Annotated in this window: 46 protein-coding genes, 1 tRNA gene and 2 pseudogenes (1 of these 49 cut by a window edge); 15 read left to right on the top strand and 34 right to left on the bottom strand. The window is 61.4% G+C overall.

Translation table 11 applies throughout. The features are described from left to right. Positions 1–107: 107 nt before the first annotated feature. The 5 genes from AC0L16_RS22900 to AC0L16_RS22880 form a co-directional block, all read right to left on the bottom strand. Positions 108–776 carry a hypothetical protein gene (locus tag AC0L16_RS22900; protein WP_473623414.1) on the bottom strand — a complete coding sequence of 223 codons (669 nt, stop codon included), beginning with the start codon at positions 774–776 and terminating at the stop codon, positions 108–110. A gap of 626 nt (positions 777–1,402) precedes the next feature. Further along, positions 1,403–2,128 carry a Crp/Fnr family transcriptional regulator gene (locus AC0L16_RS22895; RefSeq protein WP_258122488.1) on the bottom strand — a complete coding sequence of 242 codons (726 nt, stop codon included), beginning with the start codon at positions 2,126–2,128 and terminating at the stop codon, positions 1,403–1,405. Positions 2,129–2,282: 154 nt separating this feature from the next. Then, positions 2,283–2,531: a DUF3606 domain-containing protein gene (locus tag AC0L16_RS22890; protein ID WP_473623413.1), complete on the bottom strand. Its 249-nt coding sequence runs from the start codon at positions 2,529–2,531 to the stop codon at positions 2,283–2,285. Between the two features lie 281 nt (positions 2,532–2,812). Further along, positions 2,813–2,886, bottom strand: a tRNA-Gly gene (locus tag AC0L16_RS22885). Between the two features lie 75 nt (positions 2,887–2,961). Beyond that, entirely contained in the window at positions 2,962–4,833 is a 1,872-nt protein-coding gene (locus AC0L16_RS22880) for an acyltransferase family protein (RefSeq protein WP_473623412.1), read from the bottom strand. Between the two features lie 283 nt (positions 4,834–5,116). Between AC0L16_RS22880 and AC0L16_RS22875 the strand changes: the two genes are divergently transcribed. Then, entirely contained in the window at positions 5,117–5,380 is a 264-nt protein-coding gene (locus AC0L16_RS22875; RefSeq protein WP_077376719.1) for a DUF6460 domain-containing protein, read from the top strand. 43 nt (positions 5,381–5,423) lie between these two features. Here the strand turns inward: AC0L16_RS22875 and AC0L16_RS22870 are convergent, their stop codons facing one another. The 3 genes from AC0L16_RS22870 to AC0L16_RS22860 all read right to left on the bottom strand — a co-directional run bounded on the left by AC0L16_RS22870 (position 5,424) and on the right by AC0L16_RS22860 (position 7,909). After that, entirely contained in the window at positions 5,424–6,326 is a 903-nt protein-coding gene (locus AC0L16_RS22870; protein ID WP_473623410.1) for a histone deacetylase family protein, read from the bottom strand. A gap of 159 nt (positions 6,327–6,485) precedes the next feature. Further along, positions 6,486–7,562 carry a quinone-dependent dihydroorotate dehydrogenase gene (locus AC0L16_RS22865; protein ID WP_473623409.1) on the bottom strand — a complete coding sequence of 359 codons (1,077 nt, stop codon included), beginning with the start codon at positions 7,560–7,562 and terminating at the stop codon, positions 6,486–6,488. Continuing rightward, on the bottom strand, positions 7,559–7,909 hold the full coding sequence (locus tag AC0L16_RS22860; protein ID WP_473623408.1) for a DUF952 domain-containing protein: 351 nt from the start codon (positions 7,907–7,909) through the stop codon (positions 7,559–7,561). Before AC0L16_RS22860 ends, AC0L16_RS22865 begins: the two co-directional genes overlap by 4 nt. Before the next feature lie 110 nt (positions 7,910–8,019). On the opposite strand from AC0L16_RS22860, the gene AC0L16_RS22855 reads away from it, so the two are divergent. Continuing rightward, a complete protein-coding gene (locus AC0L16_RS22855) occupies positions 8,020–8,457 on the top strand; it encodes a hypothetical protein (protein ID WP_473623407.1) in 438 nt (145 codons plus the stop codon). A 125-nt stretch (positions 8,458–8,582) separates the two neighbouring features. Next, the gene (locus AC0L16_RS22850; protein ID WP_023803301.1) at positions 8,583–9,242 is read left to right on the top strand and encodes a response regulator transcription factor; all 660 of its coding nucleotides are present in this window, start codon (positions 8,583–8,585) and stop codon (positions 9,240–9,242) included. Between the two features lie 10 nt (positions 9,243–9,252). On the opposite strand, the gene AC0L16_RS22845 is transcribed toward AC0L16_RS22850, so the two are convergent. Then, on the bottom strand, positions 9,253–12,741 hold the full coding sequence (locus AC0L16_RS22845; protein WP_473623416.1) for a hybrid sensor histidine kinase/response regulator: 3,489 nt from the start codon (positions 12,739–12,741) through the stop codon (positions 9,253–9,255). A gap of 245 nt (positions 12,742–12,986) precedes the next feature. On the opposite strand from AC0L16_RS22845, the gene mscL reads away from it, so the two are divergent. Next, positions 12,987–13,409: a large conductance mechanosensitive channel protein MscL gene (gene mscL / locus AC0L16_RS22840; protein WP_473623405.1), complete on the top strand. Its 423-nt coding sequence runs from the start codon at positions 12,987–12,989 to the stop codon at positions 13,407–13,409. A 112-nt stretch (positions 13,410–13,521) separates the two neighbouring features. Beyond that, the gene (locus tag AC0L16_RS22835; RefSeq protein WP_473623404.1) at positions 13,522–14,688 is read left to right on the top strand and encodes a pyridoxal phosphate-dependent aminotransferase; all 1,167 of its coding nucleotides are present in this window, start codon (positions 13,522–13,524) and stop codon (positions 14,686–14,688) included. A 23-nt stretch (positions 14,689–14,711) separates the two neighbouring features. Here the strand turns inward: AC0L16_RS22835 and hemA are convergent, their stop codons facing one another. Next, on the bottom strand, positions 14,712–15,989 hold the full coding sequence (gene hemA / locus AC0L16_RS22830; RefSeq protein WP_077376755.1) for a 5-aminolevulinate synthase: 1,278 nt from the start codon (positions 15,987–15,989) through the stop codon (positions 14,712–14,714). 276 nt (positions 15,990–16,265) lie between these two features. On the opposite strand from hemA, the gene galE reads away from it, so the two are divergent. The 3 genes from galE to AC0L16_RS22815 all read left to right on the top strand — a co-directional run bounded on the left by galE (position 16,266) and on the right by AC0L16_RS22815 (position 20,455). Further along, a complete protein-coding gene (gene galE, locus AC0L16_RS22825; protein ID WP_473623403.1) occupies positions 16,266–17,261 on the top strand; it encodes a UDP-glucose 4-epimerase GalE in 996 nt (331 codons plus the stop codon). A 113-nt stretch (positions 17,262–17,374) separates the two neighbouring features. Beyond that, a complete protein-coding gene (locus tag AC0L16_RS22820; protein WP_473623401.1) occupies positions 17,375–18,625 on the top strand; it encodes a D-amino acid dehydrogenase in 1,251 nt (416 codons plus the stop codon). A 3-nt stretch (positions 18,626–18,628) separates the two neighbouring features. Then, positions 18,629–20,455, top strand: coding sequence for an alanine racemase (locus tag AC0L16_RS22815; protein ID WP_473623400.1), 1,827 nt, complete (start codon positions 18,629–18,631; stop codon positions 20,453–20,455). Here the strand turns inward: AC0L16_RS22815 and AC0L16_RS22810 are convergent, their stop codons facing one another. From AC0L16_RS22810 to AC0L16_RS22780, 7 genes are all read right to left on the bottom strand, one after another. Further along, positions 20,456–21,826, bottom strand: a complete 1,371-nt coding sequence (locus AC0L16_RS22810) for an FGGY-family carbohydrate kinase (protein ID WP_473623399.1) — start codon at positions 21,824–21,826, stop codon at positions 20,456–20,458. Continuing rightward, on the bottom strand, positions 21,823–22,140 hold the full coding sequence (rhaM, locus tag AC0L16_RS22805; protein ID WP_473623398.1) for an L-rhamnose mutarotase: 318 nt from the start codon (positions 22,138–22,140) through the stop codon (positions 21,823–21,825). Before rhaM ends, AC0L16_RS22810 begins: the two co-directional genes overlap by 4 nt. Beyond that, positions 22,140–23,141, bottom strand: coding sequence for an ABC transporter permease (locus AC0L16_RS22800; protein ID WP_473623397.1), 1,002 nt, complete (start codon positions 23,139–23,141; stop codon positions 22,140–22,142). The genes rhaM and AC0L16_RS22800 overlap by 1 nt, the downstream gene beginning before the upstream one ends. Next, complete coding sequence (locus AC0L16_RS22795; RefSeq protein ID WP_292404639.1) at positions 23,138–24,115, bottom strand: ABC transporter permease; 978 nt, start codon at positions 24,113–24,115, stop codon at positions 23,138–23,140. Before AC0L16_RS22795 ends, AC0L16_RS22800 begins: the two co-directional genes overlap by 4 nt. Beyond that, positions 24,112–25,653 (bottom strand): sugar ABC transporter ATP-binding protein, encoded by a 1,542-nt coding sequence (locus AC0L16_RS22790; RefSeq protein ID WP_473623395.1) that lies wholly within the window; start codon positions 25,651–25,653, stop codon positions 24,112–24,114. The genes AC0L16_RS22795 and AC0L16_RS22790 overlap by 4 nt, the downstream gene beginning before the upstream one ends. 84 nt (positions 25,654–25,737) lie before the next feature. After that, complete coding sequence (gene rhaS, locus AC0L16_RS22785; protein WP_254019031.1) at positions 25,738–26,733, bottom strand: rhamnose ABC transporter substrate-binding protein; 996 nt, start codon at positions 26,731–26,733, stop codon at positions 25,738–25,740. A gap of 46 nt (positions 26,734–26,779) precedes the next feature. Then, the gene (locus AC0L16_RS22780) at positions 26,780–27,589 is read right to left on the bottom strand and encodes a DeoR/GlpR family DNA-binding transcription regulator (protein ID WP_473623393.1); all 810 of its coding nucleotides are present in this window, start codon (positions 27,587–27,589) and stop codon (positions 26,780–26,782) included. A 193-nt stretch (positions 27,590–27,782) separates the two neighbouring features. On the opposite strand from AC0L16_RS22780, the gene AC0L16_RS22775 reads away from it, so the two are divergent. From AC0L16_RS22775 to ggt, 3 genes are all read left to right on the top strand, one after another. Further along, on the top strand, positions 27,783–29,885 hold the full coding sequence (locus tag AC0L16_RS22775) for a bifunctional rhamnulose-1-phosphate aldolase/short-chain dehydrogenase (protein WP_473623392.1): 2,103 nt from the start codon (positions 27,783–27,785) through the stop codon (positions 29,883–29,885). A gap of 177 nt (positions 29,886–30,062) precedes the next feature. After that, positions 30,063–31,355 carry an L-rhamnose catabolism isomerase gene (rhaI, locus tag AC0L16_RS22770; RefSeq protein WP_473623391.1) on the top strand — a complete coding sequence of 431 codons (1,293 nt, stop codon included), beginning with the start codon at positions 30,063–30,065 and terminating at the stop codon, positions 31,353–31,355. Between the two features lie 252 nt (positions 31,356–31,607). Continuing rightward, positions 31,608–33,341, top strand: coding sequence for a gamma-glutamyltransferase (gene ggt, locus AC0L16_RS22765; protein WP_473623389.1), 1,734 nt, complete (start codon positions 31,608–31,610; stop codon positions 33,339–33,341). 175 nt (positions 33,342–33,516) lie between these two features. Here the strand turns inward: ggt and AC0L16_RS22760 are convergent, their stop codons facing one another. Further along, on the bottom strand, positions 33,517–33,858 hold the full coding sequence (locus AC0L16_RS22760) for a hypothetical protein (protein WP_077376752.1): 342 nt from the start codon (positions 33,856–33,858) through the stop codon (positions 33,517–33,519). A gap of 137 nt (positions 33,859–33,995) precedes the next feature. Here AC0L16_RS22760 and AC0L16_RS22755 point away from each other — a divergent pair, with 137 nt between their 5' ends. Next, positions 33,996–34,205, top strand: a complete 210-nt coding sequence (locus AC0L16_RS22755) for a hypothetical protein (RefSeq protein ID WP_473623388.1) — start codon at positions 33,996–33,998, stop codon at positions 34,203–34,205. Positions 34,206–34,629: 424 nt separating this feature from the next. Here the strand turns inward: AC0L16_RS22755 and AC0L16_RS22750 are convergent, their stop codons facing one another. The 12 genes and pseudogenes from AC0L16_RS22750 to AC0L16_RS22695 form a co-directional block, all read right to left on the bottom strand. Beyond that, positions 34,630–35,070 carry a hypothetical protein gene (locus AC0L16_RS22750; protein ID WP_077376668.1) on the bottom strand — a complete coding sequence of 147 codons (441 nt, stop codon included), beginning with the start codon at positions 35,068–35,070 and terminating at the stop codon, positions 34,630–34,632. A 33-nt stretch (positions 35,071–35,103) separates the two neighbouring features. Beyond that, positions 35,104–35,358: a hypothetical protein gene (locus AC0L16_RS22745; RefSeq protein WP_473623386.1), complete on the bottom strand. Its 255-nt coding sequence runs from the start codon at positions 35,356–35,358 to the stop codon at positions 35,104–35,106. Between the two features lie 17 nt (positions 35,359–35,375). Continuing rightward, positions 35,376–35,546, bottom strand: a pseudogene (locus AC0L16_RS22740) (site-specific integrase); the annotation flags it as partial. 249 nt (positions 35,547–35,795) lie between these two features. Next, on the bottom strand, positions 35,796–36,593 hold the full coding sequence (locus AC0L16_RS22735) for a hypothetical protein (RefSeq protein WP_473623385.1): 798 nt from the start codon (positions 36,591–36,593) through the stop codon (positions 35,796–35,798). Between the two features lie 210 nt (positions 36,594–36,803). Next, positions 36,804–36,971, bottom strand: a complete 168-nt coding sequence (locus AC0L16_RS22730; RefSeq protein ID WP_473623384.1) for a hypothetical protein — start codon at positions 36,969–36,971, stop codon at positions 36,804–36,806. A gap of 104 nt (positions 36,972–37,075) precedes the next feature. Further along, a complete protein-coding gene (locus AC0L16_RS22725; RefSeq protein ID WP_473623382.1) occupies positions 37,076–37,606 on the bottom strand; it encodes a class I SAM-dependent methyltransferase in 531 nt (176 codons plus the stop codon). A 241-nt stretch (positions 37,607–37,847) separates the two neighbouring features. Next, entirely contained in the window at positions 37,848–38,429 is a 582-nt protein-coding gene (locus AC0L16_RS22720) for a hypothetical protein (protein ID WP_473623380.1), read from the bottom strand. Positions 38,430–38,474: 45 nt separating this feature from the next. Continuing rightward, positions 38,475–38,792 (bottom strand): hypothetical protein, encoded by a 318-nt coding sequence (locus tag AC0L16_RS22715; RefSeq protein WP_473496398.1) that lies wholly within the window; start codon positions 38,790–38,792, stop codon positions 38,475–38,477. A 552-nt stretch (positions 38,793–39,344) separates the two neighbouring features. Beyond that, positions 39,345–40,070 (bottom strand): hypothetical protein, encoded by a 726-nt coding sequence (locus AC0L16_RS22710; protein WP_473623379.1) that lies wholly within the window; start codon positions 40,068–40,070, stop codon positions 39,345–39,347. Next, positions 40,033–40,467 carry a hypothetical protein gene (locus AC0L16_RS22705; RefSeq protein ID WP_473623377.1) on the bottom strand — a complete coding sequence of 145 codons (435 nt, stop codon included), beginning with the start codon at positions 40,465–40,467 and terminating at the stop codon, positions 40,033–40,035. Before AC0L16_RS22705 ends, AC0L16_RS22710 begins: the two co-directional genes overlap by 38 nt. Positions 40,468–40,719: 252 nt before the next feature. Beyond that, positions 40,720–41,556, bottom strand: coding sequence for an endonuclease/exonuclease/phosphatase family protein (locus tag AC0L16_RS22700; protein ID WP_473623376.1), 837 nt, complete (start codon positions 41,554–41,556; stop codon positions 40,720–40,722). 98 nt (positions 41,557–41,654) lie between these two features. Continuing rightward, positions 41,655–42,683, bottom strand: a complete 1,029-nt coding sequence (locus AC0L16_RS22695; RefSeq protein WP_473623419.1) for a metallohydrolase — start codon at positions 42,681–42,683, stop codon at positions 41,655–41,657. Between AC0L16_RS22695 and AC0L16_RS22690 the strand changes: the two genes are divergently transcribed. Continuing rightward, entirely contained in the window at positions 42,669–42,872 is a 204-nt protein-coding gene (locus tag AC0L16_RS22690; protein WP_473623418.1) for a hypothetical protein, read from the top strand. The genes AC0L16_RS22695 and AC0L16_RS22690 overlap by 15 nt on opposite strands. On the opposite strand, the pseudogene AC0L16_RS22685 reads toward AC0L16_RS22690, so the two are convergent. The 3 genes and pseudogenes from AC0L16_RS22685 to AC0L16_RS22675 all read right to left on the bottom strand — a co-directional run. Beyond that, positions 42,801–42,998 (bottom strand): annotated as a pseudogene (locus tag AC0L16_RS22685) (metallohydrolase); the annotation flags it as partial. The gene AC0L16_RS22690 and the pseudogene AC0L16_RS22685 overlap by 72 nt on opposite strands. Further along, positions 42,980–44,812, bottom strand: coding sequence for a gluzincin family metallopeptidase (locus AC0L16_RS22680; RefSeq protein WP_473623375.1), 1,833 nt, complete (start codon positions 44,810–44,812; stop codon positions 42,980–42,982). The pseudogene AC0L16_RS22685 and the gene AC0L16_RS22680, both read right to left, overlap by 19 nt. A gap of 60 nt (positions 44,813–44,872) precedes the next feature. Then, positions 44,873–45,712 (bottom strand): S1/P1 nuclease, encoded by an 840-nt coding sequence (locus AC0L16_RS22675; protein WP_473623373.1) that lies wholly within the window; start codon positions 45,710–45,712, stop codon positions 44,873–44,875. Positions 45,713–45,878: 166 nt separating this feature from the next. On the opposite strand from AC0L16_RS22675, the gene AC0L16_RS22670 reads away from it, so the two are divergent. Both AC0L16_RS22670 and AC0L16_RS22665 read left to right on the top strand, forming a co-directional pair. After that, positions 45,879–46,238, top strand: coding sequence for a hypothetical protein (locus tag AC0L16_RS22670; RefSeq protein WP_473623372.1), 360 nt, complete (start codon positions 45,879–45,881; stop codon positions 46,236–46,238). Beyond that, positions 46,235–46,498: a hypothetical protein gene (locus tag AC0L16_RS22665; RefSeq protein WP_473623370.1), complete on the top strand. Its 264-nt coding sequence runs from the start codon at positions 46,235–46,237 to the stop codon at positions 46,496–46,498. The genes AC0L16_RS22670 and AC0L16_RS22665 overlap by 4 nt, the downstream gene beginning before the upstream one ends. On the opposite strand, the gene AC0L16_RS22660 is transcribed toward AC0L16_RS22665, so the two are convergent. Further along, positions 46,462–46,854, bottom strand: the end of a protein-coding gene (locus tag AC0L16_RS22660) for a hypothetical protein (RefSeq protein ID WP_473623369.1). 1,023 nt of this gene lie beyond the right edge of the window; only the last 393 of its 1,416 coding nucleotides appear in the window; its start codon lies off the right edge, out of view; it ends in the stop codon at positions 46,462–46,464. The genes AC0L16_RS22665 and AC0L16_RS22660 overlap by 37 nt on opposite strands.

Below are 46,854 nucleotides of genomic sequence, written 5' to 3'. Positions count from 1 at the left end.
CGAAATTTCGGCCCGCAACAGCCTACTTTCGGTTTGAAGCAGGGTTGTGACCTGCTGTGCCAGATCGCTGACGAGGGTTGCGAGGCCGCGACTTTCCTGATTGTTGGTCATGGGTTCTGCTCCAGGCTTGCGCCTGCCCAGTCGTCGCCGGCCAGATCATCGCCGGCCAAGTCATCGTCGCGCTGGCTGGAGCGGGCCGGCGTCGGGTCGGATGCCTCTGCCGATCGCGTAGCGGACTCATCCGAGTTCGAAACCGTTTCTGAATCCCTGTGTGTTTGCGATCGACTCTGTGTCTCGGCCCGGGCAGATGGCGGCGAGCTCTTGATAAACCGCCCCAGCGCCAAGCCTGCCAATACTGAACCGGCGATCAGCGCTCCTGAGTTTTCGCGGCCGAACGACCGCATCTCGCCAAGAACATCTTCGAATGGTTTGTCCTTCAACGAAGATGAAAAGCGTTCAAGTGCGCCGGCGGCATCAAGGGTGAACTTTGAAGCGGTCCGTTGATCATTATTGGCCAGATGCTCGCTTGCCGCTCGCAACGCTCCGCTAAAGGCCTTTAGGTTGGAGCTGATATCGCGCTGTGTTCCCTCGGCTTTGTTGAATATTTCCTGCTTCGCTTCCGAAGCGTAATCGCCCGCCTTCCTGGTGAGTTCATCGCGAGCGTCATGTAGCGCCTCTGTCGCGGTGTGCGTTTCCTGCTGGAACCGCTCGGACAGTTCGCTTTTGGCTGTTTCGAAATCGGCCGACTTACGGCCCTGATCGTCTTCGCGCTGCATGGTATCTCCTAATGGAATCCGAGGAAGGAGAGGATCGCAAGCACTACGACGACGAGGCCGATGAGATAGATGACATTGTTCATGGTGGCAATCTCCTCCATTGCCTAACGAACTTGCCTGCGGCAAACAGGTTCCATCATTTGGAGCTAAATTAGCAATAGCGCATCAGGCCGGCGAGCCTGTGGACTCTCTTGGAATTCGCACACGCCGTATGGGCGGCCGTGCGGCGCCTCCGCGTTCGGATTTCAAGGGCTCATGGTCAGGAAGTATAATGAAGCACTACGCCTAGGTCACATTAAGATCAAAGCTCACCGGAAGACCGTGGTCTATTGCACGACTAGCGATCATGTTCGCTAGGTCGGAATCAGAGACCGAACATGCCGGAACAATCTGTTTGAGCGCTTTAACGGCGAGCCCTGTCGATATGAAACTATGCCGCCGCCTCCGAACATCTACATACTGTTCGATGAGGTTTTCGAGTTCACGCATGTGCAATCCTTTTTGGACGTCAACTGTGCCAGTTGAACCCAGCTTTAATCCATCCGGAGCAAGGGCTCATTCACATTGTTTAATGGACGAGAATCTTGATGCCGCATTGGCGCGCTGGCGCGTCTTGGCCGAGGCGGTCACCGCGGTTCGTGAAAGAGATTTAGGTAGGTCGCATCAAAGTCGGCCAGTAATGCCAATCGCTGGAAATCCAGGATAACAATCCTCCTGTCTTTCCAGCTAACCAGGTCCTTCGCTCGAAGTTCCTGCAGCGTCCGATTCACGTGAACTACCGATAGACCAAGCACGTCGCCCAATTCCGCTTGCGTCAGTGGAATCGCGAACGTCTGGTCAGAGGCCAATCCAACTATTTCTAAGCGGACATACAACTCGCAAATTACATGTGCGAGATGCTGTTTGGCGGAGCGACGCCCGAGACAGGTTATCCAAGTTCGTTGGATTGAGGCATCGATAGTGGTTGAAAGCCAGAGCATCCGGGTGAGATGTGGACTTCCACCCATTGCTGTGAGCAGGTCTTTGTGTCGAATGAAAACTACATCGCACGAGCCCAGGGCGCTCACGCTGTGATCCATCACTTTGAGCAGTAAACTATGCAGATCGACAAAGTCTCCCGGCACGTGAATTGCCGTTATTTGACGCTTACCTTCTCGAATAGCCTGGTTTCGAACTGCGAAACCATTCGCAATAAGACAGCTTTCGGCGGGGCGGGAACCCTCCCTGACAATCTCCTCATCGGGTCCGAAAGTTACCGGCCGGACCGGAAGAGCCTCAATAAGCGTGATTTCGTCTCGCGGCAGGGTGTCGCGGCGGTCGAGCATGCGAACCAGGAGGTCTTTGCCGAACATCGCGGTGCCTTTTCAGCGTGTCAGGCATCGAGTTCCAGCGGCTCGTGCCAGTTGACGTACCGAAGGTCCCGAGCATCTACGACTTGGCCGCCTGTGGGATACGCATAAATATGGTCGCTCTCATGTTCGACATCTTCGCTATGTCGATTGCCGGTCATGGGCGGCCCTGGTTGTGAAAAGTCCGGTCGTTGTTCGAGATCCGCTCTTGTGTGGTCACGGCGTTTCCGAGCTTCCGAGCCTCCCGATACAGGGTCTCGCGATCAGTGCCGTGTTTGCCAAAAAGCTCGCGGATCTGCGGTATTGAGAGGCCGAACTTGGTAGCGAAATAGCGGAACTCATAGTCTTGGTCGTGCGCGACGCGGTTTCCGTCGCCAGGACCTCTATTGCTCTTGTCGTCGGCCATTTTTGTTCCTCCCTGGCTGGCCTTCAGATCAAACGCAACGCGGATCAGCGTCTTTTGTTGCCGCCTCATATTAGAATCACGTTATGTTCTATTCGACTGATATATGCCCCCACCTGATCATGTGGGTTTCGTGAGGTGCGGCGCCGGCCGGCCGACTTCATTGCGCAGATGTTGTCTTCCTTGGTGGCCAGGCCGCTAAGGTGACGACCGGATTTACGAGGCCACGTTCGACGTCTTCCGCTCGCGGCTCGTCATCAACCTCAATCCCTTTCTGGGTAAGGTGGAGCGGGTAGCGGGAATCGAACCCGCGCGTTCAGCTTGGGAAGCTGACAGGCTACCATTACATCATACCCGCGCAGCAGCCTCGTTACCACGCAAGCCGGCGTTCGGGCAATCGTTAAGCGTGCACTCGTTGCCAGCCGCCCGACTGTTATTCCGCCGTGGCAAGGGTATCGTCTGCGGCAAAGGCCGGCCAGTATTTCGAAATCGCCAGCGTGGCCCCGATGGTAGAAAAATGGCCGTAGTCGAAATAGAGGAACTGGCCTGCGTCGGCGTAGGAGCAGCGTCCTGCACTACATAGGAAATTCAGCGGATCGATAAAGGTGCCGCCTTTGGTAAATGCGCGCACACGGTTGTTGATGTCGGGATCCATGGCCATTGGCCAGGACGTATCATCCAGGTTTTCCCGTTTTGCGAAGAACGCGATTTTCCGAACGTCGGTTATGAACTGTGGAGACTGGCCGATGACAAACACACGCACGCCCAGGCCACGAAGCGTATCGATCGTTTGCTGGAGACCGTCGAAACTTCTGGCCTCGTAGTCGGTCCACCGACCGCTGAGTACAACCGTCTTGATGCCGGCGTCCTGGATGACCTTCAGGGCTTGCTGATTGAACCGCATGCAGTCTGGGCGTCCATAGGAGAAGTAGGAGAGAATTGGGGGACAGCCCGCGTAAGTATATTCGACGATGTTGGCCTGTAGCTGATTTATGTTGGCGTCCAGGCCTGGAACATAGTGGGCGGCGAACGAGTCACCCCACAACAAAACGGTTGTAGGGAAGCCGCGTGTGCGCGTGCAATCCTCGATATTCCAGTTTTCGATCCGGCTGAAGCCCTCGTTGAAACAGGTGCCATTGCCCCAGTCCCCGACAGGAATCCGCTGTTGGACATAGTCTGGAAAGCGTTGCGGAAAGCCGTTGCCGAGCGCCCCGGCCGCCCCGCCAAGGCAAAGAACAGCGATTGCGCCCGCTGAAAAGGCGAAGATGGGCGCCGGGGCGGTGAAGCTCCTTTTCTGCCGAAACGGCTGCTCGACGTACTTCCAGGAAAACGCAGCCAGCGCGAAGCTTGTTGCTGTCAATGCAACGGTCATCGACGGGTCGAGTTCTTCTAGTGAGAGATAGTGCGCGAACGCATTGATCGGCCAGTGGACAAGATATAGCGAATAGGAGATGAGGCCGATCCAGACCAGTGGTCGGACTTCGAGCAGGCGGGTAACGATCGTCGAGGGGCTGTTTTGGCCAACATAGATAAGCAGGACCGTTCCGACGCAAGGATACAAAGCGTTGTAGCCCGGGAACGGGTCGCTCTCCGAGATCATGAAGAACCCGATGGCAAGAAGGCCAAATCCGGCCAACCCGAGCAGTTCCATAAGAAACCGGCTGCTCAAGGGCGGGGGGCGTTTCAGCATAAGCACGGCGCCCAGCATGAGCTCCCAGATCCGTGTCGGCAGCAGGTAGAACCCCGCGTTTGGCGCCAGCCACGTCGCCATGACCGCCAGCACGAAGCTGCCGAGGATGATCGGCAGGAGTATCGTCAGCCAGCGTTTGCCAAAATAGCGGTAGATCAGGAACATCAGGATGGGGGCAAAGATATAGTACTGCTCCTCGACCGAAAGCGACCACGTGTGCAACAGCGGTCGGAGCTCGGCATCGATCGAGAAGTAATTTGACGTTTTCCAGAAATAGATGTTCGACCAGAAAGTCGAAGCCGCTACGACGCTGAGACTGAATTCATGCAGATCCGACGGCAGAAGAATGAACAAGGCCGCAATACAGGTGAGAAGCGTGACAAAGATCAGCGCCGGCAGGATGCGCCGGGCGCGGCGCCAGTAGAAGCTGACGATCGAAAACTGGCCGCGTTCGAGGTCGTCCAGAAGGCTTCCGGTGATCAGGTAACCAGATATGACGAAGAAGATATCGACGCCGGTAAAGCCGCCTGGAATCGCCGAGATGCCGAAATGGAAGAGCACAACCGGCAGTACCGCAACGGCCCGAAGACCATCGATATCGCGCCTGTATCTCATTCAAGAAGCCTGTGTTCCAAGAAGCCATGTGTTCGCAAGTCAGGGTGAGGCAGCGCAGTCCGTCCAGGGCCGGGCGATGAGTCTGGCAGTTCGATATCAACTGGTTACCCTCTGTCGTTCAGTTTTGCTGCACTGCAACATAAGTGTCAAGAGCACAATTCGACAAAGCGCCGACCGGAGCAACTGAGCGATCACCTTGATGCCGGGCGGCCAAGTGCGTATTTCTGGAGCTGTGCCCGAATCGAGGCAACCGAATCGAGGCAACCGAATCTGGAGACACGCCTTGTCCGCACTGACGCGCTTTCTCGGCGACACGCCGCTCCGGGTGCTCCTGAAGCTGCTGGTGCTATCGTTCCTCGTCGGCCTTGTCATGAACGCGTTCGGCTGGTCGCCGATGGATGTGCTCTACGGCATCCGCAATGTCTTCATTGATCTCTGGAACCTGGGCTTCCGCGCCATTGACCGTTTCCTCGGCTACATCCTGCTGGGCGCGGCGATCGTCATTCCGGCCTTCATCCTGCTCAGGATCGCCAACTATCGAAAGTAGAACATGACCCCGAGCCCGAAGGTCGGCGTAGCAAAAAAAGCCGTTAGGCGAAGCCTGAGGCCGTTTCGAACAGGATGGCATGGCGCGCGGCCAGAGCCGCCACGTCAGTCGAATAGCCGCCGCCGATAACGCCGCAGACCGGGATGCCGAGCGCGCGGAAATGACGGATCACCATGTCGTCGCGGGCACGCAGCCCGTCGTTCGAAAGCGACAACCTGCCAAGCCGGTCCTCGGCATGAACGTCGACCCCGGCATTGTAGAAAACGATGTCCCAGCGCGCCCTGGCGGTGAGTTCCGGCAGGATGCCGCCCAGCCTTTCGAGATACGCCGCATCGCCGGTGCCGTCGGGCAGGTCGATGTCGAGGTCGGAAGCGATCTTGCGCGTCGGATAGTTGCGGTCGCCATGCATGGAAAAGGTGAAAACGCGCCGTTCATCGCCCAAAATGTCGGCCGTGCCGTCGCCCTGATGCACGTCGAGATCGACGATCAGGATATTGCCGGCGGCTGCTTCGGCAAGCAGCACCAGTGAAGCCACGGCAACATCGTTGAAGGTGCAGAAGCCGGCGCCTTGCGCGCGCCGCGCATGATGGCTGCCGCCGGCGGTATTGCAGGCGATGCCGCTCAGCAACGCCAGCCGCGCCGCCAGCACGGTGCCACCCGCTGCGAGCTGCGCCCTGAGAGAGACGCGCGGGCCTATCGGAAAGCCGATCTCGCGCTCGATTTTTTCCGGCACTTCGCAGGCCAGCACCTGGTCGACATAGCCGGCGGCATGGGCAAGTTTCAGCCATGATGCCGGGGCCGGCTCGGGCATGTTAAGCGCGGCGTGGCCGGCCAGTCCGCGCGCGCCCAAGGCTTCCATCAGCAGCTTGTATTTGCTCATCGGGAAGCGATGGTTGACGGCAAAACCGGCGTCGTAGTCGGGATGATGAACGATCTGCAGGGGCATGAGCGGCAGCTGCGACAGGCGGGTTTCGGTTGGCCGTGGTTGGATGAGTGGTACGAGGCGTCCGGAAACTGGGCCACATCGGCTGTTCGATCAAGCCGCAATGGGGGAGCGGATCCCGGATCAGGTGTCGGAAACGACCAACGGCAGGTCCTTCTCGGGTTAAAGCGGCTTGGACGCCCATCGGTCGAGGCTGCTATCGCGCAACTCGCGCAGCGACTTGAGCCGTTGCATATCCGCAAAACGCGCCATCCCCGCGAGAATGCGGCCCGGCAATGCCGGCCCGGCATAGATCATGCCGGTGTAGAGCTGGACGAGATCGGCGCCGGCGCGGATCTTTTCAAGTGCCGTCTCCGCGGAATCGACGCCGCCGACGCCGATGATGGCGGGGTCCGGGCCAAGCAGTTTGCGCATCTTTGCCAGCACGATGGTCGAACGCTCGAATAGCGGTTTTCCCGAAAGCCCGCCGGTCTCGCCGGCGAGATCGGCGCTGCGCAGCCCCGGCCGCGCGATGGTGGTGTTGGAGACGATGACGCCGTCTATTGCTTTCTCGACGACCTCGGCGGCGATATCCTCCAGTTCGGCCTCGACCAGGTCCGGCGCGATTTTTAGAAAGATGGCCGGCTGCGCGGCCGCTGCCGCACGTGCGGCCATGACGCGCGACAGCAGCTCGCCAAGCTGTTCACGCGCCTGCATGTTGCGCAGGCCCGGCGTGTTCGGTGAGGAGACGTTGACCGTCAGATAGCTGGCGTAGGGCGCGAACCTGGCAACGCCGCGTTCATAGTCATTGACGCGGTCGGTGCTGTCCTTGTTGGCGCCGATATTGACGCCGACGATGCCGGCGCGGCCCTTGCGGGCGGCAAGCCGTTTTTCGGCGGCCGCGTGGCCCTCATTGTTGAAGCCCAGCCGATTGATCACCGCCTCGTCCGATGGCAGCCGGAAGATGCGCGGCTTCGAGTTGCCGGCCTGCGGCAGCGGCGTAATCGTGCCGATCTCGGCAAAGCCGAAGCCAAGGCCAAGCAGCGCATCGGGAACCTCGGCGTTCTTGTCGTATCCGGCAGCCATGCCGAGCGGATTGGGGAAATCGATGCCGCAGACGCTGACTTTCAGCCTTTCGTCGCGCACAGGGCGCCGGGCGACCGGCAGCCCGCATTTCAGCGCGGCGATCGACAAGCCGTGGGCGGCTTCCGGATCGAATGCGAACAGGAACCTCTGGCCGAGCCGGTCGAGCACACTCATCCGGCCTCCAGCGTCGGAAATTGGTGCAGGCCATCGGTGCCGAGCGGCAATGATTGCACCCAGAGGACGGCCTTGAGGTCGAGCGGGCCGTAAAGATGCGGGAACAGCGCACCGCCGCGCGAAACCTCGTATTTCAGCGCATCACCGAGTTTGGCGCCATCGACGGCGACCAGCAGCAGCCCGATCTGGCCGGCAAAGTGTTTGGCCGTCGTTTCCCTGACCTGGCCGGCGGTGGAAAAATGAATGAAGCCGTCGGCGACATCGATCGGCGCGCCGGTGAAGCGGCCATTTCTTTCGGCCTCGCGCCACAACGCTTCAGGCACTATCTTGTAGATAATCTGAGACATGGTTGCGCTATAGTCCGAACCAGCCATACGGGAAAGAGCGGGCCAGGGTTCTTCCCCATTTCCGGCGCAAACATGCGATAAATTGCACTTACTGGCCTATGGAGGACAATATGCGTCCGCAGCACGTCTTGATCCCCGCCGCTCTCGTGTCGCTCGTCGCGGCATCAGCTTTTTCCGAGGAAGCCAGCCGCTACCGGTTGGAAAAGTCGGCCACCGGCTATGTCCGCATGGACACGCAGACCGGTGCGATGTCGGTCTGCGAGGAGCGTTCCGGCCAGCTCGTCTGCAAGATGGCGGCCGATGAACGCGCCGCCTTCCAGGACGAGATCGACCGGCTGCAAAATTCGGTGAAGGCGCTCGACCAGCGCGTCGTCAAGCTCGAGAACTCGCTTGCCGCCCGCTTTGAGTCGACATTGCCCAGCGAGGAGGATTTCAACAAGACGATGAGCTATATGGAGCGCTTCCTGCGCGGCTTCATCGGCATCGTCAAGGACATGGAAAAGGACATCGGCGAGGATGCCGTCAGGCCCAATCCGCAAAAAACCTGAGCACCATTCACCGGGGAAACCCGGCGCACCGGCTTGCCGCTTGAAAACGGCTGATATCGCCGCATAATCGTTCGACTGATCCCGTAAGAAGCAGACAATCATCAATGGGATCCGGGGAGGGCCATGTGCCGTCAGGCTATACTTTCGTCATCGCTGACGATCATCCGCTTTTTCGCGGCGCGCTGAGAGAGGCGCTTGCCGGCATCGGCGACGTCGCCGGCATTCATGAGGCCGGCGATTTCGAAAGCGCCAAGGCGCTGGTCGTGGCCAATGAGGACGTCGATCTGGTGCTGCTCGACCTGTCCATGCCGGGCGCGAGCGGCCTTTCCGGTCTGATCTCGCTGCGCGGCATCCATCCGACGGTGCCGCTGGTGGTGGTGTCGGCGCATGACGATCCGGTGACCATCCGGCGCGCGCTCGACCTCGGCGCTTCGGGCTTCATCTCCAAATCGGCCAGCATGGAGGAGATCCGCAGCGCTGTGCAGTCGGTGCTTGCCGGCGACATCGCTGCGCCCACCGGAATCGATCTCGGCGTCGAGCGCGATCCCGAGATATCCGATCTGATCAAGCGGCTGCAGACGCTGACGCCGCAGCAGACGCGCGTGCTCGGCATGCTGGCCGAAGGTCTGCTCAACAAGCAGATCGCCTACGAGCTCGGTGTCTCCGAAGCGACGATCAAGGCGCATGTCTCGGCCATTCTGCAGAAGCTTGGCGTCGACAGCCGCACCCAGGCGGTGATCCTGCTGTCCAAGATCGGCAGCGACCCGCTGGCGGCGGCCGGCTGACGCTCCCGCGCTACTCGGCTGCCGACGCCAGCGGTCTGACCCTCGCCATCATCGAGCGCAGCACCGCTGGTTTGAGCGGCTTGTTGATCACCGGCACGTCGAGCCTGCCGGCGCTGGCGCGCACCTCGCTCGAGCGGTCGGCGGTGACCAGCACGGCCGGCATATCCTGGCCATGGATCGCGCGCAGTTTGGCGATCGCGTCAAGGCCGGTCTCGCGGTCGAGATGATAGTCGGCAAGCACGATGTCGGGTCGACGCATGACGGACCCTTCGAGATCCCCCGAGCCGGCAAACGTGTCGACGCTGCAGCCCCAGCCTTCGAGCAGCAGCCGCATGCCGTCGAGGATGCGGGCGTCGTTGTCGATGCAGAGCACGCGGAGCCCGGCAAGCGAAGCAGCCGTGCGGACTGGCGCCTTGGCCTCGATCTCGCGCCGCGGCTCTTGCACTGCCGCGACCGGCAGGACGACGGAAAAGCGCGTGCCCTTGCTCGGGCTTGAAAAAATCTGGAGTTCAAGGCGTAAGACGCGTGCAATGCGGTCGACGATCGAAAGGCCGAGCCCAAGGCCTTCGGCTTCGCGGGCACCCTCATCGAGCCGGGTGAATTCGTGAAAGACCGTGTTCAGCTTGTCGGCGGCGATGCCGATGCCGGTGTCGATCACCTGTATCTCGGCCAGTTCGCCGCGCCGCCGCACGCCGACCAGGATGCGGCCATGGCGGGTGTATTTGATGGCATTGGATACGAGGTTCTGGATCAGGCGGCGCAACAGATTGCGGTCAGTCGTCACGCTGAGCGACGATGGCATGATCGTCAGGCTGAGTTTCTTCTCGGCGGCAAGCGGCTGAAAGTCGTTGCCGATCTGGCGCAGCAGTCCGTCCAGGCTGAAGGCCGTGTCGTCCGGTTTCATCGCGCCGGCGTCGAGACGGGAAATGTCGAGGACTGCGCCGAGAATGGTCTCGACCGATTCCAGCGAGGTTTCGATGTTGATCGCGGCCTTGCCCGCAGGTCCCTTGCCGGCCTTTTCGATTAGCGACGAGCAATAGAGACGAGCAGCGTTCAGCGGTTGCAGGATGTCATGGCCGGCGGCAGCAAGGAAGCGGGTCTTGCCGAGATTGGCCTCCTCCGCCAGCATCTGCGCCTGTGCCAGTTCCTCGTTGACGCGGGTCAGTTCGACGGTGCGGTTCTTGACGCGCTGTTCGAGCGTTTCATTGGCGCGCTTCAGCGCCAGGTCCTGCTCGACGCGCCCGGAAATGTCGGCATAGGTGGCGACGATACCGCCATCCGGCATCGGGTTGGAGCGCAATTCCAGGATGCGGCCGCTGGTCTTCAGCTCCATCTGCCAGGGGCTGACGAAGCTGGTGAGCCGGTTGAGCATCGCCACCCGCTGGTCGGCCGGAATGTCGCCACGCTCGGCAAGGTGGCGCAGGATGCGGTCGAGCGAGACGCCGACCTGGCCCATCTCGTCGGGCAGGTCGAACAGCGCCCGATATTGGCGGTTCCAGCAGATCAGCCGGAAATCCCTGTCGAAGACGGTGATGCCCTGTTCCATCTGGTCGAGCGCGATCTGCAGCAGGTCGCGGTTGTGTTGCAGCGCTTCGGTGGCGTCGTCGAGCAGGCGAAAGGCGTCCTTCGCCTCCCGATCGTTGCGGCGCAGCAGCAGCGACAGGATCAGCCGTGCCGAAGAGGAGCCGACGGCACTTGCCAGAAGCTGCTCGGAGAAACGGATGACGTCCATGCTGGCCTGCTCGTTGCCGTGCAGCGAAGCGCCGTTGCTCTTTTCGAACGACTGAAACGACCGTTCAGTGCGTTCGACGCCGAGATAGCGCGCGATGGTGTCCTTGAGGTCGTTGACGGTGACGGTGGTGCGGAAGCGGCGCAGGCTCGGCATCGGGCTCGCCTCGCGCGGCACGAAAATCGACGCCTGGATGCGCTCCAGCGGCACCGACGCGCGCGACAGCGAGCCTAGCACGAAGAACAGCGTGTTGACCGACAGGCTCCACAGGACACCGTGGTTCAGCGGCTCGGCGACGGTTCCGAACAGCGCTTGCGGCCGCAACGCTTCGAAACCGAACAGGCCGTGGACGACGATGCCGGTATCGGACGCGGCGAGCGAAGGCAGCAGCAGCGTATAGCTCCAGACGACGATGCCGGCGACCATGCCGAGCGCCGCCCCCCTGCCGTTGGCGCCGCGCCAGATCAGCCCGCCGATCAAGGCCGGTGCGAACTGCGCGATCGCGGCGAACGACATCAGGCCGATCGAGGAGAGCCGCGCGCTGTCGGTGCTCTCGCGATAGTAGAGGAAGGCGATGAACAGCATGATGAAGATCGCCGCCCGCCGCACGTTGAGGATGAGCGTCGACCAGTCCTCGTTCTCCGACGTCGTGGTCTTGAGCAGGCGACGCACAAACAGCGGAATGACGAGATCATTGGAGATCATGATCGACAGCGCGACGCTTTCGACGATCACCATTGCGGTCGCCGCCGAAAGCCCGCCGATAAACGCCGCCATGGCCAACACATCGTGACCGCTGAGCAGCGGCAGCGACAGGACGTAGAGGTCGCTGCTGGTTCTGGTGCCGACCAGCGCCAGGCCGGCGAGCGCGATCGGCAGCACGAAAAGGTTGATCGCCACCAGATAGAGCGGAAACACCCACGTCGCGGTCCGCAGCTCAGCCTCGCTGCGGTTCTCGACGATGGTGACATAGAACTGGCGCGGCAGCATGATGATGGCGAAACCGCTCAGACATGTCAGCACCAGCCAGGTTCCGAGCGAGGTGCTGTAGCCCATCGCCTGCTGCACTTGCGAATGATGGGCGAGCTTGTCGACCATATCGCCCGGGCCGCCGAAGATCAGGAAGGTGACCATCAGGCCGATCGCCAGGAAGGCGGCGAGCTTGACCACGGTTTCGACCGCTACCGCCAGCACCAGCCCATCCTGGTGTTCGGTGGCGTCGGCATGGCGCGTGCCGAACAGCACCGCAAACAGCGCAAGCAGCATGGCGACGACCAGCGAGATGTCGCTGACGAAGGGATCGAACGTAGGCGGCGAGCCGGTATAATGCTCGACCATCAGGCTGACCGAGCCCGAAATCGCCTTCAACTGCAGCGCCATGTAAGGTACCGCGCCGATCGTCGCAATCAGCGTGGCGATCGCTGCCACGGCAAAACTCTTGCCGTAGCGGGCGCCGAGGAAGTCGGCGACCGAGGTGATCTTCTCTGTCTTGGCCAGCCTGACGATGCGCCGAAGCAGCGGAAAGCCGAACACGAACACCAGCACCGGGCCGATATAAATGCCGAGGAATTCGAGGCCGCGCTCGGAGGAAAGGCCGACCGAACCGAAGAACGTCCAGGAGGTGCAGTAGATTGCCAGGCTGAGCGCATAGATAAAGGGCCGTGCCCGGTCAGGCCCGGATGTCGTTGAGCGTTGGTCGCCGAGGCTGGCGATGACGAACAGCAACGTCACATAGGCGATCGCGATGATGACGATGAACCAGCCCTGCACGGCCCGATAATCCTCCCTTGCCGGTTTTTGCATCCGGCCTGCTGAGACGCAATCACAGCTTTGCGATCAAGTCCATCGCGGCTTTCGGCGCAGGATGGCTGCGGCTTCGGGAATTTTGGCCGGAACCGGTCTTTTGTCGATGCTGCAACCGCAGGTTCTTGCTATTGTGCCAGTGGGGGAATGAAGCGGGGCCGAACGAAGCGGGCAGAGGCGGCGGCCTGGCCCGTCAGAACAAGGAGGGTCGGATGCTGAAAGAGTTCCAGGAATTCATTTCCCGGGGCAATGTCATGGACCTGGCCGTCGCCGTCATCATCGGCGCCGCCTTCAGCAAGATCGTCGATTCACTGGTCGGCGACATCATCATGCCGATCATCGGGGCGATTTTCGGCGGACTCGACTTCAACAATTATTTTCTGCCCTTGTCCTCAGCGGTCAACGCCACATCGCTGGCGGAAGCCAAGAGGCAGGGCGCAGTCTTCGCCTATGGCAGTTTCATCACCGTGGCGATGAACTTCATCATCCTCGCCTTCATCATCTTCCTGATGGTCAAGGCCGTGAACAATCTGCGCAAGCGGCTGGAGCGTGAGAAACCAGCTGCGCCTGCCGCTCCACCGCCGGCCGATGTTGCGCTGCTCACCGAAATTCGCGATCTCCTCGCCAGGAAATAGCGCAGGGGCAATTTCTCTGGACCAAAACCCCGGTCGATTTCGGCCGGGGTTTTCTATTTTCGCCTGTCGTAAAACACGCTAGCTGTCCAGAAGGCGAAAAACGGATCCATCCATGACCCTGATCGAGAATTTGCGCGCCGAGGCCCGGGCCGCGCCGGAAAGCGGCATTGTCGCCGTCATGAACCGCGGCCGCGACCGCGACGGCATGATCCCGCTCTGGGCCGGCGAGGGCGACCTGCCGACGCCCGCCTTCATCACCGATGCCGTTGCCCGGGCGCTGGCCGGCGGCGAGACCTTCTATACCTGGCAGAAAGGCATCCCCGAACTGCGGCAGGCGCTCGCCCGCTATTACATCAGGCATTTTGGCAAGAGCTTCGCCGAGCAAGAATTCATCGTCACCGGCTCGGGCATGCATGCAATCCAGCTGGCGCTCGACGCTGTCGCCGGCAGTGGCGACGAGGTCGTCTATCTGTCGCCGGCCTGGCCGAACTTTGCCGCAGCCGCCGGCGTGGCGGGCGCCGTCCCGGTCGCAGTCACGCTCGACCAGTCCGGCAATGGCTGGTCCTGCGACGTCGGCAAGATCGAGGCTGCGATCACGCCAAGGACAAAGGCGCTGTTCGTCAACTCGCCGTCAAACCCGACCGGCTGGACCGCCGACAGGGAGACACTGCAGGCGATCCTCGACCTTGCCCGCGAACGGGGCCTGTGGATCATCGCCGACGAGATCTATTCGCTGTTCCACTACGGCGACAGCCGCGCGCCGTCCTTCATCGACATCATGGCCGACGAGGATCGCATCCTGTTCGTCAACAGTTTTTCCAAGAACTGGTCGATGACCGGCTGGCGGGTCGGCTGGATCAAGGTCCATCCCTGCCTGCAGCAGGTGTTCGAGAACCTGGTCCAGTATTCGACCTCCGGCGTTGCCCAGTTCATGCAGCGCGGCGCCGTCGTCGCGCTCGACGAAGGCGACGCCTTCATCGTCGAGCAGGTGGAGCGGGCAAAGGCGGCGCGCGACCTGGTCTGCGGCATCCTGGCGGCGACCGGCAGGGCGCGCTTCACCGTGCCGCAGGGCGCGTTCTATCTGTTCTTCGCAGTCGACGGCATCACCGATTCACGCGCCGCCGCCTTCGACATCGTCGACCGCGCCAACGTCGGTCTGGCGCCCGGAATCGCATTCGGTCCCGGCGGCGAAGCCTTCCTCAGGCTATGCTTCCACCGCCGCCTCGACCAGCTCGAGGAAGCCGCGCACCGGCTGGCGAAGTGGATGAAGAGTGTGTGATCTGCCGCGAAGCCCCTTTGGCTTCAGCCGCCCGACTTAGGCACCAGCAGCGGAATGACGCGGTCGCTTTCCCTCACCGCCGGCCGGCCCGCAGAACCGTAAGATATGCCCAGGGCATCCCAGGTCTCGACCAGCGCGTCCTGAAGCGCCGCGATCAATTGATCCGAATGGAACGGCGTCGGGGTGATGCGCAGCCGCTCAGTGCCACGCGGCACGGTCGGGTAGTTGATCGGCTGGATATAGATGCCGTGGACGCCGAGCAGGCGGTCGCTGGCCATCTTGCACAGCTCGGGATCGCCGACGAGCAGCGGCACGATGTGGGTAGCGGAGTCCATCACCGGCAGGCCGGCGGCGGTAAGAACCTGCTTGGTCCGCGTCGCCTGGCGCTGCTGCGCGGCGCGTTCGGCCTGCGAGCGCTTGAGATGGCGGATCGACGTGGTCGCCGCGGCGGCGATGGCCGGCGGCAGCGCCGTGGTGAAAATGAAGCCTGGCGCATAGGAGCGCACGGCATCGATCACCGCACTTGTGCCGGTGATATAGCCGCCGAGCGTGCCGAACGCCTTGGCCAGCGTGCCTTCGATGATGTCGATACGGTCGGCCAGCCCTTCGCGCTCGGTGATGCCGCCGCCGCGCGGTCCGTACATGCCGACGGCGTGGACCTCGTCGATATAGGTCATGGCGTTGTAGCGCTCGGCAAGTTCGACGATCTGCTTGATCGGCGCGATGTCGCCATCCATCGAATAGACGCTCTCGAAGACGATCAGCTTGGCGCGCTCGCGGCCCGCCGCCTGCAGCAGGCTTTCGAGATGCGCAACGTCGTTGTGGCGGAAGATCTTCTTCTCGGCGCCCGAACGCCGCACGCCCTCGATCATCGAGGCGTGGTTCAGCTCGTCCGAGACGATCAGGCAGTTGGGCAGCAGCCGCGCAATGGTCGAGATCGAGGCTTCGTTGGAGACGAAGCCGGAGGTAAAGACGAGCGCGGCTTCCTTGTCGTGCAGGTCGGCCAATTCCAGTTCGAGCTCGACCAGCGGATTGCTGGTGCCGGAGATATTGCGGGTGCCACCGGCGCCGGATCCCATCTTGCCGGCGGCGTTCTGCATCGCGGCGATGACGTCTGGATGCTGGCCCATGCCGAGATAGTCGTTGGAGCACCAGACGGTGATTTCCTGGGCGCGGCCGTTGGCGCGCCAGATGGCGCGTGGAAAGTTCCCCACGATGCGCTCGAGGTCGGCGAAGATGCGATAGCGACGCTCGGCGTGGAGCTGGTCGATCGCGTCTTCGAAGAACCGCTGATAGTTCATTTCGGCTTCCCAATTTTTGCGTGGGATCATAATCATTGCCCTATTCGACGTCTACTTGGCCTTTTTGGTCAAAATGCCACGCCCCAAGCCTGTTCCTAACGACCACGGATCATGGCCTATTCCCTTGATGTGGATCAATTTTGTTTCAGGACGATGCCATGCGCCGACGAGACCGGTTACCGCAGACACTGATGGTACTAATGGCCTGGTGGCAGGCTTTCCAGTAAGGCGGGTGTTGAGACAGCTTCCGATAAATCTTGAACAGCGAGGACACGGATGACGGTTTTGGTGACAGGCGGCGCCGGCTATATCGGCAGCCATATGGTCTGGGAACTGCTGGACGCGGGCGAGAGCGTTGTCGTCCTCGACCGGCTTTCGACCGGCTTCGAATGGGCGGTGGCGCCGGAGGCAAAACTTGTCGTCGGCGATGTCGCCGACAAGGAACTGGTCGGCGGGGTCATCCGCGACAATCATGTCGATGCGATCATCCATTTTGCCGGCTCCATCGTGGTTCCCGAATCGGTCGCCGACCCGCTCGGCTATTACGAGAACAATACCTGCAAGACGCGCACGCTGATCGAGACCGCGGTGCGCGAAGGCGTGCCCAATTTCATCTTTTCCTCGACCGCCGCCGTCTATGGCGGCGCCGGGCTGGAGCCGGTGCGCGAGGATGCGCGCCTTGCACCGGAATCGCCCTACGGCCTGTCCAAGCTGATGAGCGAATGGATGCTGCGCGACGGCGCAATCGCCCACGGCTTGCGCTATACGGCGTTGCGCTACTTCAACGTCGCCGGCGCCGATCCGAGGGGCCGTACCGGCCAGTCGACGCCAGGCGCCACCCATCTGATCAAGGTCGCCTGCGAGACGGCGCTCGGCAAGCGGCCCTTCATGCAGGTGTTCGGCACCGACTATCCGACGCCCGACGGAACCTGCATGCGCGACTATATCCATGTCAGCGATCTGGCGGCGGCGCATCGGCTGGCGCTGGAACGACTGCGCGCTGGGGGGACAAGCCTTGTCGCCAATTGCGGCTACAGCCACGGCTATTCGGTGCTCGAGGTGATCGACAGCGTGCGCCGCGTTTTTGGACATGATTTCGACGTGCGGATCGGCGAGCGCCGTGCGGGCGACGCGGCGGCGGTGGTCGCCAATTCGGAGCTGGCGCGCCGCGAGCTCGGTTGGACTCCGCAACGCGACGACCTCAACCAGATCGTCGCCGACGCGCTGGCCTGGGAGCGTATCCTGACCGGCAAGAATTCGGCGCGGAGCTGAAGTCCCGGTTTTTCCTCCGTGGGCTCGTAGATCGAGCGCGGAAGCGTTATTGAAGGAGCTGCGCGGCTGAAACGTGGAGGCGTTTCGGCCGTATCTGATCCTTTGGGGGCGGCATGAAGATATTGGTCCTTGGCGCTGGCGTCGTCGGCACGGCGGCGGCCTATTATCTGGCGAGCGACGGCCACGAGGTGACCGTGATCGAGCGCCATCCGATGGCGGCGCGAGGCACCAGCCAATCGAATGCGGGTCTGGTGTCGCCCGGCGACGCCACCGCCTGGGCCTCGCCCGCAGCGCTGAAGACGTTTTTGCGCGCGCTTTACAACCACGATCTCGGCATCAAGGTGCGGCTGCGCTTCGATCCCTATTTCTTCGCCTGGAGCCTGCGCTTCCTGCGCCAATGCACGCATGCGCGACTGCGCGCCAACACCGACATCAAGCTGCGCCTGGCGCTATACTCGCGCGACTGCATCAACGCCATCTCGGCCGACACCGGCATTCAATATGACGAGCGCAAGAAGGGCATTCTCTATTTCTTCCGCTCGCAGCAGAGTTTTGATACCGGCACCGACAACTACCGCTATCTCGCCGAGCACGGTCTGCCGATCGAGATCGTCGGCCGCGACCGGCTGGTCGAGCTAGAGCCCGGCCTTGCCGGCGCCAGGGACAGAATAGCCGGCGGCGTCTATTCGCCGATCGACCAGACCGGCGACTCCAGCCTATTCACCCGAAACCTGGCTGCCTATGCCGCCGACCAACTCGGCGTCCAATTCCTCTACGCCACGATGGTCGAAGGCCTCGACATCGAAGGTGATCGGGTGCGCGCGGTGATGACGTCGGCCGGCCCGATAACAGGCGACGCCGTGGTCATCTCGATGGGGCCGGAGAGCGGCCTGCTCGGCCGCCGCTACGGCATCGACCTGCCTGTCTATCCGGTCAAGGGCTACACCGCGACCGTGCCGCTGGAGGACGAGAGCAAGGGGCCGACCATGGGCGGCGCCGACGAGGATCAGCTTATCGGCTATTCCAGGCTCGGCAACCGGCTGCGGCTTGCTTCGACCGCCGAATTCACTGGCTTCGACCGCAGCCACAAGCCGAGCGATTTCGCCGCCATGTTCAGGACCGGCAATGAGCTTTTCCCGGGCGCCTTCGACGAGAACAAGGCCGAGCTCTGGGCCGGTCTGCGGCCGATGATGCCGAACTCGGTGCCAGTCATCGGCCAGGCCCGGTACAAGAATCTCTACCTCGATACTGGCCACGGCCATGTCGGCTGGACCATGGCCTGCGGCTCCGGAAAATTCCTTGCCGATATGGTCGCCGGCCGCAAGCCGGAGATCGACCCGCAAGGGCTGGTCTACAAGGGCTAGATCATGTCCGGACCGCAAGTCGCCATCGACCTTGGCCGTATCGAGCGCAATGCGCGCACGATCGTCGACCGCTGCGCCCTGTCCGGCATCAAGGTCTTCGGCGTCACCAAAGGCACTTGCGGCATGCCGCAGGTGGCGCGCGCCATGCTGCGCGGCGGCGTCTCTGGCATCGCCGAATCACGCTTCGAAAACATCCGCCGGCTGCGCGACAGCGGCATCAATGCGCCGATCATGCTGCTGCGCAGCCCGCCGATGGCGCGCGTCGAGGAGGTGGTGCGCACCGTCGACATCAGCCTGCAATCCGAACTCGCCACCATCCAGGAGCTGTCGCGCATCGCTGAGCGCATGGGCCGCGTCCACGACATCATGCTGATGATCGATCTTGGCGACCTCAGGGAAGGCATCTGGCCGAACGACCTCATTCCGACGGTCGAACAGATCCTGGCGCTCAAGGGCGTGCGCATCGCCGGCATCGGCACCAATCTTGGTTGCTTCGGCGCCATCATGCCGACGCAGGAAAATCTCGGGCAGCTCGTCGCCCATGCCTACAAGACCGAGCGCCTGTCCGGCGCAAGGCTCGACTGGATCTCGGGCGGCGCGTCATCGTCGCTGACGCTGCTGCTCGAAGGCAGGCTGCCCGCCGGCATCAACAATCTGCGGGTCGGCGAGGCGATCCTGCAGGGTGGCGTCGAGACCTTCCGCGAGACGCCGTGGGCCGAACTCGAACCCGACGCCTGCCGGCTGACCAGCGACATCATCGAGGTCAAGCTGAAGCCGTCGCGGCCGATCGGCCAATCCGGCTACGACGCTTTCGGCAACCAGCCGGTGTTTCCCGATGATGGCGACAGGCTGCGCGCCATCGCCAATATCGGCCGCGAGGATGTGTTGATCGAAGGTTTGACGCCAATCGCCAAAGGGGTGCGCGTCCTCGGCGCCTCCAGCGATCATCTGCTGCTCGACGTGACCGGTGCCGAGCCGCCACCCGCCGTCGGCGACCGTGTTGCCTTCCGCATGAGCTATGGCGCCATGCTGCAGGCGATGACCTCGGAATATGTCGAAAAGGCCCCGATGCACGACGTCGAGGATTTTTCCGGTCGCAAGATGGTCTCGATATCAGCCGAACCGGGGGCCGCCGGTATACTGGCCCGGGAGGCGACCGGCGCCCGGCTGGAGGCGATGAATTTCGATGTCGTCGAATTGGCCGATATCGAGCGGCCGCCGTCCGGCCTGGTCCGGCTCACCGCCGGCAGCGACCGGCGCATCGCCCACAAGGCGCTGACGGCGACGGCGCGGGCGACGCACTCGTTTGGCCTGATCTGGATCGATTCCATCGCGGCCCTGATGCCCGAGGACGAAGATGGCATCGACCTGCCGGAACGTTCGGTGCTGGCGCGGGCGCTCGGCCTCGACCACAAGCCCGGCGCGCTGCAGCCACAACTGTCGCCGGAAAATGTCGTCATTGTCGGTTTGCGCCAAGCCGCTCCGGCCGAGGCCCGGGTGCTGAAGGATTCGCGCGTCTGCGCCTTCACCATGACCGACATCGACGCCATGGGCATGCGCGACGTGATGCACGAGGCGATCCGCATCGCCACCTCCGGCACGCAGGGCTTCCATGTCAGCTATTCGCCTGAGGTGACCGAATTCGCCGGTTGGGCGGCTGGCTCCGGCGGCATCACGGTGCGCGAAACGCATCAGGCGATGGAGGCGATCGCGTTGTCCGGCGGGCTGCTGTCGATGGACGTTTCCGGCCTGACGTCAGGTTTGGAACCGCGGATTGCGATAGACACCGTCAACTTTGTCATGTCGGCCTTTGGCAAGCGGATTTTGTGATCAGCCCTCTGCGTCGACCGCCGCGCGCCATGAACGTCCATAATCCGCCCAGGCTGGGTCGGCCGGCGGTTCGATCTTTTCGCCCTTGTCCTGGGCCGTTCCATGATCCGACGCCAGCAGGGCGGCGCCGATGCTGGTGCCGGTTGCGGCCTCCGACGCGATGACGGCACGTGCGGTGGCTGCAGCGAGCATGCGCGTGAAAAGCCGGTTGCGGGCGAACGGGCCCTCGACGATGGTCGGGCCGTCGGCGCCGATCAGATCGAGGCAAGTCGCGGTCATCAGCGCCAGGTAGAAAGAGACGACGGCAAAGCGCTGGCCGTTGTTGATGCCGTCCGCGTCAAGCCGAGCAGCTCTGTGATGCGGGAACGGCCCCGAACCCTGTTGGGTCGAAGGCAGCAGGGACGTCTTCCGCGCGAGCACTGTAGCGATATCCGCCTCGGTCCAGTCTTCCGATTGGCCTTGCGTCAGCAGCGAAAACTCTCGGCCGCCCATGAAGCGTGCCGACGGCACCGGATTGCCGAGTGCATTGACATTGACGAGCGTGTCGCGGGCCGGGTCGAGCGTGACCTTGTTGCCGCCGACCGCCATCGACACCACCCAGGTGCCGGTCGAGACGACCGAGAAGGGCGGCGTATCGGAAAGGAGATGCGGCAACAGCGAGGCGTTGGAATCGTGCAAGCCGCAAAACACCGGCGTTTGCGGATCAAGCCCGGTCCGTATCGCAAGCACGGGCAGGATCGGGCCGAGGCGATCCATCGCCGGCCGTACCGGCGCCATCAGATGGCGCCATTGCATCTTGTCGACCAGCGACGAAAAATCCGCCTTCCACGGGTTCCACAGATCGGTGTGGCAGCCGAGCGAGGTCACTTCGTTGGCGGCGACGCCGGCCAGGCGCAACGCCCAGTATTGCGGGTACATCAGCATCGCGGCGGCCTGGGCGAACTCCGCCGGAAACTTCCTCTGCTGCCAGAAGAATTGCGCGCCGAGATTGAGGCCGACCGGCAGGCGCGGCGTGCCCGTCTCGGCGAAGGCCGGACGGATCGTGTCATAGTCCTGGGCAAGGGCGTCGGGCCCGGTGAATTCATAGTCGAGCACCGGCAGCGCCAGCTCGCCGGCAGCATCCACCAGCACGCCCGTCGCGCCATGGGTGGTGATCGATATCGCATCGATGCGGTGTTCGCGATTGATCTCGGCGAGGCTGTCGAGAATGAACGACCACAGCAGCTCGACATCGTGGTGCGGGTAGGGACCGTCGGCAACCGGCGCATTCGCCATGCGGCGCAGCGCAACTTCGCGTAGATCGGCGAGATCGACCAGTGCCACCTTGGCGTTGGTCTTGCCGATATCGATGACGGCGACATGGCGGGTCATTTCATATGGAACATTGTTTCGAGCGGCACCGCCACCGGCTCGTTATCAGGCCTGGTCTCCATGATGTCGGCCATTTCCGCCCACCAGCGCTGCATCACCTTGTGCTTCGGCAATTCGTCCATGCCATGGCCGTCACGCCGCCACAGCACGCCGAACAAGGTGTTGGTCTCTTCGTCGAGGTGGATCGAATAATCGGAAACGCCGGCCTGTTTCAGCAGTGCGACTAGCGACGGCCAGATGTCGTCATGGCGCCTTTTGTATTCGGTCTTCATGCCGGGATTGAGCTTCATTTTGAACGCGCATTTCTCGGCCATCAGGTAAAACGCTCCCGCCGCAGCCGCCGCCAGACGATCGGCAGCGCGATAACGATGATCAGCAGCAGGCCGATGAAGATCGACATGACGATCCCTGGCACATTGAGCAGCCCCAAGCCAAAAGTCACCAGCCCCATGATGAAGGCGGCGAGCACCACGCCAAGAATGCTGCCGGCGCCGCCCAGGATGCTGACGCCGCCCAGCACCACCATGGTGATGACTTCCAATTCATAGCCTTGCGCGATCGACGGCCGGGTCGAGCCGAGCCGCGAGGTGATCAGCACCGAGGCGATGCCCGCCATCAAGCCGGTCAGGCAGAACAGGATGAACTTGATGCGGCCGACGCGCACGCCGGAAAACTGCGCCGCAACCGGGTTGTTGCCGATGGCGAAGACGCGGCGGCCAAAGCTCGTCCGGTGCAGAAGGAACCAGTAGATGACCGCCGCGACGAGGAACAGCGTCAGCTCGAACGACACCACCCACCAGACATAACCCTGGCCGAAGAAGGCGAAGCTGGAGGGATAGCCTTTGTAGGCCTGGTCGCCGAGGACGATGAAGGCGATGCCGCGAAACAGGCTCATCGTGCCGATGGTGACGACGATCGACGGCAGGCCGAGCCTGGTGACCAGCAGCCCGTTGAAGGCGCCGCAGCCGAGCCCGACCAGAATGCCGATCACCACCAGCACCGGCGTGCCAGCGCCGGCCTGCACCGCCATGCCCATCACCGTCGAGGCCAGCGCAATGATGGCCGCGACCGACAGGTCGATCTCGCCCGAAATGATCAGCAGCGCCATGGCAAGCGCGATCAGCGCCTTTTCGGTGAAGTTGAAGGTCAGGTCCGACAGCGACCATGCGTCGAGGAAATAGGGCGAGGCGAAGCTGTTGACGGCAAAGATGGCGACCGCCACCGCGACCAGCAGCGCCTCCCATGAGAAGATCGCCGAGTTGAGCGGCGTGTCGAGCCGGTCGGGAATGTGGCGTGGGGCTGGGGTGTCGGTCATGCCGCTTCCGCCTTCTTGAGGATGATGCGGCCTTGCCGGCGTTCGCCGCGCGCGTTGAGCACGACGGCCAGGATGATGGCGCTGCCCGAAATCGCCATCTGCCAGAACGGCGAGATGTTGATGACCGGCAGCGCGTTGGAGATGATGCCGAGGAACAGCGCGCCGAGCACCGCGCCGCCGACCGAGCCGATGCCGCCGGCGATCGAGATGCCGCCGATGACGCAGGCGGCGATGATGTTGAGCTCGTAGCCATTGGCGACCTCGACCGAGGCGATGACATAGCGCGAGATCCAGAGATAGCCGCACAGACCGGCGGCCATCCCCGAGATGCAGAAGACGATGAACTTGGTGCGGCCGACATCGATGCCGGCGTAGACCGATGCGGTCGGATTGACGCCGATGGCATAGATCGAGCGACCGAGCGCGGTGCGCGTCATCAACAGGAAGAACAAGGCGATGACCAGTATGGCGATCCACGACAGAACCGGAATGCCGAGGAACGCCGCGCGTTGCAGGCCGATGAAATCAGGGCTCATCTGGTCGGCATTGACCCAGGCGCCGCCTGAAATGACGAAAGTGGCGCCGCGATAGATGGTGAGCGTGCCGAGCGTCACCACGATCGAGGGAATGTTCAGCCGCCACACCAGAAAACCGTTGATGGCGCCAAGCACCAGGCCGACCAGAAGCGCGATAACGATCAGCAGCGGGATCGGGATTGCCGGAAGTGCTGCGTTCAGCATCGCCACCACCATGCCGGTGAAGCACAGGTTCGACGCCATCGACAGGTCGATCGAGCGGGTCAGGATCACCACCATCTGCCCCAGCGCCAGGATCATCAGGATCGAGGTGTCGTTGAACACCTGGCGCAGATTGCCGAAGGCGGCAAAGCCCGGAAAGCGCATCGAGATCAGCCCGATCAGCACGACGATTGCCGCGAGCAGCCAGACTTCGCGGTATTTGAGAAAAACCTTCATGCTGCAATCCCTGCTGCCGTCTTGACCAGCGTTTCGGCGTCGAGCCCCTTGTTGTCATAGATCGAGGCGATGCGGCCCTCGCGCATGACGACGACCCGGTTGGACATGCCGAGGATCTCGGGCAGTTCGGACGACACCATGATCACCGACAACCCTTGCGCGACCAACTCAGCCATGAAGCCGTGCACGGCGGCCTTCGAGCCGATGTCGATGCCTTTGGTCGGCTCGTCGAGGATGATCACCTTGGGCGCGGTCGCCAGCCATTTGGCGATGACGATCTTCTGCTGGTTGCCGCCCGACAGCGTGCCGACATCCTGGCTGAGGGAGGCGGCGCGCAAATCGAGCCGCTCGGTGTAGGAGCGGGCCAGCGCGAACTCTTCGGCCAGCTGCAACACACCTGACTTCGACGTGCGCTTGAGCGAGGGCAGCGAGATATTCTGGAAGATCGGCAGGCCGATCACCACGCCCTGCCTGCCGCGTTCTTCCGGCACATAGACGATGCCGGCGTCGATCGAATCCGCCGCCGATTTCGGCACGATCGCCTTGCCTTCCAGCGTGATCGTGCCGCTGCTGGTGCGGGTGATGCCTGATATTGCCTGCATGACCTCGCTGCGCCCGGCGCCGACAAGGCCGTAGAAGCCGAGGATTTCGCCCCTGTGCAACTCGAAGCCGATGTCGTCAAACTCGGTCGGGTGCGAAAGGCCGGAGACAGTGAGCACCGGCGCGCCGATCTTGGCCTTGCGCTGCGGAAAGATGTGATCGACGGCGCGGCCGACCATCATGCGCACGATCTGGCTCTGGCCGGCATCCCTGATCAGGCCTTCGCCGACCATCTCGCCGTCGCGGAACACCGTATAGCGGTCGGCGATGCAATAGATCTCATCGAATTTGTGGCTGATGAACAGGATCGCCTTGCCTTCGCTCTTCAGGAACTCGACCAGCAAAAACAGCTCCTCGATCTCCTTCAGCGACAGCGCTGCGGTCGGCTCGTCCATGATCACGATCTGGGCATCAATCGACATGGCGCGGGCGACGGCGACGAGGTGCTTGTTGGCGATGCCGAGATCCTTCAGCCGCGCGTCGGCGTCGATGTGGCCGGCAGCCATGGTGTTCAATACTTCATGAGCATTCTTGCGCATGGTGCGCCAGTCGATGGTGCCGAAGCGCGATCGCGGCGCATGGCCGAGAAAGATGTTCTCGGCCACCGTCAGGTCGTCGAACAGCACGGTTTCCTGGTGGATGGCGGTGATGCCCTGCCCGAAGGCAGCATGCGCGCTGGGCAGTGTGACGGCCTGGCCATCGATGCTGATGGTGCCTGTGTCGGGCTGGTAGATGCCGGTCATGATCTTGACCAGCGTCGACTTGCCGGCGCCGTTCTCGCCGATCAGCGCGGTCACCTGGCCGGGGTAGAGCGACAGGCTGACGTCGTGCAGCGCGCGCACGCCGGGAAAACTCTTCGAGATGCCGGCCAGGGTCAGGCGCGGAGCCACAGCCAAAGGCTGCTCGGTCGTCGGGTTGAGCTGGGCTGTCGTGTCCATGGTCGTATCAAGCCCTGAAAAGCAGGTCCGTTTGAGGACGCGGCGGAACCTGAGCCCGCCGCGCCGGCTTGAAGCGCTCCAGGATCAATAGATCTTGGAGAATTCTTCGATGTTCGACTTGTCGAACTTGAAGGGCGGAGCCATCGCGGCCGAGTTGGTGTCGTCGAGCGTGACCTTGCCGACGCGGCCGATCGACAGCGTCGCACCCGGCTTGGCTTCTTCCTTCTTCACCGCCAGATCATGGGCGAGGTAGACGGCCGAGTAGCCGAGGTCGATCGGGTTCCACAGTGCAACCGCCTGGCTGGCGCCGTTGTCGATGAATTTCTTGAACTCCGACGGCAGCGCCAGGCCGGTGACGTTGACCTTGCCGATCAGGCCCTGGTCGGTCACCACCTGGGCGGCGGCGACGACGCCGACCGTGGTCGGTGCGATGATCGCCTTGAGGTTCGGATAGGATTTTAGCAGGCCCTTGGCCTCGTCCGTGCTCTTGGCCGAGTCGTCATCGCCATAGACGGTGGCGACGAGGTTGATCTTCGGGAATTTCTCCGGCAGCACCTTCTTGGCCGCGTCGATCCAGGCGTTCTGGTTGGTCGCGGTCGACGATGCCGACAGGATGGCGACATCGCCGCCTTCCGGCAGATAGTCGGCGGCAAGCTTGATGATGGTCTCGCCGATCAGGTTGGTGTCCGAGGGGTTGAGGTGGAGCTGGCGGCCTTCCGGAGCGACACCCGAATCCCACGAGATGACGGTGATGCCGCGATCCATCGCCTTCTTCAGCGCCGGAACCAGCGCATCGGCGTCATTGGCCGAAATGGCGATCGCGTCGACTTTTTGGGCGATAAGCGAATTGATCACCTCGATCTGCGCTTCGGCGGTCGCCTTGGTCGGGCCGGTGTAGATGATATCGACGCCGCCGAGTTCCTTGGCAGCCTCTTCTGCGCCCTTGTTGGCGGCATCGAAGAAGCCGTTGCCGAGCGACTTCACCACCAGTGCGATCTTGACGTTCTCGGCATAGGCCGCATTCACGAACATGGCGGCGGAGAATGCCGCCGTAACCATCAATTTCTTCAGAAAGCTCATCGAATATCCTCCCTTGAGCGTTGCATTCCATCGCCGCTGCGAACCCTCAGGCCTGCAGCGAAGATTCTTCCCTATTGCCTGGCGTTGTGCGGGCGACGACCAGCGTTACACCGGCGGCCTCCAACATCTTGGCCTCGCGATCCTCGATGCCGTCGTCGGTGATGACGGTGGCGATGCGCGACAGGCCGCACAGGATCAGGCTCGAGCGTTTGCGGAACTTCGACGAATCGACCAGCACCACCAGCTCGTCGGCCTGATCGATCAGTTTCTGCTCGGCCTGGATCAGCAGCGGATCGCCTTCCATCAGGCCGAGCGGCCCGAGCCCTTGCGCGCCCATGAACATGCGGCGCGCATAGAAATTGCGCGTCACGTCATTGTCGAAGGGCGACAGGATGATGTTCTGCTCGCGGTAGATGGTGCCGCCCGACAGCATCACCGTGTTCTTGGAGTGCTTGAGCAGGTGCTCGGCGATCGGAAAGGAGTTGGTGAAGATCGGCATGCGGCGGCCGGTCAGGAAATGCACCATCTGGAAGGTGGTGGTGCCGCCATTGATGATGATCGGCTCGCCGTCCTTGCACAGTTCCACGGCGTCCCGCGCGATCGCCCGCTTCTGCGCAGCGTTGATCGTCTCGTTGACGGAAAAAGGCCGGCCGGCAAGGCCGATGAATTGCGGCGGGGTGATCGCCTCGGCGCCGCCACGCACGCGGCGCAGGCGCTTTTGCACATGCAATGCGGCGATGTCGCGCCGGATCGTCGCCTCGGATGAATCCGTCAGGTCGACCATCTCCTGCACCGTCACCACAGGCTTTTCCTGGACGGCGGACAAAATGATCCTGTGGCGCTCTTTCTCGTGCATGGTTCCTCCCTGCCAGCACATCTAGGCACTCAAAACGCGCAGTGTCAATCATTTCCGATCAAATAATTCCATTGTGCAGTGCAATATGATCAATCTTGATCGTTTGTGATTGACAATGCCGCCGCTTGCGTAGAAATTCGGACGCAAAGGGACCGCGCCGTTTTGCGCGTCTCACGTCACGGGAGGACTACCTATGCTTGACAAGCGCTCCGGCACGCGCCTCGCCAATCTTTGGGATGAGGCGAAAGCCTTGGCAATGAGCGAGCCGGAACGTCTCGTCTATCGCTCGAATGTTCTTGGCTCCGACAAGCGCGTCACCAACTATGGCGGCGGCAACACCTCTTCCAAGATCTGGCAACAGGATCCGCTCACCGGCGAAAGCGTGGAAGTGCTGTGGGTGAAGGGCTCGGGCGGCGACAGCGCCTCGATTAAAACAGACGGTTTCGCCACGCTCTACATGGACAAGTTGCGCGCGCTGAAGGGTCTCTATCGCGGCCTCGAGCATGAGGACGAGATGGTCGGCTATCTGCCCCATTGCACCTTCAATCTTAACCCGCGCGCGGCCTCGATCGACACGCCGCTGCACGCCTTCGTGCCGAAGCCGTATGTCGACCACATGCATCCCGACGCCGTCATCGCCATTGCCGCCGCCAAGGATTCGCAGGCGCTGACCAGGGAGATCTTCGGCGACGCGATCGGCTGGCTGCCATGGAAACGCCCGGGCTTCGAACTCGGCCTGTGGCTGGAAAAATTCTGTGTTGAGAACCCCGAGGCCAAGGGCGTCGTGCTGGCAAGCCATGGCCTGTTCACCTGGGGTGACAGCCCTCGGGAATGCTACGAGACGACGATCTCGGTGATCAACCAGGCGATCGAATGGTTCGAACGCAAGTCTGAAGGCAAACCGATTTTCGGCGGCGAAGTTGTAAAATCGCTCGACGCACCGGCGCGTCGCGCCATTGCGGCAAGACTGATGCCGAGGATCCGCGGCCTGATTTCGGAGAAAAGCCACAAGCTTGGCCATTTCGACGATTCGCCCGCCGTGCTCGAATTCGTCAATTCGAAGGATTTGCGCCCGCTGGCCGCGCTCGGCACCTCGTGCCCGGATCATTTCCTGCGCACCAAGATCCGGCCGCTGGTCATCGAATTCGATCCCAAAAATCCCGATGTCGACGCCGTCATCGCCCGCCTCGCCGACGATTTGGCCGGGTATCGCGTTGGCTACCAGGCCTATTATGACAGGTGCAAGCATGCGGATTCGCCACCGGTGCGTGATCCGAATGCCGTGGTCTATCTGATGCCCGGCGTCGGCATGTTCACCTTCGCCGGCGACAAGGCGACGGCGCGCATCTCGGGCGAATTCTACGTCAACGCCATCAATGTCATGCGCGGCGCCTCGACAGTGTCGACCTATGTCGGCCTGCCCGAGCAGGAAGCCTTCGACATCGAATACTGGCTGCTCGAAGAGGCAAAGCTGCAGCGCCTGCCCAAGCCGAAATCGCTTGCTGGCCAGATCGCGCTGGTCACCGGCGGCGCCGGCGGCATCGGCCGGGCGACGGCCAACCGGCTGCTGCGCGAAGGCGCCTGCGTGGTGCTGGCCGACATCGACGAGACCGCCCTTGCCAGCGCCAATGACGAGTTGGCCAAGGCCTATGGCAAGGATTTCGTGCGGCCGGTGGTGATCGACGTCACGTCAGAAGACCAGGTGGTCTCCGGTTTCGCCGAAACGGCGGTCGAGTTCGGCGGCATCGACATTCTGGTGTCGAATGCCGGACTGGCAACCTCGGCGCCGATCGAGGAGACGACGCTGGCGCTGTGGAACAAGAACATGGACATCTTGTCGACCGGCTATTTCCTCGCTTCGCGCGAAGCATTCCGGCTGTTCCGGGCGCAGAAGATAGGCGGCAATGTCGTCTTCGTCGCCTCCAAGAACGGGCTTGCGGCCTCGCCCAATGCCGCCGCCTATTGCACCGCCAAGGCCGCCGAAATTCATCTGGCGCGCTGCCTGGCGCTGGAGGGCGCGGAAGCCCAGATCAGGGTCAATGTCGTCAATCCCGACGCCGTGCTGCGCGGCTCGAAAATCTGGACCGGCGAGTGGAAGGAACAGCGCGCCGCCGCTTACAAGATGTCGACTGACGACCTCGAGGAGCACTACCGTTCGCGCTCGATGCTGAAGCGTTCGGTGTTCCCCGAAGACATCGCCGAGGCGATCTATTTCTTCGCCTCCGACATGTCGGCCAAGTCGACCGGTAACATCGTCAATGTCGACGCCGGCAACGCCCAGAGTTTTGCGCGATAAGCGACCGTCTTTGAGGGTTGCGCTGCCCCTCATCCGCCTGCCGGCACCTTCTCACCGTGTAGTGACGGGGAGAAGGGAAGCGCTCCATGGCCGGTGATGCCCCTCTCCCCGTTCTTTACGGGCAGAGGGTAAGGGTGAGGGGCAGCGCCGACCAAAGCAAATTGGGAGGAAACCACCATGTCCGAAACCATCATCTCCGCCGACATCGTCGACAAGGACAATCTCGCGCGCGCGGCCGACCTCAAGCGCGACTACGACTCGCTCGGCGAGCGCCTCGACCGTCGCGGCATCGCCATCGACGCTATCCGCGACAAGGTCGAAAAATTCGCCGTGGCGATCCCGTCCTGGGGCGTCGGCACCGGCGGCACCCGCTTTGCCCGCTTTCCAGGCGCTGGCGAGCCGCGCGATATTTTTGACAAGATCGAGGACTGCGCCGTCATCCGGCAGTTGACGCAGGCGACGCCGACCGTCTCGCTGCACATTCCGTGGGACAAGGCCGACCCGAACCGGCTGAAGCAGGCGGCCTCCCGCTTCGGCCTCGGCTTCGACGCCATGAATTCGAACACGTTCTCCGACGCCAGGGACCAAAAACTTTCCTACAAATTCGGCTCGCTGTCGCATGCCGATGCCGCAACGCGCCGGCAGGCGGTCGAACATAATCTCGAATGCATCGAGATCGGCAAGACGCTGGGCTCGAAGGCGCTGACGGTGTGGATCGGCGACGGCTCGAATTTCCCCGGCCAGGTCAATTTCGCCAAGGCGTTCGAGCGTTATCTCGACGCGATGAAGGTGATCTACGCCGGACTGCCGGACGACTGGAAGCTGTTCACCGAGCACAAGATGTACGAGCCGGCCTTCTATTCCACGGTCGTGCAGGATTGGGGCACCAACTACATCATCGCCAAAGAGCTCGGCGATAAGGCGTTCTGCCTGGTCGACCTCGGCCATCACGCGCCCAACGTCAACATCGAGATGATCGTGTCGCGGCTGATCCAGTTCAAGAAGCTCGGCGGCTTCCATTTCAACGATTCGAAATATGGCGACGACGATCTCGACGCCGGCTCGATCGATCCCTACCGGCTGTTCCTCGTCTTCAACGAATTGGTCGATGCCGAGCTTTCCGGTGCCGAAGGTTTTGCTCCGGCTCACATGCTCGACCAGAGCCACAACGTCACCGACCCGATCGAAAGCCTGATGCTGTCGGCGGTCGAGGTCCAGCGCGCCTATGCGCAGGCGCTGCTGGTCGACCGCAAGGCGCTGGAGGCCTATCAGGACGCCAATGATGCGCTGATGGCGACGCAGACGCTGAAAGCCGCCTATCGCACCGATGTCGAGCCGATCCTCGCCATGGCGCGGCTGAACACGGGCGGCGCCATCGATCCGGTCGCCACCTATCGCGCCGCCGGCTATCGGGCCAAGGTTGCGGCGGAACGGCCTGCGATCGCGAGCGGCGGCGGCGGGATTGTTTGATGTCGGCCTGAAACGAAAAACCGGCTGAGGCGGTCGCGGTGCGATTCAGTATTGTGTTAGAATTAGTAGCATAGTTGCCGGCATGGGGCTTGCCATCAACGCTGCGACGCTGAGATGTAACGCCGAAGAGTGCAACGGCGGCTTTGCGAAGCGGCCGGTGAGGGCTGCACCAATCCCTTTCCGTTCTATTGCCATGGACTCGCCCCCTCCAACAGTTTCTTCTAGGCGCATCCCACGCCTCGGAGAACGGCCATGCACCGCCGCACCCTAATCGCACTCAGTCTTTCCCTCACCTTGACCTTTGCGCCGCTGGCGGCCGCATTGGCCGCCTCGCCGCAGCCGGCGAAGGGCGAGCATGGCATGGTGGTGACCGCCCAGCATCTGGCGTCTGAAGTCGGCGTCGAGGTGCTGAAGAAGGGTGGCAACGCCGTCGATGCCGCGGTCGCCGTCGGCTACGCACTGGCTGTGGTCTATCCAAACGCCGGCAATATCGGCGGTGGCGGCTTCATGACCATCCGCTTCAAGGACGGCCGCTCGACATTCCTCGATTTCCGCGAGCGCGCGCCGCTCGCCTCGACGAAGACCATGTATCTCGACAAGGACGGCAAGCCGATCAAAGGCGCCAGCCTCGACGGCTATCTCGCTGTCGGCGTGCCGGGCTCGGTGGCTGGCTTCGAGACCGCACGGGAAAAATACGGCACGCTGACGCGGCAGGACTTGATGGCGTCGGCCATCCGCTATGCCATGGACGGTTTTGTGCTGGAGCAGGGCGACGTCGCCTCGCTCGAACGCGGCGCCGAGCGGCTGGCCAAGGACCCGGCCGCGGCCGCCATCTTCCTGAAGCCGGACGGCAAGCCTTATGCCATTGGCGAGCGGCTTGTTCAGGCCGATCTCGCCGCCTCGCTCTCAGCGATTTCGGAGCGAGGTCGCGATGCCTTCTACAAAGGACCGATCGCCGACGGCATCGTCAAGGCGAGCGCGGTGAAGGGCGGCATTCTGGCCAAGGCGGATTTCGAGACCTACGCGGTCCGTGAGCTAAAACCGGTGACCTGCAACTACCGCGGCTATGAAATCACCTCGTCGCCGCCGCCGAGTTCGGGCGGCGTCATCATCTGCGAGATCCTCAACGTGCTGGAAGGTTATCCGCTGTCCTATCTCGGTGCGGGTTCTGCTGAAACCGTCCGGGTCATGGTCGAGGCGATGCGCCACGCCTATGTCGACCGCAACTCGGCGCTCGGCGATCCCGACTTCGTCGACAATCCGGTCGAAAAGCTGCTCGACAAGAATTATGCGAAAGAAATCCGCGAAAAGATCGATCCGTTCCGGGCCGGCGTGTCGCAGGATTTGATGCCGAAGGGTTTTGGCGAGAGCCAGGAGACGACGCATTATTCGATCGTCGACAATGACGGCAACGCCGTCGCGGTGACCTATACGCTGAACGGCTCGTTCGGCGCCGCCGTCGTCGCCGGCGGCACCGGCATCCTGCTCAACAACGAGATGGACGATTTCACCCAGAAACCGGGCGTGCCCAATCTCTACGGCCTGGTCCAGGGCGAGGCCAATGCGATCGCCCCGAGGAAGACGCCGCTGTCGTCGATGAGCCCGACCATCGTCGCCAAAGACGGCAAGCCGTTCATGGTCATCGGCAGCCCCGGCGGATCGCGCATAATCACCATCACGCTGGAAGCGATCGTCAATGTCGTCGATCACGGCATGAACATCCAGGAGGCGATCGACGCGCCGCGCATCCATCACCAATGGCTGCCCGACACAGTCTATGTCGAACCGTTCGGCCTGTCGCCCGATACCGAAAAACTGCTTGCCGGGATGGGCTACCACCTCGATGTCGCCGATGCGACCTGGGGTCAGGCGGCCGGTATCCTGGTCGGCGGCAAGAGCCTGGCCGAGATCGAAAAGGGAGGCGGCGCCCGCTACAATGGCGCCATCGACAGCCGCGCCGCGTCCGGCGAGGCTGTCGGATATTAGATTCGTGCGCCCCGGGTCTGCTGAATTCAGGTCAGGCCGAGCCGGAGTCGAAGACGGGTGCGAAGCGACCAGACTGCGTGGTTCCGAGAACCGGAACGGAGCGTACTTTCGGTACGCGAGTACCGGGAGCGCAGGAGACCGCCATTCGCAGGCCGGCTGAATATCGGCAGGCCCGTCAGATGACCAGCGTTATGGTCGACGCAATCAGCATCACCGCCGCGATGCCGACGAACAAGGCATAGATACGCGGCCGATCGAGCAGGAGCGCATTTCCCGATATCCACGCCGCGGTGGCGCCGCCAAGCGCGTACAGGAAGCCGTTGCGGTGCCCCAAGGCCAGGGTTGCGGCCATCAAGCCGCCAATGATGAGAGCGCCGAACACGATGATCACGGCGACCGCGTATTTCTCGAAATCGTTGCTGGCCACACCCGGACCCATCACGTTCAACGTCGTCAGGTCGTCCGGGTCGAAGGGGCTGGCCGACCCATATTCGTCTTGACCGGCAGGCTCATGCATCTATTCATTCTCCTTGAAGCGGCAACAAATCATCAAGCCTTGCCGAGTGCAACCGGATCGCGACGCCTTCAATGTGATCGGCACGGTCTTCAACACTTTCTGGCCGCGGCTTGCTACCGTCTTTTTGGATTTAATGCATGTCGCGCAAAAGTGTGCAGCGGTTTTGCGGTGACGACATGCAAAAAAACAACAACCTGAAGCGCGTCGCCCGGTCGAACGCGACGCGCTTCAGGTCGGATCGTGCTGCCGTTCCAGGCGATCTGTCGGACTGGAATCGCCAGTCGGGGCGTTTTGACCTGAAAGTCCGCCGCTCTGGAGCAGAACCGCTGTCGCTGGCTTCGGCCTGACCGCGCGTGACGTGCCGGTGGCGAAGAGTGGCCGGTGGCCAAGATTGGGTCGGTGGCCAAGATAGGGCCGGTGGCGAAGATTGTCGGTGGTGGAGAGTGGCCGGCGCCACGTTGGGGGGGCGTTGGGGTAGATTGCCTGATGGGCGCCGGCCAAGCGGAAATCAGGTCCGCCGCGAGCAAACATAGCAGGAATGGCGCGTTATGGCAGTGGTGTGATCGCGGAAGATGGTTCGCGCTTTCCCGGTGCGGTGTCCCATTATTGATCAAAACCGTCTGGCACCTGAATTGCACGGTAAGCAATGCCGGGGCAACGGCCCGGAAGTTGTTCCCGAATATCGGGCCTCGCCGCTTCGCAAATGGAGCGGCGGGCCTTTTTTGGCTAGAGCATTGGACCCGAAAGTGGGACCTGTTGAGGCAGCATTTCTTAGGCGGCGGGAGCCGGCGGCAGTTCGAACAGTTTGGCGCCATTCTCCTGGCCCCGCTCGACATAGCCGATTATCCGGAACCATTTTGCGACGTCCGGTCTATGGAGCCAGCTGCGCGAGTGAATGGGGAGGTTGCCTGCGAGCGCCTGGATATGGCGAATGTGCCGCTTGCAGAAGCGAACTGTCGCGGCACTGAAGAAATCCTCCTGTGCGGCGAACAGCGTATCGGCAGCGTCGCTATTCTCGTGCCACGCGATGATCGCCACGGTCTTTTCGCCCTGGACAAGCGCGTGAGCACGGCCCTCTTTCAAGTTCATCATCAGATTGTCGTAGGCGATCTTGCTGTCCTTGCCGGCCGCGGCGTATTCGTCCGATATCCGCTTGGACAGATCACGGAAAAGAGCTTCCAGATCTCCAACCGTTGCTGCGCGTGCTCTCATTTCGCCTCCTGGAGCCCCAGCGGGCAGTTTGCCCTAAGGATAGGGGATCACCAAGCAAATCAAATCCGACATCCGCCCGATGCGAGCAAAGATGTTTCGCCGGGGGGAGAACGCTGCGCGGCATGCCGTGACACCGACGCCGATCCCTGCCAATTGATTAGCAAAGTCGGCGGCCATGGCATAAGCTGCTGAAATTGCCAGGTGACCTTGAAGTGGATTCGAGCCACCGACATGCGGAATTTTCAGTCTGCTGTCGATGATTGAAATCGTTGAGCTTTTTAGCTCCATGTCGCGTTCATGTCGCGTCAGGCCGAAAGTGCCCGTTCGGCCGCAGCCAGTTCCTCGGCATCATCGCCGCGCGGGAACAAGTTGCCCGTAGACGACCATTGTCATCATGATAGAGGAATGGCCGAGCCGTTCCTGAACCATTTTTGGGTGGCAGGCCCCAGGCCACCATCGGCAACGCGATTGATGCAGCGCCGTTGTCCGATCCGGGCGAGGCCTATTTCGCTACTGGCAACGCCGCCGGACGGCAGCACGTCGGCCGATGACGCCAATAGCCCTCAGTGCGGGGTGACGCCGACCACAGGGCAGGTGACGCCCACAGGAACCTTTTGGCGCTGGCGGGACAGCGCGCCTCTCTTCCGTCGTGCCGTCGAAAAAAGCCGCCGGGCGAAACCCGGCGGTTTGGTCGTTCGACTGGGTCGTTTCAGCCGCGATCGGCTTTACGGCGCCGGAGCCTGCTCGGCGGCCACCTGGTCGATCTTGTCGGCAAGCACACCCTTGGCCCAGTCCGTGACCTCGGCGTCGACGGGCTTGTTGGCCATGTCGGCCAGTGCCGCGTCGAGCGATGCATCGTCGGTGCCGACAGCGGCCTGGTCGGCAGCCGTCTGGGCCGCGGCAGCCGCTGCTTCGGCATCCGAGACCGTGGCTTCCTGGGCCGCGACCTGCGCTTCCAGATCCGCGATCTGTCCCGGCAGGGCCGCCTGTTCCTCGGGCGTCATGGCTGCAATCTGGTCAGGCGTAAGCCCATTCAACGTGTCGAGCTGCGCGTTCAGGGCATCCAATTGGGCCTGAGCATCGACCGCCGCCGCGGCCGCCTTGTCAACCGCGGCCTGTGCGTTCTGGGCGTTCGCGGACGCCACCGCAAAGGCCTGTACGGCAGCGAACTTCTTGCTCTTGGAGTTCATATAGGCGTTGACGTTGCGCTGCAGCGAATTCAACCGGCCGAGCTTGGCACGGATATTCTTTTCCTTGGACACAGAGACGGTCTGCTCAGTGTCGTCAACGCTTGCAACAGTCTCTTTTTCGGCCTTGGCCACCTGCCCCTTGGCTGTCGCCGACTTGCCCTGCGAACCGCTATTGCCGGAATTGCCGCCAGCATTGCCGTTGCCGCCGCCGCCGTTACCGCCGCCGCCGTTACCATTGCCGCCGCCGTTACCATTGCCGCCACCATGGCCATTACCGCCACCATGGCCGTTACCGCCTGCACCGAGCGCCGGAGATGCCAGAAGCGCGAACACGGCAAACGCGGCGAAAAGCGTCTTTCGGGATGTCATGATTCCTCCTCTTTGCATCGCACCTCCGCGTATAACTGCCAAATATAACGAAGAGCTAATTTATATCTGAAAAACTTTATGCAATGCGAAAGTCCGGCGGTTGCGACGCCGACCTGCGCCGAGGCCCTCGAAATTCCCCCGGGCAGAACTGTCTCAATCAAAGCCAAAAAGACTCTAACCGTTTTTGGTAAATTCCGGACGGAAGACCGTTCTTGGAATTGCGCTGAGCGGATGCAGGATATCGGCGCCCGCCTGTTCGTCGAACAGAACCGCGCAGCCGCGCTTGAGTGCCACCGCCGAAAGGGCGTTCGCCATCGCATCATCCGGCGACACAAAATCCACCGGTCAGCACCCTCAGCTCTTCCACCGCCCTGACCGTCGAGCGGCGACCCTCCTCTCACAACGTCTGGGGCGTAGGTCGCGGAGGCAATCGCCATCCGCCCGGCCTAGTGGCGATGATACGCCAGGACGGTACTGCCGCGTGGCGACTTGTGGCGATCAGACAAGGTGAACCCGGCACCCTCGATTAAAGACTGAAGCCGGATGTCGTCTTCGTCGGGGACTCGCGCCACAATCGTCTGTGCGCGGTTGATGATGTCGGTGAAGATGCGATCGGCCTCCTCCTGACCAAGCCCCCGCCGGACATGCTGGTACACAGCGAGAAGAAGCACGATATCGTAACGGTCATCTAGAACAGATTGAAGCTTTCGGCTGCCTAGGTTCATGGCGTCAAATCGACTTTCTACATTCGATCCTAGAAAGATGGAACGCGCCACTCGGGTGTGTGGCTTCAGAATGTCAATGCCGTGGATGTAGGCCGGTCTGCGTTTGGCGATTTCATAAGCGACGATGCCCATATTGCAGCCAACATCAAGGATCTTCTTACCGGAGTAGTTTACCCCGCATGAAAATAATCCATCGAGCCGATCGTCCCACGTTCCTGCGCTATATTTCTTGTGCGATTTCCAAAAAGGCACGACTATCCTTCCGTGTCCTGGACCAAAGTCGAGTTTTATCTGCGCCCGCTAGCATTTTCCGGCAAAGTCCAACGAAACGTCTGTCGGACAGTTAGGCAATTGCCATGGAAAAATGGTGCCCAGAGGCGGAGTCCAAGCGATGGAAAACTCGCTCTGTTTCCAAATGGTTAGAGGTCCGCTATAGCAGGACTAGCCAACAAAAATACCAACAAAATATTTCTGTGGATTGGTTCGGTTCCAGCTATCGCTCTATTCGCTCAATGCCATCGCGTCCCAACCTTATCTCAAAAGCCCATGCTGTCGCTACTCGAGTTTGGTCCAGATAGGTCCTCTCGATCGCATTGCATGGTGCGTGAGCTAATCGCAGTTCCGCTCCCTCCGATTCCCGACCTCTGATCGCTCGACCATTGAAGATGGCGGAGAGATCGTCTTTCGATTCCCTTCCCATCCATTGGAAATAACTGCATCCTGCTCGCAAAACTACAGTCAGTATGCGATGTGCCCGTTTCCTCAGCGAGCCGAGATCGGGCAGCAGGTGCTCGTGGAAATGCTTCACATTCCATCCAAGGTAGCGATAACGATAAAGTTCCAGCATCTCTTCAATCGCTTCGGCAGGCACCCGACGGGTCGAAATCTTGCCCAAACGCCGCTCGAGCAACCCAACTTCCTCAGCCTCTTGTAACGGTCGCGGGCGAAATTGCCGCCCCGACATGCCAAGCAACTCGCCTGCCTCCATCATCGAAAGATCGCCGCCATTCCAGCGGCTCAAAACCTCTACAAACTCCTGCATTCTCCGGTCATTTAGCCATGCTGTCCGTTTCATCCCCACCTCCGTGCGCTGGCGAAAACCGGACGACTCACGTGCGACCTAATCTGGACAAGTACGCACGCGCTGATGCGCTGCCTTCGCCAGTTCCTTCGATCGTTTCTTGAGCAGCGAATTCGCCTCCTCTCGGAAGTCATCCCCTAGACGGTCGAGCAAAGCATGGATCGAACGCGGATCCTTGAGGTCTGCGAGGTGGGCTGGGTCGCCGCGCCGAATTAGGGCGTGTAGCCAAGCCCATTGCCTCGGCCTCGGTTGGTCAAACAAAGTGGCAATCAGTTCCGCGGGCTCGGCATCGGCCTGTCGCTGTCGCAAGGCGACGAGCGCCGCCTTCTCGACCGCTTCTGAGTCGTCGCCGGCCAAGGTTCCAGAAACTCCACCGACTCCTCGATAGGCAGCCATCCCGCAAGTTCAGCGGCGATGAGGCGGCCCGTACTGTCTGTGCTCTCGCTCATGCTGGTGAGCGTTTCGATCAGGCGTCGCCGCGGTGCGGCACGGCGCAGTAAGCGGCCAATTTGATGGCGAACGGGGACCGGCGCTGCGGCATAGTCTGCGAGCAAGACGTTCGCTCCCCCTTCGGCGTTGATCGCGCGCCGGTTGTTGGTCCTTCCCTATCCCTCTCCACCCGTTGGCCGGCGGATCGATCGAGCCATATACCGGCGATGACCGCGATCAGGCCGAAGGCGCCATTTCGTGCAATGCGGCGCCGGCTTGAAGGGTCCGCCCGTCCCAATTTCAAGGCGGAAGCCAATACTATCGCTTCTGATAGAGCGGCTGACGAACACTTTGATCTCCGCGCGCTTTCTCATAGCTGTCCAGCAATGCCTGCGATCCCGCAGTAGCACTGATTGCGTGATTAATGAGCAGCAATCGATATTCAAGATTCGGGTGAGACTGCCCATGATCCCAGAATATTCAGGGATCTCCAAGGGACCGGCATCCGAAACAGCCGAGCGTTGCCTCGCTTGAGACCACGAAGGAGAGGCTGCTCAGGAACATAATCGCCTCGGTAGTGCCGAAATAGAGGTCGTAGTTATCGATCGGCGAGTCGCCATTTCCGAGTCGGCCAAATTCCCGCTTCAGGATTGTCGCAACGTAGTCGTCGGCTTGGCGCTCCCGCGCTTTCGCCTCGGTCTCGTCGTTGTTTGGCACGGCATCGGCTGTGGCCGGAAGGAACGCACCGTAGTGCTTGTTCGCGATATGCCCCAGCTCATGCAGGAGCAGGAACACGAGCATCGAAATCTGCTTGTCCTGCATGAGCCCATTGTCTTTCGACAGGACCGCGAAGTTCCGTTCGAAATGAACGCCGCTGATCACAATCGCCCTGCAGCCTTCGGGTACTTCCGCGACGACTGGCCTGGCTTGGTCCGGCCTGATGTGATGGACGGGGATGCCATCGCTATCCGCGTTATCTTCCGTCGTGTTTGAGAAAAAGAGCTCTAGTTGTGGATCGCGCACGGCCGCGTTGACAATGTCGATCGCCCGTTCGATTTGGGCATCTGTCAGCTTCGTGCTCCGCAGGGCAAAATCACAGGCGGCGACGGCGTTGCCGAGGCTCAGAATTAGCCCCAACGACGCGAATGACAGCAGTCGTATGGGCATTTCATGCCTTGCACCGGTTCGCGAACCGAAGAAGGTCATCAAGGTATTGGCGCGCCGCCTGCGCGTCGGTTTCATCTCTGACCGAACTGAGCGTTTTCGCGGCCTCTTGTTCAATGTTGTCTACGCAGGCGAAACGGCTGTCGGCGACGCCATTCAGATAAGTTGCACCAGATGTCGAGACGGCAGCACCTGCGCCGAGCAAACCGATAGCAAGGGTCAGGAGGGTGCTGGCCCTGGGTCCCCATTGGATTGCCTTCTGCAGGCCAGCGAGAACGGTGGTTCCGGCTCCGAATACGACGACCAGCATCAACAACCATTGTGCCCAGGATTTGGTCGCAATAGTCGCCTCGTTAATGCTGGTCGCGATGGCATTGGCTTCGCTGATAGCCTTGTTGATTTCATCCGGTGGCAGCGGGAGAGCCGTCGAAGCCCCCAATTCGCGTGAAATCGCCGACGATACGAAGGGCCTCCGGCGTCAGGGCGAAGGTGACAAGGAGGCCTATAGCGAGAATGGCGATGCCTATCGCAATGAGTGTCTGCCCCATGCCCCCTCCACGTCGATCAACCAACATACACCGCTTGCCCTCAGGCGATGAGAGCCGAATTCTTCACGACTGCGTTCCGCTCACAGCAGCCGCAACTTCGGAGCCGCCAAAATCATCGTCTCGACGCACCACGATCGAGGTTTTCACCAAATAGTGGTCGGAAAGATACTTATCATGCGCCAAGGGGCTTGCCGATCATACTGGCGACTAAACCGGAATGTCTTCCTCTCGACTCCGCGCGGGATAAAGATGCGGTCGAACGGCGCATCATTGCCGATCGCGTACGTCGGGATGTCGTCTTCGTTTAGGTCTTCATAGCCGTTGTCGATAAATGCCTGGATCGCCCTTTCGTCACGCCTCTTGCAGTTCGTGTCACCGAGGACGATGATATCGCGCTCGGCGAACGCCTCGCTAATAGCGCCGACCTGAGCCATCAATTCGCGCGCCTCATGGTATCGTGTCTGCATCACGACGTGGCGTTGCCCGACGTTCGACTTCATGTGAAGCGGGATCACCACAAAGTCCGTCAGCTGTATGGCTGCGTCTTCACCCGGTCGCGCCGCAAACTTCATCGCATGCGGATGCCTGTCCCAAAGGGAGAACCTGTCTCCGTTGTCGTCCATTGCCTGGTTCGACACGTTGACTCGCAGCATCTCGCCGACTTTTGTCACTCGGGAGGTGTTCCAAGCGATGCCGCAAAGCTGGCTTCGATCGCTCGGATCACGATTCGGGAAGATTTCGTACTCCCAATGATTGCCGGTGTGCTCCTCAACGAGATCCAAGGACGATCTAAGAAGCTTGTTTCCAAGGTGGCCGCCCGGTGCAAAGTCATCTGTGATATAGAGTTCCTGCAGCGCTAGAATGCTGACGCCGGAGAGTTCGATGTGCTCGGCGATGGCGTACTGGTTGTTAGGTGAATCGTCCACTCGTCCGAAATGTTCGATGTTCCAGCTGCCGATGTGTATGTACCTTGGTTTCATGCGACCCTCCCTTTGCCAAACGATGGTTCATGTCATGCGGGAATTGCCAAAGCACTGTTGCTGCGGCGCCGCGCGTATCGAAATCGATGATCGAGCGCTCACGCCGCGTCGATCTCGACGTCCACATACGTCTTGCCGCTGAGAATGCACTCGAGGTCCGTTCGAAGCGGCTGCGGCTCCAGGAGCCATCGCTCCTCCCGTTCTGCGTAATGCGGCAGGTTGGCGGCGTCGGCCGCGCCAAGGCTATCCAGGTACCTTCGAGCGTTGCCGACGCGCTTGCCCAACTCGAGGAGAAGCTCACAGCGCGGGATGCTTGGATACGAATTCCCTCGTGCCGTTGATACAAGCGCTTTCGCCGTTGGCTGCTCTCCATCGGCGGGAAGGGGAAGGATCGCATTCAGAATCCTGGCAGGTTCGCTTTCGTCATTTCCGCGGCTGGACCAGGGCGTAGCGTTCTCACTGCCATGATGGCCGATTTTGAGAAAATCGATCGGCGCGGCCAGAAGTTCGGACCGCTTGTTCCACATTGTGTTCCAGGAGCCGTTCGCCTGCGTGGCGCTGAACCTATTGGTCCATTCTGCATCGCCGACGAACAGGAGGCGCCGTCCCTTCCATTCGATCAGCAGAACGACACTGGTGTTGTTGATGACTTTGTCGTTCTCCTGCGTGAACGCGAACAGGCCCGAAATCATCCGCGATCGCAGACGCCGGAAATCGGAACCGCTTATGCTGTCCGGCCGAGCCCGGGGCTCATCACTGAGCGGTCGCAGAGCCCCGGTCGTCTCATTGAAGGCGTGAACGATCTCCGTCCCCTCATCACCGAGATAGTAGCGGTCGATATTCTCTTCGGGACCGAGAACCTTGAGAGTGGCGCCCTGCAGGGTCTCGATCGCCAACTCATCTTCGGTCATGTCGGCATGGACGTATTTGGGCTCGATCGCGTTTCGGGTTGGAAGCGTGGTTCGCAACGCCTCCATCGCGCTGTCATTGCCGAGCTCATAGAGGGCAACGAGGCCCTGGAGCTCAGGGCTCAGGGACAGATTTCTTGCCGCAAGATTGCGCATGGCCCGCGTCGCAAGTCGGTTGAGGGCAAAGGCGTGTTCGGCTTGAGGATGCTGCGCGTTCATCGCCGCGCTCATCCAGATGTTTTCGACTCTGATGCCGTCGAAATCCTCGGGGTTGAATCCCTTGATGTGGTCGGCATGTTCATGTGTCACGACCAGGAGGTCAAGGCGGACCTGGCCACCGCCGGCGTCTGGCAGGACCTCTTTCAGGTCTGCGATCGCATGCTTGAGCAGCGCCGCCCGGCCCTTTGAGCCGCAGTCTATGAGGATGTGGAAATCGTCGACCGCGCCGTCCTTCTGACGCGCCTTGGGAATGCGGCAATAGATGCAATCGCCGAGCTCGACATCGTAGGCGCGGATTAGGAGCTTATCTGCCACTGCACATCTCCCATTTCATCGTCACGATCGTCGTGAAGGCCGATATGCGGGGCCAGATGGAAACGCACCGTGCCGTCGATCACGCGCGAGCTGAGAGGGGCTATGCTCTTCTTAAGCAGCCCAGCCTCGCCGCCAATCGGATTGTTGATTCTCCCCGCCGCAATCCGGCGCGCCAACGCCGAGAGGAAGGCCGCTCTGCGTTCTCGTCCTTCCTCAAGCTCATCATCGGCATCCTGGCCTGTACCAAGCTGTGGACCTGTGCCTGGCTTCCGGGCCCAGTGCAGGACGTTACCGTTTTCATCAAGCGCAATCGTGCCGCCACACAGCAGACTTGTGGTCTGGCCCTCATAGGCGCCGAATTCAGCATCGTTTAGCTCGACATCCTCGCGCCAGACATATTGGACGAGGACCTGCTTCGGCTGTCGGCGCCCGTCGATGGTGAACTTCTGCGCGGTCGTGACCTCAGGAAGAACAATGTCTGCCGTGTACGGAATGAGCAGCGACTTACGGTTGTCGTCGAGAAAGCGATAGGCGTACGCCCGCGAGTTCGCGATGGTTTCGACATCGTGAAATATCTCGACGGGGAGACGCCGGAACGTGACCCTGGCTCGGCTTAGTCCTTCCCGCTCCGCCTCCTCGATCAACCCTCGCTTTATGAACGCGTCGAGCATCATCGCTCGTTGGCAGTCCGGATCGCTCGGATTGGCTATCTCCTCAGCTCGAAGGACGGCGAGCGCATAATCCCTGAAAGTGACGTCCACGGGCGGCAGAAGATCGAGCGGTTGTACCGCAACATTCTGCATCCGCCGCACGGTGTATGAAAACGCCTCAGCGACCGTGAATCTCTTTTCATCGATATAATATCGCGACAGCCGTCGAAGAATGTCGAATATGGTTCCGGTCAGCACTTCCGACATGAAGTGTTGCGACTGGCTGTCTTTCACCGAAGCGAAGGTCTGCGTATTCAGAGCGCTACGCAGGTAAGGCCGGTCCTGCACTTGTTTGCCGAATTCGTCGGCGATGCTGGACAACGCGCTCTCGCTGTCGAGGTCGCCTTCTGTTTTGGCGACGAGCTGGGCTCGGAACGCGTTATTGCGGAAGGCGATCAAGATTGCGGCCATGTCGCCCATGAACTCGTGAAATCCCGCGGTCTCGGGCAGCACGGACTCGTTATAGTAGGGACGTAGACCATCGAGCACAGCATGGCCGAACTCGTGGTTGATGATGTCAGCCGAAAGGCAGGTAAAAACGCGGCCGGCAGGTCGATCAAAGTAGTAGAACTGGAGCGACTTGCTCTCCCGATCGTAGTAGGCGTTTTCGCCGTATCCGGCGTGGGGAACAACGATCAGCCGGTTGCCCTCGAAACCCCAGCGGATTGGCCGTCCCAATCCAAACCCATTCTCAAAGAAATCGAGTCCGTTCTGCAATGTCGCCCAGACGTTGACTTGGTGAAACTGAGGTGTGTTCCGCTTGTTGCGGTTCACCTGATCGCCATCCTGGTCGAGAAAAACGCTTCGTCGAGGATCCCATTTCGCCGGCACGGCAAGGGACTCGGTGCCGCCGTCATAATCGACCACCACAAATCGAGCACTGGTTGGACCATCGCCGAGCCCCGGCTCCCAAGGCACCAGAAATCCATCCGCGAAATCGAAGCTTTGGTCGGACGCGGTGATGGCCGGATCCTGAAAATAGACATCGAACGGGATGCGTAGGTTCAGTTCTGCCTGGACATCCCGCTGCAGGTATCGTCGTGCCGCGTACAGCTGCCTTCGAGCCGCCGGCGAAATGGATAATTCTTGCGTCGCTGTTGGCATGTCCCCTCCCGCGCCGGAATTCTCCCGGCCAACTCACAAACGCTTTACAACGGCGTCTACTCAGTCACCCGGTAGGCAGCTGCTGGTCGAGAAAGCCCTGTTGAGAAGTTCCGCCAATCGAAGGCCCGCAGTTCCCAGCTGCTGGTCGATCAGAGGAAGATTCTCATTCCGATAAGCATCATCCAGCACGATGTTATTCGGCACGTTGGCGATCAGTCTGACTGCGATGCGGTGGCTCTCGTTGGCCCAGTCGGTCGTTCTACCGGCAGAAATAGCAGCGACGTCAGCCGTCCTGAGCCAACCGGTTTCGAGGCGCTCGACATAGCTACCCCATGACCAGGCGGTCTTGTCGATCAGAGCAGTGTCCCAAGCTGAGTGCACGTTTGTGTTGAACGGGAGATCTCCGTTCACCCCCTCCTGGGTGATTATCGTTACATCGATGCCGTTTCCGCCGCGTTCGTCCTTGATGGCGTGCAAGGGTTGGTGGAGATCTCCGATGAGGTGAACCAAAAACTTCAGCGCCCGCTGCCGCTGTTCCATCGGCGCAGTGGCACAGCTCACGAGCGCGAGTTCCCGGTCGATCGCTGCGATGATGCAATCACCCAGCGCGGGATCGGGTGTGCAGTCGCGAGTCGCGTCATAGGCTGTGGCTCCGGATGATATTTCGACGAAATGCCACCGGGTCGTTTTACGATCTCGAGCGCGTTCGTCATCGGCCCAACTACCGATGGATGCGAGTGAAGTACCCGGCCCCAGGATGGATTCGACGCCGACGGCGGCCGCGTCGTTCAAGCGATGCTGCGCGATCTCCGCAACAATGGAATGACCAGACGTGCCCCAAGCATACGCACTATGAGTTACCGCAAGCACACCCAATGCTGTCAGCATAAATGTCCGCATTATGCGCGTCCCCTCAACATCTACATTACGACATCCTTTTTGTGACAGATGCAAGACGACGGCATGGGACGACGGACGAGGTGAAGGAATCTTAAGATTGGTTGCTGAAGCTGCGATCCAGCCATGGCGCAATAGCGAGCTAGACCCGTGCCGATGATAGTGGCTCATGGCAGACTTACCTAAATTCACACTCTCCTACGATCGCAAGAAGCAGGATCGGGCCCTGAAACAGGATGGCTCAGACCGCGCCAAGAGGCGCTTTGAGGTACAACGGAGACATGAAGAACACGTACCGGTGACGCTCTGGCCGCCGCGCGAGCTTTGCGAGGTCTGCTTCAATCTTCCCGTTGTTGCGCGGCGTCACCGCGGCGAAAGTCTCTGCGCCAACATCACCCGGCTTCACGTTCATGATATCGCGGTCGAGCGCTGTATGGGCACCGGGCGCGAGGCACAAGCCCCGACATTTGGGTGCAGCTTCAGCAACTGCCTCGCGGCGGAAATCGCGACTGCGAATGTCCAGGTTTGATTGATCTGCTCAATGAAATTGAGCGCGCGATCCTCGATCGGATGAAAGGCGATAGGCTCGAACTTGATCCGCCGCGGCATGTCGAGCGGGTCTCCGGTTTGAGCGGATATGCAGTCGCGCGTTCGCGCGGCCGACGCACGCATGAGCGACATCAGTTCGTCCGCTTCTTCTGGGCAGCTGACGGTCAACGCAGTCGCCATGGCGATCCGACGAACTTCCAATCTCAATTCCCCATCATGCGTCCGCACCAGAACCGATAGCTGCTGGTGCGCCGGTCGTCGACGACGTGCCCGTGGATCCCCCGAGCTTCCACGGCAGCGAGAGTGTCACCGATCCCCACGATCCTTTCCCGGTTCTCGACCGTCGTGGCCAGGGCGGCTCTCAGGCCTTCAAACGCCAGGATCTCGTCATGGAAATTGTGGGCCGATCCGTGATGGGGCAGGGTCAATACACCGACGTTGGATGAGTACGGCTGATAGAAGTTCAGCCAAGGGTCGCGCCGTGGCTTCTGCTTCAATGCGGAATCCCCTGTTCCCAGCCAGCCCACCGGTTCAACGAAGCCGACGTATCGATGCGGATAGTCCCCATACGGCCATCCGTATCGACGCCAGCGACG

This window comes from Mesorhizobium sp. WSM4848 (assembly GCF_055811375.1).
The sequence above is the reverse complement of the archived record's forward strand: the minus strand, read 5'-3'. Positions and strand labels throughout refer to the sequence as shown.

What these genes read in the sequence shown, in the direction of transcription:
- AC0L16_RS22900 (WP_473623414.1), bottom strand. Translation starts at nt 776, where the DNA reads ATGCAGCGCGAAGACGATCAGGGCCGTAAGTCGGCCGATTTCGAAACA.
- AC0L16_RS22895 (WP_258122488.1), bottom strand. Translation starts at nt 2,128, where the DNA reads ATGTTCGGCAAAGACCTCCTGGTTCGCATGCTCGACCGCCGCGACACC.
- AC0L16_RS22890 (WP_473623413.1), bottom strand. Translation starts at nt 2,531, where the DNA reads ATGGCCGACGACAAGAGCAATAGAGGTCCTGGCGACGGAAACCGCGTC.
- AC0L16_RS22880 (WP_473623412.1), bottom strand. Translation starts at nt 4,833, where the DNA reads ATGAGATACAGGCGCGATATCGATGGTCTTCGGGCCGTTGCGGTACTG.
- AC0L16_RS22870 (WP_473623410.1), bottom strand. Translation starts at nt 6,326, where the DNA reads ATGCCCCTGCAGATCGTTCATCATCCCGACTACGACGCCGGTTTTGCC.
- AC0L16_RS22865 (WP_473623409.1), bottom strand. Translation starts at nt 7,562, where the DNA reads ATGAGTGTGCTCGACCGGCTCGGCCAGAGGTTCCTGTTCGCATTCGAT.
- AC0L16_RS22860 (WP_473623408.1), bottom strand. Translation starts at nt 7,909, where the DNA reads ATGTCTCAGATTATCTACAAGATAGTGCCTGAAGCGTTGTGGCGCGAG.
- AC0L16_RS22855 (WP_473623407.1), top strand. Translation starts at nt 8,020, where the DNA reads ATGCGTCCGCAGCACGTCTTGATCCCCGCCGCTCTCGTGTCGCTCGTC.
- mscL (WP_473623405.1), top strand. Translation starts at nt 12,987, where the DNA reads ATGCTGAAAGAGTTCCAGGAATTCATTTCCCGGGGCAATGTCATGGAC.
- AC0L16_RS22835 (WP_473623404.1), top strand. Translation starts at nt 13,522, where the DNA reads ATGACCCTGATCGAGAATTTGCGCGCCGAGGCCCGGGCCGCGCCGGAA.
- hemA (WP_077376755.1), bottom strand. Translation starts at nt 15,989, where the DNA reads ATGAACTATCAGCGGTTCTTCGAAGACGCGATCGACCAGCTCCACGCC.
- galE (WP_473623403.1), top strand. Translation starts at nt 16,266, where the DNA reads ATGACGGTTTTGGTGACAGGCGGCGCCGGCTATATCGGCAGCCATATG.
- AC0L16_RS22820 (WP_473623401.1), top strand. Translation starts at nt 17,375, where the DNA reads ATGAAGATATTGGTCCTTGGCGCTGGCGTCGTCGGCACGGCGGCGGCC.
- AC0L16_RS22815 (WP_473623400.1), top strand. Translation starts at nt 18,629, where the DNA reads ATGTCCGGACCGCAAGTCGCCATCGACCTTGGCCGTATCGAGCGCAAT.
- AC0L16_RS22810 (WP_473623399.1), bottom strand. Translation starts at nt 21,826, where the DNA reads ATGACCCGCCATGTCGCCGTCATCGATATCGGCAAGACCAACGCCAAG.
- rhaM (WP_473623398.1), bottom strand. Translation starts at nt 22,140, where the DNA reads ATGGCCGAGAAATGCGCGTTCAAAATGAAGCTCAATCCCGGCATGAAG.
- AC0L16_RS22800 (WP_473623397.1), bottom strand. Translation starts at nt 23,141, where the DNA reads ATGACCGACACCCCAGCCCCACGCCACATTCCCGACCGGCTCGACACG.
- AC0L16_RS22795 (WP_292404639.1), bottom strand. Translation starts at nt 24,115, where the DNA reads ATGAAGGTTTTTCTCAAATACCGCGAAGTCTGGCTGCTCGCGGCAATC.
- AC0L16_RS22790 (WP_473623395.1), bottom strand. Translation starts at nt 25,653, where the DNA reads ATGGACACGACAGCCCAGCTCAACCCGACGACCGAGCAGCCTTTGGCT.
- rhaS (WP_254019031.1), bottom strand. Translation starts at nt 26,733, where the DNA reads ATGAGCTTTCTGAAGAAATTGATGGTTACGGCGGCATTCTCCGCCGCC.
- AC0L16_RS22780 (WP_473623393.1), bottom strand. Translation starts at nt 27,589, where the DNA reads ATGCACGAGAAAGAGCGCCACAGGATCATTTTGTCCGCCGTCCAGGAA.
- AC0L16_RS22775 (WP_473623392.1), top strand. Translation starts at nt 27,783, where the DNA reads ATGCTTGACAAGCGCTCCGGCACGCGCCTCGCCAATCTTTGGGATGAG.
- rhaI (WP_473623391.1), top strand. Translation starts at nt 30,063, where the DNA reads ATGTCCGAAACCATCATCTCCGCCGACATCGTCGACAAGGACAATCTC.
- ggt (WP_473623389.1), top strand. Translation starts at nt 31,608, where the DNA reads ATGCACCGCCGCACCCTAATCGCACTCAGTCTTTCCCTCACCTTGACC.
- AC0L16_RS22760 (WP_077376752.1), bottom strand. Translation starts at nt 33,858, where the DNA reads ATGCATGAGCCTGCCGGTCAAGACGAATATGGGTCGGCCAGCCCCTTC.
- AC0L16_RS22755 (WP_473623388.1), top strand. Translation starts at nt 33,996, where the DNA reads ATGTCGCGCAAAAGTGTGCAGCGGTTTTGCGGTGACGACATGCAAAAA.
- AC0L16_RS22750 (WP_077376668.1), bottom strand. Translation starts at nt 35,070, where the DNA reads ATGAGAGCACGCGCAGCAACGGTTGGAGATCTGGAAGCTCTTTTCCGT.
- AC0L16_RS22745 (WP_473623386.1), bottom strand. Translation starts at nt 35,358, where the DNA reads ATGGAGCTAAAAAGCTCAACGATTTCAATCATCGACAGCAGACTGAAA.
- AC0L16_RS22720 (WP_473623380.1), bottom strand. Translation starts at nt 38,429, where the DNA reads ATGAAACGGACAGCATGGCTAAATGACCGGAGAATGCAGGAGTTTGTA.
- AC0L16_RS22710 (WP_473623379.1), bottom strand. Translation starts at nt 40,070, where the DNA reads ATGACCTTCTTCGGTTCGCGAACCGGTGCAAGGCATGAAATGCCCATA.
- AC0L16_RS22700 (WP_473623376.1), bottom strand. Translation starts at nt 41,556, where the DNA reads ATGAAACCAAGGTACATACACATCGGCAGCTGGAACATCGAACATTTC.
- AC0L16_RS22690 (WP_473623418.1), top strand. Translation starts at nt 42,669, where the DNA reads ATGCTGCGCGTTCATCGCCGCGCTCATCCAGATGTTTTCGACTCTGAT.
- AC0L16_RS22695 (WP_473623419.1), bottom strand. Translation starts at nt 42,683, where the DNA reads ATGAACGCGCAGCATCCTCAAGCCGAACACGCCTTTGCCCTCAACCGA.
- AC0L16_RS22680 (WP_473623375.1), bottom strand. Translation starts at nt 44,812, where the DNA reads ATGCCAACAGCGACGCAAGAATTATCCATTTCGCCGGCGGCTCGAAGG.
- AC0L16_RS22675 (WP_473623373.1), bottom strand. Translation starts at nt 45,712, where the DNA reads ATGCGGACATTTATGCTGACAGCATTGGGTGTGCTTGCGGTAACTCAT.
- AC0L16_RS22670 (WP_473623372.1), top strand. Translation starts at nt 45,879, where the DNA reads ATGGCAGACTTACCTAAATTCACACTCTCCTACGATCGCAAGAAGCAG.